The sequence below is a fragment of the Methylobacterium indicum genome, from assembly GCF_001043895.1.
GTDB classification, from domain to species: Bacteria; Pseudomonadota; Alphaproteobacteria; order Rhizobiales; family Beijerinckiaceae; genus Methylobacterium; species Methylobacterium indicum.
Map to the genome: position 1 here is coordinate 1 of NZ_JTHF01000172.1, position 45,036 is coordinate 45,036.

Consider the following 45,036-nt stretch of genomic DNA (forward strand, 5'->3'; position numbering starts at 1 on the left):
CGCCGCGAGGTCCCGCGGGAGGTCCCGCGAGAGGTCCCGGCGGTGTCGCAGGCCTCGGCGCGGCGCGAGGCCGGGCGGGACGCCGCGACGACACGGGCGGCCCCCATTCCGCAGGGACGGGCCGCAGGCGCGGGTTCGGGCGTGGAGGAGGCCGCCTTCGGGAGCGGGGCGGCGGGTACCGGCCGGCTCGCGGGTGCCGCGGTGCGGGCCGCCTCGCGCAGGAAGTCCTCGGCGGTCGCGGCCCGTCCCTGCGGAATGGGGGCCGCCCGTGTCGTCGCGGCGTCCCGCCCGGCCTCGCGCCGCGCCGGGGCCTGCGACACCGCCGGGACCTCTCGCGGGACCTCCCGCGGGACCTCGCGGCGCGCGGGTGCCGGCACCGTGATCCGGAACAGGTAGGGGACCGTCGTCCCGTCGCCGAAGGTCACGTCGACCGACAGGGTGTCGAGGCCGGAGAAATCCGGGCGCGGCGTGTAGTAGAGGCTCATCGCGTCCTTCCTCACGGCCTCGCAGCCGTCGGCGCTGCGTGCCGAGCGGCCGTCGTCGCCGACGATCGAGCCGAGGATCCGGTTTTCCCGCCGCTGCTCCAGGCGACCGCCGCGCGGGGGGGTGACGAGCTCGACCAGGGCGGCCTGCGAGCGGCAGCCCTGCGTCGCGAAGTAGTGGCTGAAGGCATCGAGGAAGGTCCGCTCGCCCGGGCGCGCGGTCTTGTTCTGTGTCTCGGCGAGCGCCGGGAGCCCGGCCCCCGAGAGGCCGAGGGCGGCGAGCGCCGCCAACGCCGCGAGCGCGCGAGAGCGATGCGTCCGGATGCGATGTTGCATGGTGACCTCCGCCGATCGGAACGGGACGAGATTGCGCGAGCGGCCGCTCAGCCGGGGCTCGATCGCGTCAGGGCCGGACGGCTGCCGTCGGTGCGAAAGCGCGCCGCGTAGGGCGTGTTGGCGCTCTGGGCGGTGCAGGTGATGACGACGGGACCGCCCATCGGGTTCGGCATCTCGCAGACGCCCTTCGCCTTCACGAGGTGGCTGCGGCCGGCCTCCTCGTAGCGCAGCTGGTCGATCGGCTGGTGCAGGGTGCCGTTCTCGACCCAGCCCTTGGCCGAGGCCAGGAACATGAGGGTGCGGGCATCCCCCGTGCCGAAGCTGAACACGGCCTGGGCCGAGCCGGCGGTGGATTCGTTGCTCGCCGTCGGCGCGCAGGCCGCGCCCATATCCTCGCCGTCGATCACCAGCGCCTCGCACCGGCCCCGGAAGGTCAGCGTCAGCACCGTGCCGGGCGGGGGCGCCTCCGTCCCGGCGGCGTCGCGGGCGGCAGGCGGCGAGGCAGGCGGCGAGGCGGGCGGCGCCGCGACCCCGGCGCTCCGCTTCCAGTCGCCGCGCGACTGCCCCGCCTGCCAGACGCAGAACCGCGTCTGGGCATTCTCCCAGCACGGGCCGTTCCGGGTGGCCTGGCCAAGGGCGAAGATCGGCTCCATGTCGGCGTATTGCTCGTTCCAGAACACCCAGGCACGACCCGGCTCCTGCCCCTTGCGGTCGAGCCGCGCGAGGATGTCGGGCTTGCCGCTCGCCCGCGCCCGCACCACGAACCCGCCCTGGCCGCCATCCGGGACGAACATGCAGAACCCGTCGAGGCGGACCTTGCCCTCGACCTCGAGGTAGCAATCGGCCGGGCGCAGGCCGGCCGGCTGCGGCGCGGCGGGCTGCGGCGCAGCCGCCGGGCCGGTGAAGCCGGGGCGGCCCTCGCCGATCTTCCAGGCGCAGGCCCGGATCCGCTCGCCGCGCCAGCAGGCGCCCTGGGAGGTGACGACGTCGGAGGGCCCGTTCTCCGGGTCGCCGCCCGGAGACTGGTTCCAGGTCGCCATGCCGCCGCCGGGCCCCGACACCGTGACGACGGCCCCGTAGCGCGCGGATGCGACGCTGGGGCTGCCGAGGCGGAAGCCCCCTGCCCCGTAGCGCACCGGGTCGGTGATGAACTCGCAGAGGCCGTCGGCCAGAACCTTGCCGTCGGCCTCGACGTAGCAGTCGACCTTGCGGCTCTTCGTCGGCGTCTGCGCCTGCGCGGCTGGCGGCGCCAGGAGCCCGGAGAGGAAAACGGAGAGCAGGGCGCCCGCGAGAAGGCCGAGGCGGCGCCGGGTCCGCACCCGGCCGGATCGAGGATCGAGAACCACTCCGGTCTCCTATGGGTTGCCGAGGAGGTCGCCGGCCGCCTGGAGGGTGCGGTCGTTGCGCTGGTCGACGATGCGGCCGCGATAGAGCTTGCGGGCGGCCAGGCGCTGCTGCAGGGCGGCCCAGTAGCCGGCGCCCCACTTGTCGTTCTCCAGGTTCGGCAGGATGTCCTTGGCCTTGAGCTCGAGGGCGCGGACGGTCATGTCCGCCGCCTTATCGGGGTCGCGCGGGAGGTCGGCGCCGCCGATGTCGTACAGGAAGGCTGCCGAGACCGCGGCCGGTCCGAACTCCTTGTCCCGGGCGAGGCGCTCCAGGTACCGGCTGGCCAGGCGCCCGTCGGGGGCGACCTGTCCCCGCTCCTTGTTCGTCGGCGAGACGAGCATCGCGTAGAGGTACTGGGCGACCGCGAACCCCTTCTCGGCGAAGTCGCGCAGCGTCGCGGCGTCGGCGGCGTTCGCGGGCGCGCTCTTGTACAGGGCCGTCAGCGCATCGACGCTCGGGGCGGGCTCCGAGGCGGGCGGCGCCGGGTTCTTGCCCTCGCCCCCGGCGGCTCCGCCCGGGGGAGCCGCGCCGCCCGCCGGGGCGCTGCCGCCCGCCGGGGCGGCCTTGCCGGAGAGGGCCCGCACCGCCGCGATCGTCTGCGGCGAGGCCGTGCCGTCGATCGGCCCGGCATAGAAGCCGCGGCGCGTCAGGTTGCGCTGGATCGCCGAGACGAGATCGGGCGGCCGGCGGCCGAGCCCGTCGGTGAGGTCGGTCGCGGCCGTCCGCACCCCGGCCGCCACCGTCTCCATGTAGATGTCGGCGGCCTTCTGGGGATCGCGCGGGACGCCGCTCTCGGGCGTGACGTAGCAGCCGGCGAGCCGGTAGAAGGCCGGCCAGAACCCGGCGTAGCCGGCCCGGGCCACGGCCGGGTTGGCCTGGAGCGCGAGCCCGTAGCGGCAGCCGCGCTTCGCGTCGTAACGCCCGTGGGCCGGGTCGAGCAGCAATTCGGTCATGCCGCGCTGGGCGCCGGGATAGCCGAGATCCGCCGTCCGCTGGTAGTAGCCCAGCGCCTTGTCGACGTCGGGCTTGACCGGGCTCTTGGGGTAGACCGGTGCCATGTCGGGATCGTGGAGCACGCCCATGAAGGAGCGGGCGGAGATCTGTCCCGCCTCGGCCGCCGTCTTCAGCTTGTCGAACGCCGCCTTGTCGCCGTCCTTCCCGGCCTTCTCGAGGAGATCGGCGTAGAGCTTCTCGCTCTCCTTGCTGTCGGCCGGCTTGCCCCATTCGGCGCCGGTCCCCACCAGGGCGAGCGCGAGGCCGGCCATCAGCGCCACCGCGGCCTGCGGCAGGACGAGCCAGGCGAGGCGATAGCGCGCCTGCCCGTACCACAGCGCCGCGTGGGCGCCGAGCCGGTCGACGCCGCTCACGGCGACGGCTCTGGCTGAGGCTTGGGTCATGACTTGGCTTTCATGTAGGCGAGCAGGGCCGTGACGACGCTGGAATTGCGCTTGTCCTCGACCGGCAGGGTGTAGAAGCCGCGGGCCGTCAGCTCGGCCTGGATCGCCCCCCAGAACGGGCCGCTGAAATTGCCCGCCTCGGGATAGAGCAGCCAGAACGTGGTCTGGCTGTCCTTGAGGTCGATCGCCCGCATGGCGAGCGCGGCGGCCTTCTTGGGATCCTTGGCGACGTTGCCCCAGCCTGCATCGTAGATCGCCGCGGCCTCGCCCGCCGCCCTGCCATGTCCGGCCGCCGCCGCCCGCTCGTAGTAGGAGACGGCGAGCCGCGCATCCGGCGCGAAGGTCTGTCCCTTGTTCAGGACCGGGTTGAAGAGCTGCCCGTAGGCCGCGAGCGCGTCGACGTCGCCGGCATCGGCCCGGCCCTTGAGGCGCGACCGCGCCGCGGCGTCGGACCAGGCCGCCCGGATCAGCGCGGTCATCTCCGGGGTGGGCTCGTTCGCCTCGGCCTTGCGCGGCTCGGGCCGCGGGGTCGCCACCGTGTTGGCGATCCCCGCCGAGACCTGGAGGGCGGTCACGAGGGCGGGGTTCGCCTTGCCGTCCACCGGGCCGATGTAGCGCCCGGTCTTGGCGTAGTGCCGCTGCAGGCCGGTGATCAGGGCCGGGTCCTGCAGGCCGAGATTGCTGATGAAGGCGGTCATCGTCGGGGCGTGCTTGCGCCACAGCACGCCGGTGACGAGCTCGCCGGCCCGGACCGGATCCTGCGTCAGGCCGCTCTCGGGCCGGACGTAGCAATGGGCGAGCTTGACCGCGAGCGCCTCCTCGCCGGTGATCGTCTTGTCCAGGGTCTCGGGGGCGTCGATCCAGGCCTGGGCGAGGCGGCAGCCGCGCCGGAGGTCGCCGTTCGGGTTGCCCGGGTCGAGGAGCACGTCGGCGAGCCGGGTCATCGCCAGGAGGTCGCCCGCGGCGGCCCCGGGCCCGTAGAGCGCGGCGGCGCGGGAAAAATCGTTGGGCGTGGTCTTCTTCGGGAGAAGCCCGGCGACCAGGGGATCGTAGAGCGTGCCGAGCCGGGTCGAAGCGTCGATCTGGCCGCTCGTCGCGAGCGCGGTCAACGCGTCGAGGGCCTTGCGGTCGCCCTGCTTGCCGGCCCGGTCGCGCAGGGCCGAGAACTCGGCGATCCGCGCCTTCGAGGCGGTGGCCGGCTGCCCCCATTCGCCGCCCGCGGCGATAGCCAGGCACAGGCCCGCCACCGCCACGGTCGCGGCCTGCGGCAGGGCGAACCAGGCCGCCCGGTAGCCGGGCTCGCCGTACCAGAGCCGGCCATGCGCCCGCAGGAGCGCGTGGCCCCGCCCCGTCATTCCCCGCTCAATCATGGCGCTGCCCTCCCGGGCGGGCGCCCGCCGCTGCGCCTTGTTGAGCGCGGAGGAACTGCCGTATCGCCAGGACGAGGGCGTCGTTGCGCCGGTCCTCGATCGGGTTGGCGTAGAAGCCGCGCTCCTTGAGTTCGCGCTGGACGCTGCCCCAGAAGGCCGGGCTCCAGCCGGCGCTCATGTCGGGATCGGTGAGCAGGTTCCCGAGCCAGGGATCGGCGGCGATCGCGCGGATCGCCAGGGCGGCGGCCTTGGCCGGGTCCCTGGCGAGGTTGCCGGGGCCCTTGTCGTAGAGGCTGGCGACCTCGATCCCGGTCCCGGGCGATCCGGACGCGGCGGCCCGCTCCATGAGCTGCGCCGCCCGGCGGGCATCGGGGGCGAAGAACTCGCCCCTGTTGTAGACCGGGCTGTAGAGGCCGCCGAGATCAGCCATCGCCTTGGCGTCGCCCCGGTCCGCCATGGCCTGGAGCCGCGCCCGGGCGCCGGCATCGCGCCGCGCCGCCTCGACGAGGCTCCGGAACGCCTGCTCCGCGTCCGTCTGCGTCGCCGGAATCGATCGCGGCTGCGGCGGGAACGGGCGCAGCTCCGCCTCCCGCTCCAGGGCCAGCACCGTCTCGCCGGAAGCCCGCCCGTCGATCGGGCCCGTATAGCCGTTGGGCCTGCGCGCCGCGAGTTCCCGCTGCATCCCGCGGATCAGCTCGGGCTTCTGCAGGCCGAGGCCGTAGATGTACTGGCGGATCGACCGGTCGTACTTGAGCCGCAGCGTGTCGACCACGAGGGCGCCGGCCCGGTCGGGATCCTGCGCGACGCCGCTCTGCGGATCGACGAGGCAGCGGGCGATTTTCTCGGCCAGGCGCTCCTCGCCGCGCAGCATGTCGCGGTTCACCCGCGGGTGGTCGAGCCAGGTCAGCCCGAGGCGGCAGCCCTGCCGGCGCTCGCGCTCGCCCGCCCCGTCCTCCATCAGGAGGTCGGCGAGGCGCGCGATCGCCACGATGTCGCCGGAGGCGGCGCCGGGGCGGTAGAGCGCGGCCGCCCGCCCGCCATCCCGCGGCGCCGGGCTGCGCGGCGTGGCCTTGGCGGCGAGGGGGTCGACCAGGCTCGCCAGCCGGGTCGCGGCGTCGATCTCCCCCGCCTTGGCGGCGGCCGTCAGCTCCTTCAGGGCGGCGACGTCGCCCTCCCGCCCGGCGCGCTGGCGCAGCGCCTCCAGGGCGGCGACGCGCTGCGGCGAGCCGGTGGCCGGCCGGCCCCACTCGCCCCGGCTGGCGACGGCCAGGAGCAGGCCGGCCGCCACCACGGCGCCGGCCTGCGGCAGGGCGAGCCAGGCCAGCCGGTAGCCGGCCTCGCCGTACCAGAGCCGGCCATGCGCGGCGGCGAGCGACCGCCTGCGTCGCGACCCCGTCCGGTCCGACATTCGATCCGAGATTCCACCCATGTGTGTCAGGCCGCGGCACCGAGGGCGCGCTCGACGTCGGCGAGCTCGAACTGGCCGTGATCGCCGAGCGGATCGGCGGCGAGCCGCAGGGCCTGGGCCTCGCGCAACCGTTCGAGCAGGGTCCGCATCTCGCGGGCATTGGCCCAGTCGCGGCGGCGGGCGCGGGCCTCGATCCACGGCATCAGCAGCGTCTCGAAGCGCGGCGGCAGCCGGAAGGACTGGCGCGACGCCATCAGGCGCAGGATCTCGACGAGGTCGTAGGGGTCGTAGGGAGGGAATTCGACGGTCCGGGTGAAGCGGCCGGCGAGCCCCGGATTGGTGTCGATGAACCGGGCCATGTCGTCGGTATAGCCGGCGACGATCACGACGATCCGGTCGCGGTTGTCCTCCATGAACTTCAGCAGCGTGTCGATCGCCTCCTTGCCGAAGTCGTTGGCCCCGCCCGAGGCCAGCGTGTAGGCCTCGTCGATGAACAGGATGCCGTCGAGCGCCTCCCTGCAGCGCTCGAGCGTCCGCGCCGCGGTCTGGCCGACATAGCCCGCCACCAGCCCGGCCCGGTCGACCTCGACGACGTGGCCCTTGCGCAGCACCCCGAGGGTCCGGAAGATGTCGCCCATGATCCGGGCGACCTCGGTCTTGCCGACGCCGGGGGGGCCGGTGAACACCATGTGCTGGCTCACCGCGCCGACCTCGACGCCCTCGGCGCGCCGCTTGGCGTCGACCATCACGCGCGCCACCACGGTCTTCACCTGCTGCTTGACCGGGGCGAGGCCGATCATCGTGTCGAGGCGGGCGATGACCGCGCGGGCCTCGTCGAGGTCGATGGCGCCGCCGGTCGGCCGGCCGAGCGCCGCGGCGATGTCGGAGGGCTCGAGCCGGCCGAGATCGCCGCCCGGCTGCGCGGCGAGCCGCAGGGCTTGCGCCTGGCGGGCCTTCTCCAGGACGGTGCGCATCTCGCGGGCATTGGCCCAGTCCTCGGCGCGGGAGCGGGCGGCGACGTAAGAGGCCAGATCGCGCTCGAACCCGTCGGGCAGGACGAATCCCTGGGCCTTCGCCATCCGGCGGAGGATCTCGGCGAGGTCCGGGGCGCCGTAGCTCGGGAACTCGATCGTCTTGGTGAAGCGGCTGGCGAGCCCCGGATTGGTGTCGACGAACCGCCGCATGTCGTTGGTGTAGCCGGCGACGATCACGATGATCCGGTCGCGGTTGTCCTCCATGAACTTCAGCAGCGTGTCGATCGCCTCCTTGCCGAAGTCGCTGCCCCCGCCCGAGGCCAGCGTGTAGGCCTCGTCGATGAACAGGATGCCGTCGAGCGCCTCGCGGCAGCGCTCCAGGGTCTTGATCGCGGTCTGCCCGGCATAGCCCGCGACCAGCCCGGCCCGGTCGACCTCGACGACATGACCCTTGCGCAACACCCGCAACGCCTTGAACACGCTGCCGAGGATGCGGGCGACCTCGGTCTTGCCGACGCCGGGCGGCCCGGTGAACACCATGTGCTGGCTCATCGCGGCGACCGGCAGGTTCTGGGCGCGGCGCTGCTGCTCGACCTGCATCCGGGCGATGACGCCCTTCACCTCGAGCTTGACGGGTTCGAGGCCGACCATGCCCTCGAGCGTCGCCAGCGCGGTGGCGAGCGTGTCGCGCTTCTCCGCGGTGGCGCCGTCGTCCTCGAAGCGGATCGGCCGGATCCGGCGGGCGGCGCGGGCCTCGGCCATGGCGCGCCGCATCCCCTCGATCCGCGCCGGGATGTAGCTCGCCGCAAGGAAGCCCAGGACCAGGCCGCCGAGGATCAGGCCGTGGCGCAGGCTCGCCCCGGGCGAGGCGGCAAGCCCGCCGAGGAGGTCCGGCCGCAGGGCGAGGAGCCCGCCCGTCGCGCCCAGCACGATGACGAGGAAGATGGCCGCGGGATGCTTGTCGAGGCGTTCCATGGGGATCACGGACCTTCGAAGGGAGCGGGCCGGATGCCCGCGCGGCTCCGCCCTCACGGGGCGGCGCGCGGATGCCGGCCGGTCGGAGTGTCAGGCGTCCTCGCCGGTCGCCCGGAGCAGGTCGACGATCTCGATGCGGCGGTGGTCGCCGCCCTCGCGGGCGACCCGGGCGGCCTGCGCCTCGCGCGCCTTCTCCAGAAGGGTGCGCATCTCGCGGGCGTTCGACCAGTCCTCGGCCCGGGCGCGCTGGGAGAGCCAGGGCGTGAGGCGCGCCTCGAACCCGTCCGGCAGGGTGAATTGCTGGCGCGCCGCCATCCGGCGCAGGATCTCGCAGAGGTCCTTCGGGCTGTAGGGCGGGAACTCGATCGTCTTGGTGAAGCGGCCCGCGAGCCCCGGATTGGTGTCGATGAACCGGCGCATGTCGTTGGTGTAGCCGGCGACGATCACGATGATCCGGTCGCGGTTGTCCTCCATGAACTTCAGCAGCGTGTCGATCGCCTCCTTGCCGAAGTCGTTGCCCCCGCTGCCGCCGGCGAGGGTGTAGGCCTCGTCGATGAACAGGATGCCGTCGAGCGCCTCGCGGCAACGCTCCAGGGTCTTGGCGGCGGTCTGGCCGACATAGCCCGCCACCAGCCCCGCCCGGTCGACCTCGACGAGGTGGCCCCGGCGCAGGACCTCGAGCGAACGGAAGATCTCGCCGATCGCCCGGGCGACCTCGGTCTTGCCGACGCCGGGAGGGCCGGTGAAGATCATGTGCTGGCTGATCGCAGAGACCGGCAGCCCTTCCGCGCGCCGCCGCTGCTCCAGTTCGAGCCGGGCGATCAGCGCGTTCACCTCGCGCTTGACCGGCACGAGCCCGACCATGTCCTCCAGCGTGGCGATCACGGCGTCGGGGGAGCGGGCCTCGACGACCCGTCGCGGGGCGAGGATCAGGCGCGGCAGGCCGAGGAGGCCGGCCCGTGGCTGGCCGAGCGCGGCCTCGGCGCGGCGCGCCGCCAGCGCGGTGACGAAGAGCCCGAGGGCGGCCATGACGGCGACCGCGACGCCGATGGCGGCGCGCCAGCGCATCTCGGTCGAGGCCGCGTTCCACCACGCGGCGGGGCCGTACTCGGTGCTGAGCAGGAGCGGCGTCAGGACCGCAACGACGAGCCCGGAGACGACGAACGGAACGATGGCCGATTTCGACACCGGTCAGGCTCCGCAGGGCTTGCTGGTGTCCCAGATCACCGGGATGCGCTTGACCCCCTCGGTGGTGTCGACGGTGAGGCCCGGATTGAGCTGGACGAACACGTCCTTGGCCGCGCCCTCGATCACGATCTCGCCCTTGCCGGCCTCGTAGGGACCGGGGAACGGCACCGCGACGACGATCGGCCCGTCCGCGACGGTGAAGGCCGGCGACAGGTAGTTGCCGGCCCGGATGCGCACCACGCCGCCGCCCTTCGCCGTCGTCTTCGACAGACGCATGCTGGCGAGCGGCGCCCGGCAGGCCTTCGCCTCCTCGACGACCTTGTCCTTCTCCTCCGGCGCGACCGTCCCGCTCGCCTTGTCGATGTCGCTCGCCTTCACGAGGGACAGGGCCGGCCGCTCGACGGTGCCGGTCTTCTCGGACCCGCCGAGGAGCAGCGTCCCGGCGACGACGCCCGCCGCCACCACGCCGCCGATGGCCGCGATCACGCCGGGCGAGACGGCCGATCTGGGCGGAGCGGCGGCCGGCGGCGGCATCGTCGCGCCGGGATTTCCGGCGCGCGCCTCTGTTTGGCGCTCAAGAATTGCGCGCTCGTTATCCGACATTCGCCGCACTCCCGAAAACCGTCATCGTAATTGCGACGTTGCGTCGGCGTTCGTGGCCGATCGGGCAACGACGATCAGATTGTAATTGTTCGAAAGGTGGGTCCGATGTCCTATCGTGACCCTGTGTGAGGTTTCTAGACAGGCCCCAAAAACCGGTCTACTAGTGCACATGTCCTATAAGGCGTCGGCCGTCTCTTGCGGTACGGCGCTGGCCGCGCGCATGAGGGCTCGTACCGCGGAGGGCGGGCCTCACGAGGGTTTCGGGCATGAGGGTTTCGGGGCTGGAATGACCGTCCGCACGATCGAGACCGTCATCGTCGCCGACGACCACCCGCTGTTCCGTCAGGGGATGCGGCACATCGCGGAACGGCTCTACCCGCAGACGCGGGTGCGGGAGGCCGACACGATGGAGGAGGTCCTGGACCTCGCCCGGGCCGCCCCGCCGCAGGCCGTCTTCCTCGACCTCCTGTTTCCCGGCCTCGACCCGCAGCGGTCGATCCGCGCCCTGCGCGAGGAATTCCAGAAGACCTCGATCATCGTCGTGTCGATGATCGAGGACGACGCCCTGATCCGCACCGTCATGGCCGAGGGGGCCGACGGATTCATCGCCAAGTCGCTGCCCGCCGCGGAGATCGCCCGGGCGATCACGGCGGTGCGCGAGGGCGAGTTCGTCATCCGGCGCAACCCGCGCACGGAGCTCGCGGTGAGCCAGGCCGGCCTGCCGCCGCTGACGCAGCGCCAGCGGGACGTCCTGCGCCTCGTCGCGCAGGGGCGGACCAACAAGGAGATCGCCCGCGCCCTCGACATCTCGCCCTTCACCGTCCGCATCCACGTCTCGGCGCTCCTGCGCGCCCTCGACGTCACCTCGCGCGCCGCCGCCGCCGCCAAGGCAGCCCATGCCGGGCTCGGGGGGATGATCGGTGCCTGACCCCGGCGGGCCGGAAACCCGCCGGCCGCCCGGGCGGCGGATCGTACAGGTGTCCTAATGTCGGCCCGGCGGAGCCTGTGGCAGAGATCTCGCCCGGGATACGACACCGACACGACATTCAGAGACGACGCGACGATCTGGTGAGAACCATGATGGAATCGGGCGAGACCTGCCGGCCTTCTCTTCTTTCGCGGATCACGACGCTGCTGACCCTGTCGGCGGCGCTCACGCTGCAGGGAGGGGATGCGAAGGCCGATCCCGACGTGGTCCTGCCGTCGGTCGCCACGGTGATGGGGGCGATCTGCGGGCGCCCGGTCGGCCCGGACGCCCGGACCTGCCGGATGAAGGACGGGCGCGCCGCCGAGTACTGGTACGGGGCGATGTTCGCCACCGACCAGGGCTGGGCCGTCGGGTTCGCGACCCTGCCGGCCCCGGGCCAGGATCCGCAGGCGCCCGACGCCCGCGCGCTCGTCGCGGCGACCTTCGCCCAGACGCAGACGGCGAGCCGCACGGGCTGGGTCCTCCGGGACGTCCAGGCGCTGCCCGGACAGATCGGGACCGGCAACCGCAACGGCGACGCTCCCGAGGTGGACGACAGCCTCGGGCCGGTCTTCAAGCCGCTGCCCGGCGGGCGGCTGGTGATGGGGCTGCGCACCACCGCCTTCGGGATGGAGGGCGCGCAGACCTTCTCGTTCCTCGTCCTGCGGTTCACCCCCGCGCCCCTGCGCTGGCGCCTGTCGGGCGAGTTGCCGGCGGGCTCCGACGAGACCGCCGGCTGCGGCGCACCGGAGGACGGACCGTGCAATCTCGGCGCGAGCGAGGGCCGCCTCGAGATCCTGGCCGAAGCGGCGGACCGGGCGTCCGGCACGCCGCCCGCCTGGCCGCCGCTGCGGGTGACGCTGACCGGGACGGTGCCGGGCCCCGCCGGCAAGGTGCGGCCCGCGGACGCCCGGGACGCCCGCACCTTCCGCTTCGACGAGGCGGCGGGCCTCTATCGATGAGGGCGCGGCCCAGGGGTGCCCACGCCCGGCGCCGCGCGAGCGGGCGATGACGGGGCTCGGACGCGAGCCGGGCGAGAAGGCCGGCAACGAGAAGGCGCAGACCCTCACGCGCCTCGTCATCATCGGCTGCATGTGCCTCTACGTGCTGCCGCAGGCGCTCGCCGGGATCGGACCGCCGGACCTGCGGATCGTCGCCGCCCTGGTCTCGGCGCACTGGCTCGTGACGCTCGTGCTCTATGTCTGGATCTCGCGGCATCCGAGCGACAGCGTCGCGCGGCGCAGCCTGGCTTTCGCCCTCGACATCGCCGGGATCACCTACACGATGGCGATCGGCGGGGCGCCGTTCCTGCCGCTCTACGCCATCGTGCTCAGGATGATCGTCGGCAACGGGCTGCGCTACGGCGCGACGTCGCTCAAGGTCTCGACGCTCGCCGCCCTCGCCTCCATCGCCGTCACGACCGCCTTCAGCGACTACTGGCGCGACAACCCCTTCCTGGTCCTGACGCTCGTCCTGACCACGCTGCTCGTGCCGACCTACATCTACGGCCTGCTCGAGCGCCTGCGCGAGGCCTATGCCCGCGAGCAGGAGGCGAGCCTGTCGAAGTCGCGCTTCCTCGCCCAGGCGAGCCACGACCTGCGCCAGCCGATCCACGCCATCAGCCTGTTCACCGCCTGCCTGCGCGACGGGCGGCTCGGGCCCGACGAGGTGCGGATGGTCGACAACATCGACCGCTCGCTCCAGAGCGTGTCGCGGCTGTTCAAGTCGCTCCTCGACATCTCGACCCTCGACAGCGGCAAGGTCCGGCCCCGGTTCGAGCCGGTCGCGATCGCCGAGATCATCGAGGACGTGCGCCGGCAGAACTCGGAGGCCGCCCAGCTCGCCGGCACCGCGCTCCGCAGCCGGCCCTGCCGGGTCGTCGTGCATACCGACCGGGCCCTGTTCACGACGATGCTGCAGAACATCGTCAACAATGCCATCAAGTACGCGCCGGGCCGGCCGATCCTGATCGCCTGCCGGCGGCGGCGCGGCGGCCGCCTCGACGTCCAGGTCCTCGACCGCGGCCCCGGCATCCCGGACGAGCACCAGGCCCGGATCTTCGACGAGTTCTACCAGGTCCGCCAGCGCGGCGACCGCGACCTCGAAGGGGTCGGCCTCGGCCTGCCGATCGTGCGCCGCCTCGGCGAGATCCTCGACGTCGAGGTCGCGCTCCGCTCGGTCCCGGGGCGCGGCACCGGCGTCACCCTCGGCAACCTTCCGATCGTGCGCGCGCCGGTCCTCGACGGCGAGTGGCGCGGGCTCGACCCGCCGGCGGCGATCCGCGGCCTCCGGGTGCTGCTGATCGAGGACGACGAGGCGGTGCTGAGCGCCACCGCGAGCCTGCTGCGGAAGTGGGGATGCGAGGTCCAGGCCGAATCCGGGATTCCGGACACGATCGCCGCCCCGGATCTCCTCGTCACCGATTTCGATCTCGGCAACGGCGTGACCGGGGCCGAATGCATCGCGGCGGTGCGCCGGCTCGCCGGGCGCGACGTGCCGACCGTCGTGATCAGCGGCCACGACGAGGCGCGGGTGCGCGAGGAGCTCGGCACCGCCGACATGCCGATCCTGGCAAAGCCGGTCCGGCCGGCGGAGCTGCGCTCCGTCGTCGTCGCCAAGAGCATGGTCGCCCGGAGCATGGTCGCCCGGCGGTCCGCGCCCCGGACGGACCCCCGGCCGGCCTGACGCTCGCGGACGCGCTCGTCATCCGGTCTGCGACCCGTCGCGATGCGGCGAGCCGGCTTCACCCCCTCCCCTCTCGCCCTCACCCTGAAGGAGTGCGGCCTTGCCTCTGCGCCGAACCGGATGTGCGATTCTCCTCCTCGCCGCCCTCGCGGGACCGGCCCGCGCCGCCGAGGCGCCGACGAAGGACGTCAAGGGCGCCAGGGACAGCCCGATCGTCTCGCGCTTTTCCGGTGCGGTGATCATCGGCTACCGGCAGCAGGACTACGCGGCGCTGACCCTGCCGCTCGGGCCCTACGATGCCGCCCAGAAGAGCCGGTTCTCCCGCAGCCTGACGGCGGAGGGCCGCGTGACGAGCATCGCCTACGCCATTCCGCAGGGAAAATCCGCGCTCGAGGTCTACCGCACCTACGAGCGCACCCTGACCGCCGCGGGCTTCCGGATCGCCTATGCCTGCGGCGTCGACACCTGCGGCGGCTACAACTTCGCCGCCGCGCTCGCCGATCCGGTCAACAACGCGATGGGAGGGGATCTGTTCGGCCTGCGGATCGATCTCCTCGACGCGACCAACGGCGACGTGCGGTCCCTGACGGCCCGCCTCGACCGGCCGGAGGGGAGCGTCGACGTCTCCGTGCTGGTGAGCCAGGACGGCAGCCACCAGCCCGGCGTGCTGCTGCAGGTCGTCGAGGGCCGGCCGATGCAGACCGGCCAGGTCGTCGTCGACGCCAAGGCGATCGGCGAGGGGCTGGCGAGCGCCGGCCATGTCGCCCTCGACGGTATCCAGTTCGAGACCGACAGCGCCACCCTGAAGCCGGAATCCGACGCGACGCTGGCCCAGATGGCCGCCTTCCTGACGCGGGACCCCAAGCGCCAGGTCTACATCGTCGGCCATACCGACAATGCGGGCACGCTCGATCGCAACCTCGCGCTGTCGCAGGCCCGCGCCGCCGCCGTGGCGACGGCCCTGACGACCCGGTTCGGCATCGCCGCCGCCCGGCTCCAGGCCAGGGGCCTCGGCCCCTACGCGCCGGTCGCCGGCAATGCCACCGAGGCCGGACGGGCGAGGAACCGCCGGGTCGAGCTGGTCGAGCGGTAGGCGCGGGGCGCGGCCGTCATCGTCTCGCGGGGCCGGCCGAGACGCGCCCTTCGCGATCCGGATCGGCGTGGGCCGCCTCGTCGGCCAGGCTGCGCAGATGGGCGCGTTCGCTGGCAAGGCCGATCAGCTCGGTCATGAAGAGGTCTCGCAGCGCGGTCGGCCGGTCGGCGGCGCGGGCCGCGATGAAGAACGGTGACGCGATCGATGCCGTGTCGGCCATGATCGGGCGCATCTCGCCGCGGCCGACCCACAGCTTGGCGTAATGATCGGGCAGATAGCCGATATAGCGGCCACTCATGATGAACAGAGCCTGCGCTTCCATGTTCGACACCTTGATGCCGGCGACGGCGTTCGGGAAATGGTGAAGCTCGCGGCTGTTGGCGTAGGGTCGAACGACGAAGGCGTGCTTCTCGATGTCCTCGGTCGTTGCCTCCGGTCGATGGTAGAGCGGATGGCTGGCCGCGCAGTAGAGCGAGTGTCGTTCGTCACGCAGCGGCGAGAATTTCAGGCCGCGGTAATTCTGCGTTTCCGGCAGGATCGCGATGTCGATGCCGCCATTGCCGAGAGCGGCCAGCAGCGCCTCCGGGGCATCGATGGAGAGAGTCAGGACGGCGTCCGGCGCCTTGCGCCCGAACACCGCGATGAGCCGGTGGATGGGAAGATCCGGGTCGGTGATCGTGTTGTCGACCAGGCCGAGACGGAGGGTGCCGGTGATGCGCCGCTTCAACCCCCCGACCCGGCTCTCGAAGGTATCGAGGGCGAGGAAGAGCAGGTTGGACTGCTCGTAGACGATCGCGCCGCGGTCGGTCAGCTCGAAGCCGCCACGCCCCCGGCGGCACAGCGCGAGCCCGAGCCGCTCCTCGAGGGCCTTGATGTGGAAGCTGACGGCGGACTGGCTCAACCCCAGCGCCACCTGCGCGCCCAGGAAGCCACGATGCTCGACCACGGCCCGGAACACGGCGAGCGAGCGGAGATCGGTGCTGGCGACCTGCATGACGGCCCGCTTACATCAGTTTCATGAATTTAAATATCGAAAGGATCCTATTTTTTCGATGTGAGCGGTGTGGTCCTCTGCGGTACCGCGCGGCTCGGCGGCCCGCAGACCGGAAGGATGACACGATGCCGACACGCCCCTTCGCGGCCTCCGCTCTCGCGGTGCTCCTCCTGGCGTCGTCGGGATCCCGGACGCGGGCCGAGGATCTGCTGTCCCGGGTCGAGGCCAAGAAGGTGCTGACCGTCGGCACCGAGGCGCGCTTCCCGCCCTTCGAGTTCGTGCAGGACGGCAAGATCGTCGGCTACTCGGCCGACATCATGGCCGAGATCATGAAGGCGCTGCCCGGCGTCGCCCTGGACCGGCTCGATCTTCCGTTCCAGGGCATCCTGCCGGGCCTGGCGGCCAAGCGCTTCGACTACGTCGTCACCTCCGTGACGGTGACCAAGGAGCGGTACGACGCCTATCGCCTCTCCCTGCCGATCGCCGATGCCACGATGGCGGTCCTGAAGCGCAAGGGCGATGCCACCCTGGCGAAGCCCGAGGACATCGCCGGCAAGGTCGTGGGGTCCCAGACCGGCTCGGCGCAGTTCGCGGCGCTCGAGCGCCTCGCGGGCACGCTCGCCGCCGAGAAGAAGCCCGTGCGCGGCCTCAAGTCCTACGTCGATTTCGGCGACGCCTATGCCGACCTCGCCGCCGGCCGGATCCAGGCGGTCGTCAATTCCCTGCCCAACCTGCTCGAAGCCGTGCGCCAGCGCCCGGACGTCTTCGAGGTCGTCCTGCCGACCTTCGGCCCGAAGACCTATTTCGCCTGGGCCGGCCGCAAGGACGCGGACAGCGAGCGGTTCGAGGCCCTCGTCGATGCCGAGCTCGCCAAGCTGAATCGCTCCGGCAAGCTCGCCGAGCTCCAGCGCAAATGGTTCGGCGCCGCCATGGATCTCCCCGCCGACGCGCTGCCCGTTCCCGAGAAGTAGGGCGCGACGGTCCAAGCGGAGGGTCGCCGGTGGCGGACGGGTTCCTGTCAATCCTGACGGCGCTTCTCGACGGCGCCCGGACGACGCTGCTGCTGACCGCAGCGGCCTTCCTCATCGGCGCTCCGCTCGGCCTCCTGGTCGCGTTCGGCCTGGTCTCGACCGCGCGGATCCCGCGCTGGAGCGCCGCCCTCTACCGCAGCGTCTGGCGCGGCACCCCGATCCTCGTCCAGCTCCTCCTGATCTTCTACCTGCTGCCGACCGTCGGGGTGGTGATCCCGTCGAGCGTGGCGGCGGTCCTGGCGCTCGGCCTCAACACCGCGGCGTTCCAGGCCGAGATCTACCGGGCCGGGCTCCTGGCCGTCCCGGCAGGCCAGATCGAGGCCGCCACGATGCTGGGCTTCTCGCGCGCCGCGGTTCGCCGTCACATCGTCGTTCCCCACGCCGTGCGGGCCGTGCTGCCGCCGCTCACGAGCGAGGCCATCCTGCTCCTCAAGAATTCCTCGCTCGTCTCGATCGTCGCGGTCACGGACCTCACGCGCCGGGCCCAGCAGGTCGCCTCGACGAACTTCCGTCCGCTGGAGACCTATGCCGCGGCACTGACGATCTACGTCGCCCTGAGCATCGGCCTGGCCTGCCTTGGCCTCTGGCTCGAACGGCGGCTCCGACCGGCGAGGCGGACGGGGAGGCAGCCATGATCGACATCCTGATCCGGTACGGCGCCGTTCTCGCCGACGCCGCGATGGTCAGCATCGGGGTCACCGCGAGCGCGATCGCGATCGGCACCGGTCTCGGCCTGGCGCTGGCGCTGATGCTCCGCTGTCGGTTCGCGGCGCTCGCCCTGGCGGCCCGCGCCTATGTCGAGCTGATGCGCGGCTCTCCCGTGCTGATCCTGCTCTTCCTCATCTACTACGGCGGCCCGTCCTTCGGCGTCGTGCTCGATGCGGTTCCGGCCGGGATCCTGGGTCTCGGGCTCTACGCCGCGGCCTATTTCGCGGAGATCTTCCGCGCCGGCCTCGCCAGCGTGGAGCCCGGACAAATCGAGGCCGCCCGCCTGCTCGGGCTGCCCTCCCTGTCGATCCTCCGCCGCATCGAGCTGCCGCAGATCGCCGCCTTCATCCTGCCTCCGTCGATCAACCAGGCGATCATCGTGCTCAAGGACTCGGCCGTGCTCTCGATCATCACGGTGCCCGAACTCACCAAGGCGGTCACGTTGATCAGCAACGAGACCTTCGCGGTCGTCGCGCCCTACCTGTGCGTCGGCCTGATCTACTGGACGCTCGTCGAGATCGTCGCGCAGGGCGGGCGCATCGCCGAGCGACGGCTCGCCGCGAGGATCTCACGATGACCGGGCCGTCTCCCTCCCCGTCGGGCATCGCCGCGGTGTCGCTGCGCGGCGTGGTCAAGCGCTTCGGCGACCGGATAGTCCTCAACGGCATCAGCCTCGACATCGCGCCGTCCGAGGTCGTCTGCATCATCGGGCCCTCGGGCTCGGGCAAGAGCTCCCTGTTGCGCGCGATGGCCTTCCTCGACCCCCACGACGAGGGCGACATTGCGATCCTCGGCCGGCCCCTCGGCTACCGGGACACCCCCTTGCGCCGCGAACGCGCGAGCGAGGCGGAGCTCGCCGCGGTGCGGGCGCCCCTGGGGATGGTCTTCCAGCATTTCCATCTCTGGCCGCACATGACGGCCCTCGCCAACGTCACCGAGGCGCTCCGGGTCGTGAAGCGGATGCGGCGGCCCGACGCCGACGCCCTCGGGCGCGAGATGCTCGCCAAGGTCGGCCTGGCGACCCATGCCGATCACCGGCCCGACCAGCTCTCCGGCGGCCAGAAGCAGCGCGTCGCCATCGCCCGCGCGCTCGCCCTATCGCCCAAGATCATGCTGTTCGACGAACCCACCTCCGCACTCGATCCGGAGCTCGTCGGCGAGGTTCTGTCCGTCATGCGCGCGCTGGCCGCCGAGGGCATGACGATGGTGATCGTGACGCACGAGATGGGGTTCGCGGCCCATGTCGCGCACCGGGTCGTCTTCATGGACCATGGCGACATCGTCGAGCAGGGCGATCCGCACACTCTGTTTCAGATGCCCAGGAGCCCGAGACTCGCCCAGTTCCTCGATACCTGGCGCGAGCGCTCGATCTAAGCAGATTTCGCAAAATTGGTCATCGGTTTTGCGACAAAAATCTGCGACGCAACAATCACATAGGCAGACTTTCGTCGGCTTGCCAACGCAGATCTGCTTGGGACAGCGGCCGGTCCCGCCGCCGCCGGACACCGATCTCGATCTTCGATTTCCCCGAATCGTCGAAACTTGCTCTTTGGAGAGCCCGTTCATGACCCATGCTTACGAGACCGGCCGCCTGGACCTTCCGTTCGTCGGCATCGCCACCTTCGGCAAGAACCCGTATCAGCCCGACTGGACCCGGATCGAGGCGGACGTGGCCTTCCTGGGCGCGCCGTTCGATTTCGGCACGCAGTGGCGGGCCGGCGCCCGGTTCGGGCCCAGGTCCGTCCGGGAGGCCTCCACCCTGTTCTCGTTCGGGCATGCGGGCGCCTACGACCACGAGGACGACGTCACCTACCTCGACGGCGTGCGGATCGTGGATCTCGGCGACGCGGACATCGTGCACACCGATACCGAGCGCAGCCACGCCAACATCGAGGCCGGCGTCCGGGCGATCCTGGCGGCCGGTGCCCTGCCGGTCGTCGTCGGCGGCGATCACTCGATCAACATTCCCTGCATCCGCGCCTTCTCGGACCAGGCGCCCGTGCATCTGGTGCAGATCGACGCCCACCTCGATTTCGTCGACGAGCGCCACGGCGTGCGCCACGGCCACGGCTCGCCGATGCGCCGCGCCGCCGAGCAGCCCCACGTCACCGGCCTGACCCAGCTCGGGATCCGCAACGTGTCGTCGACGGCGCGGGACGGCTACGAGGCGGCCCGGGCGATGGGGTCGGACATCCTGTCGGTCCGTCAGGTGCGCCGACTCGGCACCGAGGCCGTGCTCGCCCGCATCCCGGCCGGGGCGCGCTACTATCTCTCGATCGACATCGACGGGTTCGACCCGTCGATCGCGCCCGGCACCGGCACGCCGAGCCACGGCGGATTCCAGTATTACGAGGTCCTGGAACTGATCGACGGGCTCGCCCGGCGGGGATCCATCGTCGGCATCGACCTCGTCGAGGTCGCCCCGGATTACGACCATACCGGCACGACGGCGATCCTCGCGGCGCAGATCCTGCTGAACGCGATCGGGCGGATCATGCACCACCGGGATTGAGCGGGACGGGGACCGTCCCGGTCCGATGGCCATGCGCGGCGTGTTCGCCGCATGCCCCGGCAGGACCGCCCGGCCCTGCTCGCCGCGACCGTGACCGCCCCCCGCGCCGGTTGCCGAGCCCCTCGACGGCGCGGCGGCCCGAGGACGCCCCGCGCTCCTGTCGGAGGCGCGAGATTCCACCCCTAAACGGTGTTTTCGCCGTATGCTCCGACGAACCGGTATGCTGGTCGTCGAACGAGGCTCCAGCGGATTCACCCTGGGGGGATGGCCATGCGCGCGGGTTCCGATTCGACACAGGCGAACGCGTCGGCGTCGCTCATCCCCGCGGGCCCCGAGGCCGCCTCGGCGCCGCGGGGCGACGCGCCCCGCACCATCCGCCTGCACGAGACCGACAACGTCGCGATCGTCGTCAACGCCTTCGGGCTGCCGGCCGGGACCGTGTTTCCCGACGGTCTGGCGCTGACCGAGTTCGTGCCCCAGGGCCACAAGGTGGCGCTTGCCGACATCCCGGCCGGCGGGCTCGTGCGGCGCTACGGCGAGGTCGTCGGCATCGCGCTGCGCGACATCGCCCGGGGCTCCTGGGTCGAGGAATCCTGCGTCGAGACCCCGACCGCCCCGGCGCTGGATGCGCTCGAGAAGGCGACGCGGGTTCCCGCGCCGCTGCCGCCGCTCGACGGCTACACCTTCGAGGGCTTCCGCAATCCGGACGGCAGCGTCGGCACCAAGAACATCCTGGCGATCTCGACCAGCGTCCAATGCGTCGCCGGCACCCTCGAGGTCGCGATCCGGCGCATCCGCAGCGAGCTGCTGCCGCGGTTTCCCAACGTCGACGACGTGATCGGCCTCACCCACGCCTATGGCTGCGGCGTGGCGATCAATGCCCCCGAGGCGGTGATTCCGATCCGCACCCTGCAGAGTCTCGCCCAAAACCCGAATTTCGGCGGCGAGGTGATGGTGGTCGGCCTCGGCTGCGAGAAGCTCGTCTCCGAGCGCCTGGTACCGGCGGGGGCTGCGGCCGAGGACAGCGTGGTGCGGCTCCAGGACGAGCGGCACGAGGGCTTCGGCAGCATGATCGACAGCATCCTGGCGATGGCGGAGGACCGCCTCGCGGTGCTGAACGCGCGCCGCCGCGAGACCTGCCCGGCCTCGGAGCTGGTGGTCGGCCTGCAATGCGGCGGCAGCGACGCGTTCTCGGGAGTCACCGCCAACCCGGCGCTGGGATTTGCCGCCGACCTCCTGGTCCGCTGCGGCGCGACCGTGCTGTTCTCCGAGGTGACGGAGGTCCGCGACGCGATCCATCTCCTCACCCCGCGGGCGGCCACACCCGAGGTTGCCGACGCGCTGATCCGCGAGATGGCCTGGTACGACGACTACCTCGCGAAGGGCGGTGCCGACCGCCGCGCCAACCCCTCGCCGGGCAACAAGAAGGGCGGGCTCAACAACATCGTCGAGAAGGCCCTCGGCTCGGTGGCGAAGTCCGGCACCAGCGCCATCGCGGGGGTGCTCGCCCCGGGCGAGCGGGTGCGCGAGAAGGGCCTGATCTTCGCCGCGACGCCGGCGAGCGACTTCGTCTGCGGCACCCTGCAGCTCGCCTCCGGCATCACCCTGCAGGTCTTCTCGACCGGCCGCGGCACGCCCTACGGCCTCGTCCAGGCCCCGGTGATCAAGGTGGCGACCCGCACGGAGCTGAGCCGGCGCTGGTCGGACCTGATCGACCTCGATGCCGGCCGCATCGCCACCGGCGAGTCGACCATCGCCGAGATGGGCTGGGAGCTCTTCCACCTCATCCTCGACGTGGCGAGCGGGCGCACGCAGCCCTGGTCGGACCGCTGGGGCCTCTACAACGACCTGACGCTGTTCAACCCGGCGCCGATCACCTGAGCGGCTAGGGTGAACGGCACCGGAGATCCGTCAGGATCGGGGATCGTCGCGCGGAGGCGCCTCCGGGTCGACCTGCGATGCCGGTGCAGGCCTCGCCGCGGCCCGGGGTCCCGCGAGGTCGGCCGGCCGGGCCGACGGCCGGTCTGCAGCCATCGCGCCATGTCTTCGTGGTGGACGATCCACAGGGAGGCCCCGGCGGTCGTGCGGATATGGACCCGCCCGCGCGCGATGACGTCATCGGTATAGTGCGTGAAATCCCTGAAATTGCCGGTGACGAGCGCGTCGGCCCGCCCCGCGAGGGCGGTGTCCAGGACGCGACCGTCCTCGGGATCGTAGGGCTCGTGCACGAAGGATGGGTCGTAGGGGTCGCATACCTGCCGGATCGCTTCCCGGGTCGGCTGCGCACCGCCACCGAGCACCAGGTGCGGGAATTCGGGGGCCGGGCCGAGCAGCGCGAAGCTGGCGATGGTGTCGGTGAAGTGCCTGGCCGTCTCGGCGTCCACGCCCCGCCGCGTCATCACCGTTTGCAGCCGGGACAACTTGGTGTGCGAGATCACGAGCTGCAGGGGACCGACACCCGCCCGTCCATCGAGGACTGCCTGGACAATTACCTGAGACGCGGTCCCGCGGCGACCGGCCGCCTCGGCCAGAAACTGCCTGACCCAGACGTTCAGGTCGACGCAGAGGCGAAACGCCGTCACGCCTCGGCCGCACCCATCCATTCGTCTGCGGCAGCGTCGATGGCGGCGTCGGACGCGTCCGCGGGAAGGGCGTGGGCGGCCTGCGCCGCCATCATACGCTGGGTCAGGGAGAAATTGGTCTGCAAGAGCAGGCGCATCAGCTCGCCTTCGAACCATCGCCGCTCATCGGGTGTGCCGGATTGCTCCAGGCGCCGCAGCGCCGATCGGGCTGCCTCGGGCAGGTTGACGTAGAAGCTCGTCGCGCGTCCCACGATGCTTGCCGGCGTCTGGGCGTCCGCCGAAGCGACGGCGCCGAGCTTGACCGCGACGGATTCATCGACGTCGCCCGACACCGATCTGCCGCCCATGGCACTCTCCTTCCCGACGGATCACGGCAAGTCTTATCATGGGCGAAGAGATCGGTCCAAAGCGGAGCGAGATCCGGCGTCATCGAGGCAGGAGCGCCCATCGTCGCCTGTCTGGCGCGGTCCCCTCGCCGGTCAGCCGATTCACGACTGCGACTGCCGCGAGGTGTCGCGGTCCGACCCGATCACGACGTCGGCGATCCGCCGGCCCCGGCCCGCGCCCGGGCGAGCGCCCCGGTGATGAACGCGCCGGCCTCGGCGAGGCGCGCGGGATCGACCCCGGTCGCGATGCCCGCCTCGTGGAGCATCGCCACCACTGCTTCGGTGGCGACGTTGCCGGGGGCGCCGGCGGCGTAGGGGCAGCCACCGAGCCCCGCCACCGCGGCGTCGACGACCCCGACCCCGAGATCGAGGCAGGCCCGGATGTTGTCGAGCGCCCGGCCCCGCGTGTCGTGGCAATGCAGGGCGATCCGTTCGACCGGGACCACCGCCGCCACCGCGGCGATGCAGGCCCGGGCCTGATCGGGCGTGCCGATGCCGATCGTGTCGCCGAGCGAGACCTCGTGGCAGCCGAGCGCGACGAGGCGGCGGGCCACCTCCGCCACGGCCTGCGGCATCACCATACCCTCGTAGGGGCAGCCGAGCACGCAGGAGACGTAGCCCCGCAGCGGGATCGCGGCGGCGCGGGCGGCCTCGGCCACGGGCGCGAACCGCGCGAGGCTCTCGGCGATCGAGCAGTTGATGTTGGCCCGCGAGAACGCCTCGGAGGCGGACGCGAAGATCGCCACCTCGCCGGCGCCGGCCGCCTTCGCCGCCGCGAAGCCCCGGAGGTTGGGCACCAGCACGCTGTAGCGCCCGCCCGGGTTCGGCGGCAGCCGGGCCATGACGGCGGGCGTATCGGCCATCTGCGGCACCCAGGCCGGCGAGACGAAGCTGCCGACCTCGATCGCGCTCAGGCCGGCGGCACGCAGCCGCTCGATCAGCCCGACCTTCACGTCGGTCGGGACCGCGACGGGCTCGTTCTGGAGCCCGTCCCGGGGACCGACCTCGACGATGCGGACCCGCCGGGGCGTCACGGGGCCGTCACCAGGGGGCAGCGGCCGTCGGCGAGCGGCCGGAACGCCTCGGCGGCGGGGATGGTCTGGACGAGCTTGTAATAGTCGAACGGCCCCTTCGACTCGGCCGGGGTCTTCACCTGGAAGAGGTACATCGGGTGGACGTGGCGGCCGTCCTGGCGCACCGTCCCCTCGCCGAAGAGCGGGTCGTTGGTCGGCTCCGCCTTCATCCGGGCGACGACGATGCGCCCGTCGGTGCTGCCGGCTCTGGCCGCCGCGCGCAGGTAGGCGAGCGTTCCGGCATAGACGCCGGCCTGGTTGGCGGTGGGCCGGCGGCCCTTCATCTGGGCGGCGAAGCGGTCGGCGAAGGCGCGGGTGCCGGGATTGGCGTCCCAGTAGAACCCTTCCGTCAGGTAGAGGCCCTGGGCGTCCTTGAGCCCGATCGCGTGGACGTCGGAGAGCTGCATCAGCAGCGCCGCCAGGTCCTGCCCGCCGCCGGTGATGCCGAACTCCGCCGCCTGCTTGACCGAGTTGACCGTGTCGCCGACCGCGTTGGCGAGGGCGATCACCTGGGCGCGGCTCCCCTGCGCCTGGAGCAGGAACGAGGAGAAGTCCGCCGCCGCCGTCGGGTGGCGCACGGTGCCCACCACCGTGCCGCCCTCCTGCTTCACCACGCGGGCGGCATCGGCCTCTAGCGCATGGCCGAAGGCGTAGTCGGCGGTGAGGAAGAACCACTTCGTCTTGCCGGCGCGAACGAGCGCGAGCGCCGTGCCGTGGGCGAGCGCCCAGGTGTCGTAGGTCCAGTGCACGGTGTTGGCCGAGCATTTCGGGCCGGTGAGGTCCGAGGTCCCGGGGCCGGACGCGATGAAGGCGGCCTTCGAGTCCCGCACCACCTCCTGCACGGCGAGCGCCACGGACGAGAACGGCACGTCGAGGATCGCGTCGACCTGCCCCTCGGCGATCCAGCGCCGGGCGGTGGCCGAGCCGATATCGGGCTTGTTCTGGTGGTCGGACTGGATCACCTCGACCTTGATCGCCGGCTGCTCCTTGCGAAAGTCCTCGACCGCCAGGCGCGCCGCGACGACCGAGCCCTCGCCGGTCGAATCGGCGGCGAATCCGCTGAGGTCCGTGAGCACGCCGAGCTTCACGGTCGACACCTCGGCGCGCGCGGTGCCGGCGGCGAGGAGCAGGGCGGCGCCGGCGAGCAGGCGGGTGGCGAGGTGGGTGAGTTTCGGCATGGTGGTCCTCCCGTTTCGGTATTGATCAGCCGTTGGATCGGCGGCGTTTCTGCATATTTTCGCAGCGTTGACGGGTGCAGCATTATCCAACTCGAGCCCTCATCCTGAGGTGCTGCCGCGCGCGGCAGCCTCGAAGGAGGGCTCCAGTGATCTCGGAGACTTCTGGAGCCATCCTTCGAGGTCAGTCGATCTTCAATCGACTGACACCTCAGGATGAGGTCGCGGGTGGGATGAGATTGCAGGAGACAGATTCGGCGGGCTTCTACCCCTGGCGCATCTCGCCCAGCACCTCCTGCGCCACGTCGAGGCGCACCAGGCGCCGCGCGACCAGCACGCGGGCGACCGCCTCGATCTCCTCGCCCAGCGCGCCGGCCATCATGGCGATGTTCTGGGCGTGGAGCGCCATGTGGCCCTTCTGGATGCCCGTGGTGGCGAGCGCCTTGAGGGCGGAGAAGTTCTGGGCCAGGCCCACCGCGGCGATGATCCGGGCCAGGCGCTCGGCCGTCGTCGCCCCGAGGATCTTCAGGCAGGCCTGCGCGGTCGGGTGGAGCTTCGTCGCCCCGCCGACGAGGCCCACCGCCAGCGGCAGCTCGATCGAGGCGCTGAGGTCGCCCGACGCCGTGACCTCGTAGCGGGTCAGGCTGGTGTAGCGGCCCGAGCGGGCGGCGTAGGCATGTGCCCCGGCTTCGATCGCCCGCGTGTCGTTGCCGGTGGCCAGCACCACGGCGTCGATGCCGTTCATGATGCCCTTGTTGTGGGTCGCTGCCCGGTAGGGGTCGGCCTCGGCGAGGTGGTAGGCGCTGACGATGCCGTCGCGGACCTCCGGCCCGCCGATCGCGTCGGTGCGCCAGACCGCGTGCGCCCGGGCGAGGCGCCGGTCGGCGAGGTTCGAGAGGATGCGCAGGTAGACCCGGCCGCCGCTCCAGCCGGCGATGTGGGGGGCCACCGCCTCCGCCATGGTGTTGACGGCGTTCGCCCCCATGGCGTCGCGGGTGTCGACGATGAGGTGGGTCACCACCATCGGGCCGCCCAACGTGTCGAGCACCCGCACCTCGACGTCTCGCAGCCCCCCGCCGAGGCGCACCAGCACGGGATCGCAGGCGTCGCACAGGGCGCGCAGCGCCTCGCGCTGCTCCAGGATGCGCAGGCGGGCCGCGAACGGGTCGCTCACGCCGACCACCTGCACCTGCGCGATCATCAGGTTGCCGGAGACCGAGGTGGTGAAGCCGTCCTCGTAGACCTGGCGCGCGGCGTTGCAGACCGCGGCCACCACCGAGGATTCCTCGGTCGCCATCGGGATCAGCACGTCCTCGCCGTCGATCTTCATGTTGGTGGCGATGCCGACGGGGACGTTCATCGTGCCGACCACGTTCTCGATCAGCCGGTCGGCGAGGTCGGGAGCGAGGTTGCCGAACTCGGCGAGATGGGCGACCTCGGGCTCGGAGAGGTCGGCGAAGGCGGCCACGAGGTCGAGGCGCTCGCGGGGGCTCTTGGTGTGGAAGCCGGCGATGCGCGAGGTGCGGTTTGCCCGGGACGTGGTCTGCATGGAAGCCTGCTGCCGATGATCGCCGAGGGCGGTCCGCGCGGGCCGGAGCGGGGGCGGCCGCCGTCGCGGCCCGTTCAGCGCGTTCTTCCCCGTCCGGGCCGTTAGATCCTGCCCGTTGCCCGCACCGTACCCAGCCGTGCCCAGCCGGCAAGGAACGCTTTGCGCCTTATCCGGAGTGACCGTACCCTCGGCGCCATGGATACGGTCGCAAAGTCCGAACCCCGCACCCGCGTCGAGCAGGTGGTCGCCGATCTGGCGGATGGCATCGACCGCGGGCTCCTGCGGCAGGGCGAGCGCCTGCCCTCGATCCGGGCGGCGGCGGCGCGCTTCGCGGTCTCGAAGAACACCGCCGTCAACGCCTACGAGCGCCTCGTCGCCTCGGGCCGGGTCGAGAGCCGCCCGGGCTCGGGCTTCTACGTCTCGGGCCGCCGGCCGGCGCCGGCGGCACCCCCGGGCCCCGTCCCGGTCGCGGCGGTGGACAGCGTCTGGCTGCTGCGCGAGCAGCTGGACCGGCACTACGACGTGCGGGTCGGCGACGGGCGCCCGCCGCCCTCCTGGATGGAGAGCCTGGAGCTCGGCCGCCGCCTGCGGCCCTCGGCGGCGGCGGCGCACGAGAGCTACGGCAGCCCGGACGGTCACCCGCCGCTGCGCCGCAGCCTCGCCCTGATGCTCGCCGAGCGGTCGATCCAGGCCGGGCCGGAGGCGGTGCTGCTCACCTCGGGCGCCAACCACGCCCTCGACCTGATCATCCGCCAGTTCGTGGCCCCGGGCGAGCCGGTGCTGGTCGATTCCCCCGGCTACTACCCGCTGTTCGGCAAGCTGCGGCTCGCCAAGGCCCGGATCGTCGGGGTGCGGCGCGGCCCGAACGGGCCGGACGTCGCCCATCTCGACGAGGTGGCGCGGGCAAGCGGCGCGCGGCTGTTCTTCACCCACTCGCTCGCCCAGAACCCGACCGGCTGCTCGCTGACCCTGCCGGTCGCCCACCGGCTGCTCCAGCGCGCCGCCGCCCTCGACCTGCGGATCGTCGAGAGCGACCCCTTCGCGGACGTCCTGCCGGCCGGCCAGCCGCGACTGGCGGCCCTCGACCAGCTCGAGCGGGTGATCTACGTCGGCACCTTCGCCAAGACCCTCTCGGCGAGCCTGCGCTGCGGATACGTCGCGGCGCGCCCGGACATCGTCGCCGCCCTGCGCGACCTCAAGATGGTGACGAGCGTCAACAGCTCGGGCTTCGTCGAGCGCATCGTCCACGACCTGATCGAGAGCGGGCGCTACCGCCGCCACCTGCGCCGCCTGGCCGGCCGGATCGAAGCGGCGGCGCTGCATGGCCGGACGGTCCTGCAGGAACTGGGTCTGCCGGTCTTCGGCGAGCCGCGGGGCGGCTACTACCTCTGGTGCGGATTGCCGGCGGCGTGCGATCTCGACACCCTGTCCCGCCGCGCCGCCGCGCGCGGCATCCTGATCGCGCCGGGCGGCCTCTTCCTGCCCGAGGGACCGGCCGGGCCGCCGATGATGCGGGTCAACGTGGCCTATCTCGGCGACCCGCGCTTCGCGCGCTTCCTGCGCGAGGAGGCCGGGACCGAGTGAGCGGCCTTCCCCCGGCGCGGCGGTTTCAGCCCGCCAGCGCCCGCAGGGCCGGGTAGAGGCCGCGGTAGCGCGCGAGCCGCTCGGCATAGGCCGGCACGAGCGCGGGATCGGGCATCACGGCCGCTCCGCGCGCGGGCGGGGTGCAGAGCGCGTCGGGCGCCTCCCCGGTCACCGCCAGGCGGGCGAGGCGCGCCGCCCCGAAGGCGCCGCCGTGCTCGCCCTCGGCGAGCGGGCTCAGGGGCAGGTCGAGGACGCTTGCCAGGATGCGGATCCAGGCGGGCGAGCGCGACCCGCCGCCGATGACGTCGGCGGCCTCGATCCGCGTGCCCGAGGCCCGCAGGGCGTCGAGGCCGTCGCGCAGCGAGAAGGCCACCCCCTCCATCACGGCCTGGGTCAGGGCCGGCCGCTCGGTGCCGGCCGAGAGGCCCGCGAAGGCGCCCCGCACCGCGCCGTCGTTGTGCGGCGTGCGCTCGCCAGCGAGGTAGGGCAGGAACAGGGCCTCGCTCGGCTGCGCGACGTGGCCCACCTCCGCCACCAGGCTCGCCTCGTCCCGGCCTGTGACGCCGGCCCACCAAGCCAGCGAGGCGGCGGCCGAGAGGGTCACGCCCATCTGGTGCCACAGGCCCGGGAGCGCGTGGCAGAAGGCGTGGACCGCGCCCTCCGGGTAGGGCCGCGCGCCGTCGGTGACGGCAAACAGCACGCCGGAGGTGCCGAGGGACACGAAGGCGTCGCCCGGCCGGATCGCCCCGAGCCCGACCGCGCCGGCGGCGTTGTCGCCCGCCCCGCCGGCGACGAGCGGCGGGGTCGCCATGCCCCAGCGCCGGGCCAGCTCCGCTCGCACGCGTCCCGCCGGGGCGGAGCCCTCGACGAGGCGCGGCATCGCGGACGGCGCGAGCCCGGTAGCGGCGAGCGCCTCGGGCGACCAGGCCCGGGCGGCGACATCGAGCCAGAGCGTGCCGGAGGCGTCCGACATCTCCTCGACCGCCTCGCCGGAGAGCGCGAGGCGCAGCCACGCCTTCGGCAGGAGGACGCGGGCCACCCGCGAGAAGATCTCGGGCTCGTGCACGCGGACCCAGAGCAGCTTCGGGGCGGTGAAGCCCGGCATGGCGATGTTGCCGGCGACCCGGCGCAGGTCCGGGAACGCCGCTTCGAGCGCCGCGCATTCGGCGGTGGCGCGCGTGTCGTTCCACAGGATGCAGGGGCGCAGCACCCGGTCGTCCGCGTCGAGCAGCACCGCCCCGTGCTGCTGGCCCGACAGGCCGACACCCCTGACCGCCGCGAGTTCGGCCGGGTGGCGGTCCTTCAGGGTGTCGAGCGCCTGCTCCAGGGCCGCCCACCACTGTGCCGGATCCTGCTCGCTCCAGCCCGGATGCGGGCGGCTGACGGTGAGCGGCGCGGTGGCGCTGCCGACGACGCGCTGCGCCTCGTCGACGAGCACGGCCTTCAGGCCGGAGGTGCCGAGATCGAGACCGAGATACATCGTGGCACCGTGTTCAGGAGAGAGCCGACAGGAGGTCGGCGCGGGTCGGCAGGTCGGCGCCGAGCCGGGTGCAGGTGATGCCCGCTGCCGCCACCGCCTCGGACAGGATGTCCCGCAGGGCGTCGGCGTCGAGGCAAAGCAGCGCGTCGCGCGCGAGCCGGCCGTCCCGGTCGAGGCGGGCCAGCAGCGCGGCGTGGAAGGTGTCGCCGGCCCCCACCGTGTCGATCACCGCGACCCTACGCCCCGGCACCGCGACCGTCCCGCCCGCGTGGTAGGCCCGCGCTCCGTCGGGACCGGCGGTGACGACGACGAGGGCGACGCCAGCCTGGAGCCAGCCCTGCGCGATTTTTCCCTCGTCGGCCCCCGCCCCGTAGGCCGCCCGCAGGTCCTCGTCCGAGAGCTTGACGATGTCGGCCTGCGCCGCGAGGTCGGCGAACCGTGCGTGCCAGCGATCGAGGTCCGGGATCAGGCCGAGGCGCAGGTTCGGGTCGAGGCTGATCACCCGCCGCCGCGCCTCGCGGGCGGCGAGCGCCGCGTAGGCCGTGCCGACGGGCTCGGCCACCAGCGAGAACGAGCCCATGGCAATCGCCCTCACCGCCTCGGGCAGGGAAGCCGGCAGCTCGCCGACGGCGAGGTCGGCATGGGCGCAGGATTGAGCGTGGAAGCTGTAGGCCGGGTGGCCGTCCGCCCCGGTCGACACGACGGCGATCGGGGTCGGCCGCCGGCTCTCCTTGACGAAGGCGAGGTCGACGCCCTCCGCCGCCAGCCGGTCGGCCAGCATCCGCCCGAAGGCGTCGGAGGACAGCCCGGCCAGGAAGCCGCTCTCCGCCCCGAGCCGGCGCAGGCCGATCGCCAGGTTGAACGGCGAGCCGCCCGCCACCGCGAGCGCCGGCAGGCCGCCGCGGTCGGGCGCCGGGCTGCCGGTCTCGACGAACAGGTCGATCAGGGCTTCGCCGCAGACCAGGATCATGGGGGTGTCCTCACGCCGCCAGCGGGTGCCGCGACCGGTGCGGCAGGGCGCGGCCGTCGCCGTCGAAGAGGTGCGTCGCGCCGGGATCGATCGTCAGGCGGATCGTCTCGCCGGTGCGCACGGGGGCGCTGCCCTCGATCTGGGCGACGACCGTCGCGCCGCCCGCGACCGTCACATGGGCCAGCGTCAGGCCGCCGAGGCGCTCGACGTGGCTGACCTCGCCGGCGAGCGCCCCGTCCGTTCCGGGCTTCAGCGCCTCCGGGCGGATGCCCAGCGTCACGGTGGCGCCGGGTGCCGCGCGGGTGCCGTCGACCGGCACCACCACCTCGCCGCCGCCGGGCAGCGCCACCCGCACGCCGGCCGGGTCGGGCCCCGTCGCGCGCACCGGCAGGAGGTTCATCCGCGGGCTGCCGATGAAGCCGGCGACGAACAGGTTCGCCGGGTGATGGTAGAGTTCGAGCGGCGAGCCGACCTGCTCGATGCGCCCGGCATTGAGCACCACGATCTTGTCGGCCATCGTCATCGCCTCGACCTGGTCGTGGGTGACGTAGATCATCGTGGCGTTGAGGTCGCGGTGGAGCCGCGCCAGCTCGATCCGCATCTGGCCGCGGAGCGCCGCGTCGAGGTTCGAGAGCGGCTCGTCGAACAGGAAGATTTTTGGGTGCCGCACGATCGCCCGCCCGATCGCGACGCGCTGGCGCTGGCCGCCGGACAGGTCCTTCGGCTTGCGGTCGAGATAGGCGTCGAGCTGGAGGATGCGCGAGGCCTCCGCCACCTTGGCGGCGCGCTCGGCCTTGGACGCACCGGCGAGCTTGAGGGCGAAGGCCATGTTGTCGCGCACGCTCATGTGCGGATAGAGCGCGTAGGACTGGAACACCATGGCGAGCCCGCGATCGGCCGGGCCGACCTCGTTGATGCGCTGCCCGTCGATGAAGAGATCCCCGACGGTGATCTCTTCCAGCCCGGCGATCATCCGCAGGAGCGTCGACTTCCCGCAGCCGGACGGGCCGACGAAGACCGCGAATTCGCGGTCGGCGATGTCGAGGTCGACGCCCTTGATGATCTCGGCGTCGCCGTAGCTCTTGCGCAGTCCGCGGAGGCGAAGGGTGGCCATGGCGAGGGCTCCTACTTGACGGCGCCGAAGGTGAGGCCGCGCACCAGCTGGCGCTGCGACAGCCAGCCGAAGACCAGGATCGGCGCCACCGCCACCGTCGAGGCGGCGGACAGCTTGGCGAAGAACAGACCCTGCGGGCTCGAGAACGAGGCGATGAAGGCGGTGAGCGGGGCCGCCGCCGAGGATGTGAGATTGAGGCTCCAGAACGCCTCGTTCCAGCATAGGATCAGCGAGAGCAGCCCCGTCGAGGCGACGCCCGGCAGGGTGAGCGGCAGCAAGAGGTGCCAGACCTCGGCGCCGGTGCGCGCGCCGTCCATCCGCCCGGCCTCCAGGATGTCGTGCGGCACCTCCTTGAAGAAGGTGAACAGCATCCAGACCACGATCGGCAGGTTCATCAGCGTGTAGACGACGATGAGGCCGATCCGGGTATCGAGGAGCCCGAGGGTGCGGAACACCAGGTAGATCGGCACGAGCACGCCGACCGAGGGCAGCATCTTGGTCGAGAGCATCCACAGGAGCGTCGAGCGGGTGCGCTTCGTCGGGTGGAAGGCCATGACGTAGGCAGCGGGAATCGCCAGCGCCAGCGCCAGCACCGTGCCGCCGACCGAGATCACCACCGAGTTGAGCGCGAAGGACAGGTAATCGGCCCGGGCCAGCACCTCGCCGTAGCTCTGCAGCGTCGGCGTGAAGGTCAGCGACGGGTTCACCGCCTCCGGCTCGCTCTTGAGACTCGTGAGCAGCATCCACAGCAGGGGGAAGAACAGCACGAAGGCCGCCGCCCAGCCGAGCACCGCGATGCCGACGCGCTTCGGGAGACTCTGCTTGACCATCCTACACCTCCAGCCGGCGCGCGATGGTGCGCACGAGGAAGAACGCCACGACGTTGGCGAGGATGATCGCCACCACGCCGCCGGCCGAGGCGCCGCCGACGTCGTATTGCAGCAGCGCGCGGGCGTAGATCAGGAAGGCGAGGTTGGTGGTGGCGTTGCCGGGCCCGCCCGCGGTCGTCACGTAGATCTCGGCGAAGACGGTGAGCAAAAAAATCGTCTCGATCATCACCACCACGCTGATCGCCCGCGAGAGGTGCGGCAGCACGATGTAGAAGAACTGCGCCATCGCGCCGGCCCCGTCCATGCGGGCGGCCTCGAGCTGCTCGCGGTCCAGCGACTGCACGGCGGTGAGGAGGATCAGGAGTGCGAAGGGCAGCCACTCCCACGACACGATCAGGATGACCGAGACGAGCGGATAATCGGCGAACCAGTCGATGGCGGGAAGGCCGAGAGCGCGAGCCACGGCGCCGAAGACGCCGTAGATCGGATGCATCATCAGGTTCTTCCAGATCAGCGCCGCGACCGTGGGCATGACGAAGAACGGCGCGATCGCGAAGAGGCGGGCGAGGTTGCGGCCCAGGAAGGGCTGGTCGAACAACACCGCCAGCAGCGTGCCGCCGACCACCGTGATCACCAGCACCGAGCCGACGAGGACGAGGGTGTTGGTGAGCGAGGCCCAGAAATCCGGATCGGTGACCAGGAACTCGTAATTGTCGAGTCCCGCGAAGCCCGTCACCGTCGGGTCGAGCAGGTTGTAGCGCTGGAGCGAGAACCACACGGTCATCACCAGCGGCACGATCATCCAGATCAGCAGCACGGTGACCGAGGGGCCGATGAACGGCAGGCCGTTGAAGCGGCGGCCCTTGGCGGGGGCGGATGCCGAGGTGGTGAGGGTGGACATGGCCGTCGTCGCCTCGCGTGGGGCTTGAGGTCGGGGCTGCCGACGGCGGCCCCACATCGTCGCAGTCTTTTCAGGCCGGACTGACTTACCAGGACGAAGAAGTTGCCGACCCCCGGCTCGCACAAGCTCGCGCATTCACCCATTGCCGGATGAAGGGCGGGTCTCTCCTCTCCCCGCGGGCGGGGAGAGGGCCGAGCCCTCGTTCAGAGGGCGCGGCAAGCGGCGAACCGCAGGTTCAAAGCGAGGGTGAGGGGGTATCTCCGTGTGAGACTCCTCCGGAAAAACCCCCTCACCCTCGGCTACCGCCTCGCTTTGGTGACGACAAGGTCACCAAAGCCCTCTCCCCGCACGCGGGGAGAGGAGGGAGAGCGCGTTCTCATTCCCCGGGTTGCCCTTCAGCCTACTTCGGATACCCGGCCTGGCGCATCGTCCGCTCGGTCGCCGATTGCGCGGCCTTCAGCGCCGCGTCGATCGTCTGCTGGCCCGTCAGCGTCGCCGCCACGGTCTGGCCGACCTGGGTGCCGATGCCCTGGAACTCGGGGATCGCCACGAACTGCGCGCCCGTATAGGGCCGCGGGTTCCGGGTCTGACCGTTCGGGTTGGCGCTGTCGATCGCCTTCAGGACGAAGCCCGCGAAGGGCGCGGCCTTCTGGTAGTCGGGGCTCTTGTAGGTCGATTCCCGGGTGCCCGGCGGCACGGCGACCCAGCCGTTTTCCTTAGCCACCCTCTCGACATAGGCCTTGCTGGTCGCCCAGGCGACGAAGGTCTTGGCGGCCTCCTTCTGCTTGGAGGAGGCCGGGATGCCGAGGTTCCAGCTCCACAGCCAGGTCGGACCGCCCTTGAAGCTGCCGGTCGGCATCGGCGCGAAGGCGACCTTGTCGGCGACTTGCGACTGCTTCGGATCGTAGAGCAGGCCGGCCGCGACGGTCGAGTCGATCCACATCGCGCAGCGGCCGCTGGCGAACAGCGCCAGGTTCTCGTTGAAGCCGTTCGAGGTCGCGCCGGGCGGGCCGTAATTCTTCAGGACGTCGGTGTAGTAGGTGAGCGCGTTCTTCCACTCCGGCGTGTCGATCGTGGTCTTCCAGCCCTCGCCGAACCACTGGCCGCCGAAGGTGTTCACCAGCGACGTCACGTAGGCCATGTTCTCGCCCCAGCCCGGCTTGCCGCGCAGGCAGATGCCGTAGGTCTGGCTGGCCTTGTCGGTGAGCTTGGCGGCGAAGCCCTTGATCTCGTCGTAGGTCGGCGCCTCCGGCATGGTCAGGCCGGCCTTGTCGAACAGATCCTTGCGGTAATAGGTCATCGCGCTCTCGCCGTAGAACGGCAGCGCGTAGAGCTTGCCGTCCCGGCTCACGCCGTCGCGGACGGTCTTGAGGAGGTCGTTGGCGTCGTAATCGGCCGGCAGGCCGTCCATCGGCTCGAGCCAGTTTTGACGCGCCCAGATCGGCACCTCGTAATTGCCGATGGTGAGCACGTCGAACTGGCCGGCCTTGGTGGCGATGTCGGTGGTGACGCGCTGGCGCAAAACGTTCTCTTCCAGCACCACCCAGCGCAGCTTGATGTCCGGATGCGCCTTCTCGAAGGCCGGGGACAGCTTCTGCATCACCACCATGTCGCCGTTGTTGACGGTGGCGATGGTGAGGGTGGATTCCGCGAGGGCCGGGGTGCCGGCGACGAGGGCCGCGGCGAGAACCAGGGGTTGCATCCGTCTCACGTCGTATCCTCCCGTCGCGCCGTTCTCCCCGAGAGGGACGGCCTTGTGCGCGATTGGTGAGGGTCCGCCGGGTTGGCGTCAAGCCGGGACGAGGCCCGAGCGTGTCGCTGCGGCATCGTCGTCCACGGGGTTTATTCTGGACGAATCGTAGCTTTCAAGCTACAAAGGTTCATGCCGACGATCCGACAAACCCTCGTCTTCCGCGCATGGATCGGCAGCCTGCGGGACGAGCGTGCGCGGCTGCGCATCGATACCCGCATCCGCCGGCTTTCGCTCGGAAATCCGGGTGACGTGAAGCCTGTCGGAGATGGGGTCAGCGAAATGCGGATCGATTATGGTCCGGGCTACCGGGTTTACTTCACGCAGCGCGGATCGAAAGTCGTGATTCTGCTTTGTGGAGGTGACAAGCGCACGCAAGACGAAGACATCCTCGCTGCGAAGCAACTCGCGAATCAGGAATGACGACATGCCTCTCGAGACCGTCCCATGGGACATCGCCGACAGCCTCGACACGCCCGAGCGCGTGGCGCTCTACCTGGAGGCCGTCCTCGAGGAAGGGGATCCCGCCCTTCTCGCCGCCGCACTCGGCGACATCGCCCGAACGCAGGGCATGGCCCAGATCGCCCAGCGAACCGGTCTGTCGCGGGAAACCCTCTATCGCACCTTGTCCGACAAGGGGAACCCGCAGCTCACGACGCTGATGGCCGTGCTGAAGTCCCTCGGGCTGAAGCTGACCGTTGCGCCGGTGACCGGGGCGGCCTGAACGACCGCCCCGACGGGATATCACCCCGCCCGCCGCGCCGCCTCGTCGAGCGTCGCCTGGATGCCCTGTCCGTCGAGCATCCCGAGCCATTCCGCGACGGGCGTGACGAGGCGCGGGTCGTCGCCGAGCTCGCCGAAGAGCGGGCGGATGGCCAGCAGCGGGCGCGGGTCGGCGCCGCCCGCGATCGCCGTCTCGCGCAGGAGCGCCGCCATCGGGTGGCGCACCTCTATCGCCTCGCCGCGCTCGTCCTCTCCCCGCACCCGGCGCAGCCAGGCGGCGAGCGCCAGCGCCAGGAACTCGACGCTGCCGCCCTGCTGCAGGCGGCCGCGGATCGGATCGACCAGGACGTTGAGCGGCGCGTCGGTGTTGACCCGCTCCACCGTGTCGCGGATCGCCGGGTTGGCGAAGCGCGCGACGAGGGTGCGCTTGTACTCGGCGAGATCGATCCCCGGGACCGGCGGCACGGTCGGGCCGGTCTCCCGGTCCATGAGCGCCGTCATGATTGCGGCGATGCGCGGGTCCGCCATCGACTCGTCGATCGTCACGTAGCCGGCCAGCCGCCCCAGTCCCGAGACCGCGAGGTGGCTGCCGTTGAGGAGCCTGAGCTTCATGAACTCGTAAGGCGCCACGTCCTCCACGAATTGCGCGCCGACCTTTTCCCAGGCCGGCCGGCCGGCGGGGAAGCGGTCCTCGATCACCCACTGGGTGAAGGTCTCGCTGAAGACCGGCCAGGCATCGGCGAGGCCGTGGCGCTCGGCCAGGCCCGCGATATCCCCCGCCGCCGTCACCGGCGTGATGCGGTCGACCATGGTCGACGGGAAGACGACCTCGGCGGCGATCCACGCGGCGAGCGCGGGATCGCGCAGCCGGGCGAGCGCCACCACGGCGTCGCGCAGGACGTCGCCGTTGTGCTGGATGTTGTCGCAGGTGAGCGGGGTGAAGGGCGCCCGGCCGGTCTCGCGCCGACGCCGCAGCGCCTCGACGATCACCCCGACTGCGCTCCTCGGCCGCGCCGGCTCGGCGAGGTCGGCCCGGATCAGCGGGTGGTCGGGATTGAGCCGCTTCGTCGCCGGGTCGAGGCAGTAGCCGTTCTCGGTCACCGTCAGGCTGACGATGCGGATCGCCGGGTCGTCGATCGCGTCGAGCACCGCCGCGCTCGTCTCGCCCGCGAAGGCGACGCCCGCGAGCGCGCCGATCACCGTCACGGTCTCGTCCGCGCCCTCGCGCTCGACGAGGGTGTAGAGCGCGTCCTGGGGCGCCAGCGCGTCGATCATCCGCCGGTCGCCCGGCATCAGCCCGACGCCGAGGATGCCCCAGGTGAGGGCTTCGGGCTCGCGCTCCATCAGGTCGTGGGTGTAGCGGGCCATGTGCGCCCGGTGGAAACCGCCGAGCCCGAGATGGACGATGCCCGCGCGCACCTGCGCCACGTCGTAGGCGGGCACCCGCACGCGCGGCGACAGCGAGGCCAGCGCGGCGCGGCTGAGTGGCACGGGATCGCGGTCGGCGCGCATGCTCATGGTCTTGGCTCGGGTTCTCGGCTCGGGTTCTTGGCTCGGGCAGGCGGCAGGCGCCCGGCGGGGCCCCTGATTAATCCGTCGCCGTGCCGGCGTCGATGGCCGGCGCGTGTCGGCCCCGCCCCGGCCGTTCCGGCTCGCCCCGCGACCGGCCGCCATCGGCCTGTTCGACCCGAATCGACCTCGTCGTCCCGCCCCTCGGCCTCCCGGCGGTCGAGGGGCGAGGCAGGACCTCTGCGCCAAGCCTCCGCTCCAAGTTTCCGCTCCAAGCCGCGTCTGCCCTCACAGCCGGTAGAAGCGTTCCGCGTTGTCGTGAAACAGCTTGCGGCGGTCCTGGGTCGGGAAGCTGGCGGTGATCGCCTTGAAGGCGTCGAAGATCCGGTCGTAGCTCGAGAACAGCTTGTCGACCGGGAAGTTGCTGGCGAACATGCAGCGGTCGACCCCGAAGGCGGCGATCGCCTCCAGCACGTAGGGCCGGATGCTGTCCGTCGTCCAGGTCCAGTCGCCCATGCCGAGGCCGGAGATCTTGCAGGCGACGTTCGGCGCCGCGGCGAGACGGTGCATGCCGGCCTTCCAGGCGTCGAAATGGTCCATCCCGTCGACCTGCATCCCGGTATGGTTGAGGATGATCTGCGTGTCCGGGAAGGCGCGGGCGAGGTCGTAGGCTTCCTCCATCTGCGGGTAGTAGAGCTGCAGGTCGAAGGACATGTCGAGGTCGCGCAGGAGCCCGAACCCGCGCCGCCAATCCGGCTCCCGGCTCAGGCCGGGGCGCTCGAGATAGGTCTTGACCGGATCGGGGTGGTAGTTGAGCGACTGGCGGATGCCGCGGAAGTTGGGGAACGCCCGGTGGCCTTCCAGCACGTCGCGCACGCCGGGCGACGACAGGTCGGCATAGCCGACGATGCCGTGGGGAAAGCCGTGCGCGTCGGCGACCCCCTGCAGCCAGCGCGTCTCGCCGACGGGATCGCGCGGGTCGAAGCCGACGTCGAGATGGACCGACTTCACGACGTTCTGGTTGCGCGCGTCCTCGAGGAAGTCCTCGATCCGGTAGTTCTTGATGATCGGGCTGTAATCCCCGAAGACGATCGGCTTCGGCCCGTCGGTCAGCCAAGGATAGTAGTGCTTGTCGAGATCCCACAGGTGGTGGTGGGGATCGATGATCGGAAAGTCGTCCATGGGCTCATCCAATCCGGGCGGGTATCCCGTCGAAGGACCCGCCCGGACGGGTCGCGGCCGGGCGGAAGGGGGGCGGGGACGGGCGGCGCCCGACCCAGGTGGTGCGCTCGGTGAAGGCGTCGCGCTCAGTACTGGCCGGCGGACGGCGGGTAGACGCGCTTGAGCTTGGCCTGCGCCGCCGGGCTGTCGATGTCCTTGGCGGTCACCAGCGGCTCGGGGAGCGGCAGCTCCTTGGTCACCGGCGCGCCCGTCAGGGCGTTGTAGACCTGCTGCACCGCCTCGATGCCCTGGCCGCCGGCCTCCTGCAGAAAGAGGCCCTGGATCACGCCGTCGCGCAGCAGGCGCACCGTGGTCGGGCTGCCGTCGGCGGTGGCGACGCCGACCTTGCCGACGAGCCCCTTGGTCTGGAGCACCTTGGCGGCGCCGGTCGCCGCCTCGTCGTACATGCCGTAGATCGCCTTGATGTCGGGATGGGCGGTCAGGAGGTCGTTGGCCTGGTCCACCGCCTCGCGCACGGTGAGGCCCTTGGTCTGGAGCACCTGCACCAGGTCGCAGCCCTCGGCCGCGAAGGCCTCCTTGGCGCCCTTGAGGTATTTCTGGGCGTTCTCGCGGTCCTGCGGCAGCGACAGCATGCCGACCTTGGTGCCGCCGCGCTCCTTGGCGAGCCCGCAGACGAACTTGCCCTCCTCGCGGCCGGCCTCGTAGTTGTTGGCCGTCACCGTCGCGGTGTAGTCGGTCGCGCCCGGCTGCGGGCCGATGCCGGTGAACGCCACCGGGACCGACTTCTCCTTGAGCAGGCGCAGCACCGGCGGGGTGCTGGCCGAGCTCACCGGCCCCATGACGATGGCGTCGACGCCGCGGGTGAGCGCCGTGCGCACGTTGGTCATCTGGTCGACCGGCGAGTTGTGCGAATCGAGCTCGATGTACGCGATCCCGAGTTCCTTCGCCTTGGTCTTCGCGCCGTAGGCGACCCATTGCCAGTACGAGATGTCGAGGGAGGGCGCGATATAGGCGACGGTGAACGTCTTGGCCGGCTTGGCCTCGGCCGGCTTGGTCTCGGCGAGAGCGGGGGCGGCCGCCGCGCAGGCGAAGGCCGCGGCGAGGGCGAGGCTGCGCAAGGATGAGGGCGTCACGAGAGCGCGCGTCATGGGATGTCCTCCTTCGGGATGGGGGCGTCTTGTTCGCGCCGGTCAGGCGCGCGCCTTGGTGAAGCGGTCGATGAGCACCGCGACGAGAATGACGAGGCCGGTGACCGAGCCCTGCCAGAAGCTGTTGATGCCGATCAGGTTCACGCCGTTCTGGATGACCGTGATCATGACGGCGCCCAGCATCGCGCCGATCGCCGAGCCGGTGCCGCCGAACAGGCTCGCCCCGCCGATCACGCAGGCGGCGATGGCCTGGAGCATCAGGTTGGCACCGGAGGTCGCCTCCGAGTTGCTGATGTAGGAGAGGCTCAGCAGGCTCGCGAAGGAGGCGCACAGGCCCGACGCGACGTAGACGCCGCACCGCACCGCGTCGACCGGGATGCCCAGGAGCCGCGCCGCCTTGGCGTTGCTGCCGATGGCGTAGACCCAGCGGCCGAGGACGAGCTTGCGCAGGGCGAATTCGAGCAGCGCGACCCCGACGAGGCAGAACAGCACGTAATTGGCGATCCCCGGGACCAGCGTGCCGGCATTGAGCCACCAGAAGTCCGGGTCGAGGATGGCGATCGAGTGGCCGTCGGTCACCACGAAGGCGAGGCTGCCCCCGACCGCGAAGGTGACGAGCGTCACGACGAAGGGGGCGAGCCCGACGAAGGTCACGAGCGCGCCGTTGATCGCCCCGATCCCGGCGCCGACTCCGAGGCTCGCCAGGCAGGCGACGGGCCAGGACAGGCCGGCCGACAGCCCGAGCCCGGCGACCATCCCGGTGAGCGAGAAGGTCGAGGCGACCGAGAGGTCGATGCCGCTCGTCGCGATGACGAGGAAGACCCCGAGGGAGACGAGGATCAGCGGCGCGGAGGCCTGGGCGATGTTGGCGATGTTGCCGAGCGAGAGCACCTGCGGCGACCACAGGCTCACCGCGAGCTCGATCAGCACGATCGCCGCCGCGATGGCGATCTCGGTGCGGTAGGTGCGCAAGAGGCGTGCGCCCGACCCGGCGCGCCGGGGCCGGGCGGGGCCGGCATGCGGCGGCGCGCCCGCGAGGATGTCGGTCATGGGGTCGTCCTTCTTCGAAAGGGTCGCGCCGGGCGGGCCTCAGGCCGCCATGCCGGTCGCCTGCGCCAGGGCGACCTCGTCGATGGCGGCACCGGCGATCACTCCGCTGACCTCGCCCCGCAGGTCGAAGGCGACGATCCGGTCGCAGATCTCGATGAGTTCCGGGAATTCCGTCGACCACCACACGACGACGGTGCCGCGCGCCGCCATCTCGCGGATGAGGGCGTACATCTCGCGCTTCGTGCCGATGTCGACGCCGCGGGTCGGCTCCTCCAGGACGAGCATCCGCGGCGGGTGCTCGAGCCAGCGGGCGAGGAGAAGCTTCTGCTGCGTGCCGCCGCTCAGGGTGAGGGGCGAGTCGTCGACCGACCCGGCCTTGATGGAAAGGCGTGCCAGGGCGTCGCCCGCCACGTCGGCCTCGCGCCGGCGGGCGAGCCAGCGCCGGGCGGCGACCCGCGTGGCCGCCACGACGTTGTCGAGGATCGGCAAGGTCGTGAGGAGCCCCTTCTCGGCGCGGTCGCCCGAGACGTAGCCGATGCCCTGCCGCACGGCCCGGGCCGGGTCGCGCAGGTCCGCTTGCGCCCCGTCCAGGCTGATGCGCCACGCGCTGCCCGGGGCGGCGCCGACGAGCGCGTCGATCAGCTGCCCGGGGCCGGCGGGTGCCCCGGCAAGGCCCAGGACCGTTCCGGGTGGCAGCGTCACCGTCAGGCCCGGGCCCGCGATCGCCACGGTGGTACCGTCCGGTCGGGTCGCCGTCGCCGTCGCCGGCTTGCCCCGGACGGCCGCCTTCTGGCCCATCGCCTCGACGATGCCGGCATCGTCGAGATCCGCGAGGGGACGGCGATCGACGACGGTCAGGCCGTCGCGCAGGATCGTGCAGACCTCGGCCACCGCGCGAATCTCCTTCATGCGGTGCGAGACGAGGAGGGTGCTGATTCCCTGGCCGGCGAGGCGGCGCAGCAGGGCGAACAGCCGCTCGCTCTCGGCGAAGGCAGGTTGGCGGTCGGCTCGTCGAGGAGCAGCAGCCGGGCCCCCGAGCCGAGCGCCCGGGCGATCTCGATCAGCTGGCGCTCGTGCAGGTCGATCTCGGCGACCGGACGGTCCAGCGCCTCGCGGGCGAGGCGCTCGTCGATCTGGGCGAGGGCGGCCCGGGCCTCGTCCCGTCGCCGGGCCGCGCGCACCGGCGCGATGCCCCGGCGCAGATGCGGGAGGTAGATGTTCTCCGCGACCGAGAGGTGCGGCAGCAGCGCCAGTTCCTGGAACACCACCGCGATCGGATTCGGTCCGTCCCCGCGGATGGTCAGGTCGCCGGCGTCGCGCCGCAGGGAACCGGAGACGATGCGGATCAGCGTCGATTTGCCGGCGCCGTTGCCGCCGAGCAGGGCGTGGATCTCGCCCGGGGCGATCCTGAGGTCGACCCCGCGCAGCACGGAGGTCGCCCCGAAGCTCTTGCGGATCCCGGTGGCCTCGACCAGGAGGTCGTGCGGCGTCATCGCGTGGCCCCGGCTCGAAGGCGGGCAGGTCCAGCCCCTCCCTGCAGGCCTGCCAGGGCCATGGCGCGTCTCCCGATACGTCGGAGCGGGTTGTCCCGCTTCCCTACCGGTATGGATCGCTGCGGCGGAGCGGCGGCGCAAACGGATTCGGCGCAACGATCGATGAACTGGATTCATCTGCCGCGAGAGGCCGCGGCGGTCGTCGAGCGTGCGTATCGGGCCCGCCCTCGCGGCGGACGGGCCTCGCACCCCGCCGGTGTCACGCCGCTCGGATCTCTCTCAGGAAGGCGCCGACCGTCATGCTCATCGCGTCCGCCTGGTCCCCGAGTTCGCGGGTCGAGCCGGTGACGCGGGTCGCGACCGCGGCGGTGTCGCTCGCATCCTCGCGCACCCGGTCGATCAGGCGGGCGACCTCGTCGGTGCCGGCGCTGACGTTGCGGGTGCTGCGGGCGATCTCGGCGGTGGCCGCGCTCTGCTCCTCGACCGCCGCACTGATCGTCGCGCTGCCGGCGCTCAGGTGCCCGATCGTCTCGCGGATGCGGGTGATGGCCTCGACCGAGCCGCCGGCGGCCGCCCGCATCCCCTCGATCTGCCCGGCGATCTGGCCGGTGGCGCGGGCGGTCTGCTGGGCCAGGGCCTTCACCTCGGCGGCCACCACAGCGAAGCCGCGGCCGGCCGCCCCCGCCCGGGCCGCCTCGATGGTGGCGTTGAGCGCGAGCAGGTTGGTCTGGTCGGCGATGGTGGTGATGAGCGTCACGACGTGACCGACCTGGTCGACCGCCTCCGCCAGGGCGGCGACCTGGGTCGCGGCTCCGTTCGCCTGGATGACCGCCTCCGCGGCGACGGCGTGGGAGCCGCCGACCTCGCGGGCGATCTCCGCGATGGCGGCGCGGAGCTGGTCGGCCGAGCAGGCGACCTGCTCGGTGCCCGCCGCCGCCTCGACCACCGCGGCCGCGACCGCGGTGGCGGCCTCCATCGACCGCGCGGCATTGCGCGACAGGGCGGCGGTGGTGTCGTCGAGGCCGCGGGCCTGATCGGTCACCGCGCCGATCACCGCCAGGACCCGGTCCTCGAAGGCCTGCGCCAGGGTCGCGGTCGTGCGCCGCCGGCTCGCCTGCTCGGCCGCCGCATAGGTCTCGAGCAGCACCTCGAGGTCGAGCCAGGCCGCCCGGGTGAGGGCTCCATGCAAAGCGGCCCGGGACCGCCCTCCCCCGAGCCTCCGGCGCGGCGTGGCAAGGTCGAGCGCCCCGGCAAGGCCGGCCGTCACCGTGGCATGACAGATCGACACCGCGTAGGCCGGCACGCCCCGGCCGTAGAACACCGAGGCCAGTCTTTCGGCGGAGGCCGCGAAATCAGGGCCGAAATCCCCGCTCACCACCCGCACCCAATGCGCGACCCGGGCCTCGTGCACGTCGGGATCGCGCAGGGTCGCCTGGATCTCCGGCCACGCGGCGAAGCGGGCGTTCCACTCCGCCAGCAGCGCCGGCAGGCGCTCCCGGGCGAAGCCGGCCAGGCCCTGGAGGAGGGCGATGTCGTCATTCGTCAGGCCGAACGTGGCGAAGCGCCGGGCCTGCGCGGTGGTAGCGTCCGTGTGATCCATGGCAAGTTGCACCCATCGCAATGTGCAATTTTAGCGACCAAACCCATTAACATAGGATGATCACGATCTCACATGACAGTCTGACCGTAGCTCTCGTGGGGATATCCAGCGTAGATCGTCCGTCGGATGCGCCTTACGCCCCAATAAGCAGGAAGAGGCGGCGCGCCACGTCGCCGCATTCTACCCAAGGGTAACTGTTCATGATTGAGGCCGCCATGTAATTGGCGACCGCCCAATCCCAATTTAAGCGAACTTGACCGTTAAAGCAGGCCGATGACCGTGATGGGCTCGGCCTTAAGAGAGACGGTGGGTTTGTACTCGAATTGCAATGAGAGGTTTGGCGGCCTCGGCGAAAGGGGTGTTGCCGCGGGCGCCATGCTTCGTCGATCTCACGGTTCCCTATGAATGTCTTCCGACCGACAGACCTGCGTTTGAGAGTGGGCACGATCGGCCCCATCGGCGGCATCGATCCTGCCCTCCCGATCGGATGCCCCGCGAGACGGACCGGCCGGCCAACTGGCGCGAGGGCGTGGCGGTCGCCCCTCGGCGCCCCCGACGCTCGCCATGACCGATTGCGGATCTCGAACGACCGGGAGATGAGATCGGTGTTGATCCTGAACCCTTCCGCGTGCGGGGGCCGCCGACGCCGCTCCGATCGGGCCCGAGTTGACAGGTGAGCCGGCTCCCCTTAGACAGCCGCTCACCGACGGGGCGCCGAGCAAACGGCCTGCCCCACGGGACTACCCGAAAGAAGACGAAGCAAGGGCCGGGGCAACCCGGCGCTGCTTTTCGTTTCTCGGACGGTCGGGATCGAGCCTCTGGTTCGAT

General features: G+C 71.7%; 41 protein-coding genes. 14 read left to right on the top strand and 27 right to left on the bottom strand.

Annotated elements, in window-relative coordinates:
• The 8 genes from QR78_RS20095 to QR78_RS20130 form a co-directional block, all read right to left on the bottom strand.
• Positions 1–818 (bottom strand): hypothetical protein (locus QR78_RS20095; RefSeq protein WP_053220999.1); only part of this gene is annotated, 818 nt, incomplete at its 3' end.
• A 47-nt stretch (positions 819–865) separates the two neighbouring features.
• A complete protein-coding gene (locus QR78_RS20100) occupies positions 866–2,164 on the bottom strand; it encodes a hypothetical protein (RefSeq protein WP_048429350.1) in 1,299 nt (432 codons plus the stop codon).
• 9 nt (positions 2,165–2,173) lie between these two features.
• The gene (locus tag QR78_RS20105) at positions 2,174–3,601 is read right to left on the bottom strand and encodes a peptidoglycan-binding protein (RefSeq protein WP_048429351.1); all 1,428 of its coding nucleotides are present in this window, start codon (positions 3,599–3,601) and stop codon (positions 2,174–2,176) included.
• The gene (locus QR78_RS20110) at positions 3,598–4,971 is read right to left on the bottom strand and encodes a hypothetical protein (RefSeq protein WP_244276442.1); all 1,374 of its coding nucleotides are present in this window, start codon (positions 4,969–4,971) and stop codon (positions 3,598–3,600) included. Before QR78_RS20110 ends, QR78_RS20105 begins: the two co-directional genes overlap by 4 nt.
• Entirely contained in the window at positions 4,964–6,379 is a 1,416-nt protein-coding gene (locus QR78_RS20115) for an SEL1-like repeat protein (RefSeq protein WP_048429353.1), read from the bottom strand. Before QR78_RS20115 ends, QR78_RS20110 begins: the two co-directional genes overlap by 8 nt.
• A gap of 26 nt (positions 6,380–6,405) precedes the next feature.
• Positions 6,406–8,328 carry an AAA family ATPase gene (locus QR78_RS20120; protein WP_048429354.1) on the bottom strand — a complete coding sequence of 641 codons (1,923 nt, stop codon included), beginning with the start codon at positions 8,326–8,328 and terminating at the stop codon, positions 6,406–6,408.
• Between the two features lie 90 nt (positions 8,329–8,418).
• Positions 8,419–9,516, bottom strand: coding sequence for an AAA family ATPase (locus QR78_RS20125; protein ID WP_048429355.1), 1,098 nt, complete (start codon positions 9,514–9,516; stop codon positions 8,419–8,421).
• Positions 9,517–9,519: 3 nt separating this feature from the next.
• Positions 9,520–10,002, bottom strand: a complete 483-nt coding sequence (locus tag QR78_RS20130; RefSeq protein WP_244276443.1) for a hypothetical protein — start codon at positions 10,000–10,002, stop codon at positions 9,520–9,522.
• Here QR78_RS20130 and QR78_RS35355 point away from each other — a divergent pair.
• The 5 genes from QR78_RS35355 to QR78_RS20150 all read left to right on the top strand — a co-directional run bounded on the left by QR78_RS35355 (position 9,989) and on the right by QR78_RS20150 (position 14,864).
• On the top strand, positions 9,989–10,204 hold the full coding sequence (locus QR78_RS35355; protein WP_162234106.1) for a hypothetical protein: 216 nt from the start codon (positions 9,989–9,991) through the stop codon (positions 10,202–10,204). The two genes, QR78_RS20130 and QR78_RS35355, sit on opposite strands and share 14 nt — an antisense overlap.
• A gap of 201 nt (positions 10,205–10,405) precedes the next feature.
• On the top strand, positions 10,406–11,047 hold the full coding sequence (locus QR78_RS20135; protein WP_048429357.1) for a response regulator: 642 nt from the start codon (positions 10,406–10,408) through the stop codon (positions 11,045–11,047).
• 149 nt (positions 11,048–11,196) lie between these two features.
• A complete protein-coding gene (locus QR78_RS20140; protein ID WP_082171822.1) occupies positions 11,197–12,048 on the top strand; it encodes a hypothetical protein in 852 nt (283 codons plus the stop codon).
• A gap of 46 nt (positions 12,049–12,094) precedes the next feature.
• Entirely contained in the window at positions 12,095–13,771 is a 1,677-nt protein-coding gene (locus tag QR78_RS20145; protein ID WP_048429358.1) for a hybrid sensor histidine kinase/response regulator, read from the top strand.
• A gap of 100 nt (positions 13,772–13,871) precedes the next feature.
• Complete coding sequence (locus QR78_RS20150; protein ID WP_202972700.1) at positions 13,872–14,864, top strand: OmpA family protein; 993 nt, start codon at positions 13,872–13,874, stop codon at positions 14,862–14,864.
• A 16-nt stretch (positions 14,865–14,880) separates the two neighbouring features.
• Here QR78_RS20150 and QR78_RS20155 read toward each other — a convergent pair whose 3' ends face one another.
• Positions 14,881–15,858, bottom strand: a complete 978-nt coding sequence (locus QR78_RS20155; RefSeq protein WP_082171823.1) for a LysR family transcriptional regulator — start codon at positions 15,856–15,858, stop codon at positions 14,881–14,883.
• A 125-nt stretch (positions 15,859–15,983) separates the two neighbouring features.
• Here QR78_RS20155 and QR78_RS20160 point away from each other — a divergent pair, with 125 nt between their 5' ends.
• From QR78_RS20160 to garD, 6 genes are all read left to right on the top strand, one after another.
• Positions 15,984–16,829 (top strand): transporter substrate-binding domain-containing protein, encoded by an 846-nt coding sequence (locus QR78_RS20160; RefSeq protein ID WP_082171824.1) that lies wholly within the window; start codon positions 15,984–15,986, stop codon positions 16,827–16,829.
• A gap of 29 nt (positions 16,830–16,858) precedes the next feature.
• Positions 16,859–17,524, top strand: coding sequence for an amino acid ABC transporter permease (locus QR78_RS20165; RefSeq protein WP_048429359.1), 666 nt, complete (start codon positions 16,859–16,861; stop codon positions 17,522–17,524).
• Positions 17,521–18,174: an amino acid ABC transporter permease gene (locus QR78_RS20170; protein WP_048429360.1), complete on the top strand. Its 654-nt coding sequence runs from the start codon at positions 17,521–17,523 to the stop codon at positions 18,172–18,174. Before QR78_RS20165 ends, QR78_RS20170 begins: the two co-directional genes overlap by 4 nt.
• Entirely contained in the window at positions 18,171–18,971 is an 801-nt protein-coding gene (locus tag QR78_RS20175) for an amino acid ABC transporter ATP-binding protein (RefSeq protein ID WP_048429361.1), read from the top strand. The genes QR78_RS20170 and QR78_RS20175 overlap by 4 nt, the downstream gene beginning before the upstream one ends.
• Before the next feature lie 190 nt (positions 18,972–19,161).
• Positions 19,162–20,109, top strand: coding sequence for an agmatinase (speB, locus tag QR78_RS20180; RefSeq protein ID WP_048429362.1), 948 nt, complete (start codon positions 19,162–19,164; stop codon positions 20,107–20,109).
• Between the two features lie 270 nt (positions 20,110–20,379).
• On the top strand, positions 20,380–21,990 hold the full coding sequence (gene garD, locus QR78_RS20185; protein WP_082171827.1) for a galactarate dehydratase: 1,611 nt from the start codon (positions 20,380–20,382) through the stop codon (positions 21,988–21,990).
• On the opposite strand, the gene QR78_RS32025 is transcribed toward garD, so the two are convergent.
• The 5 genes from QR78_RS32025 to QR78_RS20210 all read right to left on the bottom strand — a co-directional run bounded on the left by QR78_RS32025 (position 21,948) and on the right by QR78_RS20210 (position 26,874).
• Positions 21,948–22,691 (bottom strand): PIN domain-containing protein, encoded by a 744-nt coding sequence (locus tag QR78_RS32025; RefSeq protein ID WP_053221000.1) that lies wholly within the window; start codon positions 22,689–22,691, stop codon positions 21,948–21,950. The two genes, garD and QR78_RS32025, sit on opposite strands and share 43 nt — an antisense overlap.
• Positions 22,688–23,038 (bottom strand): hypothetical protein, encoded by a 351-nt coding sequence (locus tag QR78_RS35030; protein WP_048429363.1) that lies wholly within the window; start codon positions 23,036–23,038, stop codon positions 22,688–22,690. Before QR78_RS35030 ends, QR78_RS32025 begins: the two co-directional genes overlap by 4 nt.
• A 182-nt stretch (positions 23,039–23,220) precedes the next feature.
• Positions 23,221–24,111 carry a hydroxymethylglutaryl-CoA lyase gene (locus QR78_RS20200; RefSeq protein WP_048429364.1) on the bottom strand — a complete coding sequence of 297 codons (891 nt, stop codon included), beginning with the start codon at positions 24,109–24,111 and terminating at the stop codon, positions 23,221–23,223.
• Positions 24,108–25,328 carry an ABC transporter substrate-binding protein gene (locus tag QR78_RS20205; RefSeq protein ID WP_048429365.1) on the bottom strand — a complete coding sequence of 407 codons (1,221 nt, stop codon included), beginning with the start codon at positions 25,326–25,328 and terminating at the stop codon, positions 24,108–24,110. Before QR78_RS20205 ends, QR78_RS20200 begins: the two co-directional genes overlap by 4 nt.
• 262 nt (positions 25,329–25,590) lie before the next feature.
• Entirely contained in the window at positions 25,591–26,874 is a 1,284-nt protein-coding gene (locus QR78_RS20210; protein WP_048429366.1) for a hydroxymethylglutaryl-CoA reductase, degradative, read from the bottom strand.
• Between the two features lie 195 nt (positions 26,875–27,069).
• Here QR78_RS20210 and QR78_RS20215 point away from each other — a divergent pair, with 195 nt between their 5' ends.
• Positions 27,070–28,458 carry an aminotransferase-like domain-containing protein gene (locus QR78_RS20215; protein WP_048429367.1) on the top strand — a complete coding sequence of 463 codons (1,389 nt, stop codon included), beginning with the start codon at positions 27,070–27,072 and terminating at the stop codon, positions 28,456–28,458.
• Positions 28,459–28,483: 25 nt separating this feature from the next.
• Here the strand turns inward: QR78_RS20215 and xylB are convergent, their stop codons facing one another.
• The 6 genes from xylB to QR78_RS20245 form a co-directional block, all read right to left on the bottom strand.
• Positions 28,484–29,938, bottom strand: coding sequence for a xylulokinase (xylB, locus tag QR78_RS20220; protein ID WP_048429368.1), 1,455 nt, complete (start codon positions 29,936–29,938; stop codon positions 28,484–28,486).
• Between the two features lie 13 nt (positions 29,939–29,951).
• Positions 29,952–30,908 carry a carbohydrate kinase family protein gene (locus tag QR78_RS20225; RefSeq protein WP_048429369.1) on the bottom strand — a complete coding sequence of 319 codons (957 nt, stop codon included), beginning with the start codon at positions 30,906–30,908 and terminating at the stop codon, positions 29,952–29,954.
• 10 nt (positions 30,909–30,918) lie between these two features.
• Positions 30,919–32,022: an ABC transporter ATP-binding protein gene (locus QR78_RS20230; RefSeq protein WP_048429370.1), complete on the bottom strand. Its 1,104-nt coding sequence runs from the start codon at positions 32,020–32,022 to the stop codon at positions 30,919–30,921.
• 11 nt (positions 32,023–32,033) lie between these two features.
• Positions 32,034–32,852: a carbohydrate ABC transporter permease gene (locus QR78_RS20235; RefSeq protein ID WP_048429371.1), complete on the bottom strand. Its 819-nt coding sequence runs from the start codon at positions 32,850–32,852 to the stop codon at positions 32,034–32,036.
• 1 nt (position 32,853) lies between these two features.
• The gene (locus tag QR78_RS20240; RefSeq protein ID WP_053221001.1) at positions 32,854–33,753 is read right to left on the bottom strand and encodes a carbohydrate ABC transporter permease; all 900 of its coding nucleotides are present in this window, start codon (positions 33,751–33,753) and stop codon (positions 32,854–32,856) included.
• 400 nt (positions 33,754–34,153) lie between these two features.
• Positions 34,154–35,455 (bottom strand): ABC transporter substrate-binding protein, encoded by a 1,302-nt coding sequence (locus QR78_RS20245; RefSeq protein ID WP_082172180.1) that lies wholly within the window; start codon positions 35,453–35,455, stop codon positions 34,154–34,156.
• Between the two features lie 180 nt (positions 35,456–35,635).
• On the opposite strand from QR78_RS20245, the gene QR78_RS33045 reads away from it, so the two are divergent.
• Together QR78_RS33045 and QR78_RS20250 are read left to right on the top strand one after the other, a co-directional pair.
• Complete coding sequence (locus QR78_RS33045; protein WP_082172181.1) at positions 35,636–35,926, top strand: type II toxin-antitoxin system RelE/ParE family toxin; 291 nt, start codon at positions 35,636–35,638, stop codon at positions 35,924–35,926.
• 4 nt (positions 35,927–35,930) lie between these two features.
• On the top strand, positions 35,931–36,227 hold the full coding sequence (locus QR78_RS20250; RefSeq protein ID WP_048429373.1) for an addiction module antidote protein: 297 nt from the start codon (positions 35,931–35,933) through the stop codon (positions 36,225–36,227).
• 20 nt (positions 36,228–36,247) lie between these two features.
• On the opposite strand, the gene QR78_RS20255 is transcribed toward QR78_RS20250, so the two are convergent.
• From QR78_RS20255 to QR78_RS20280, 7 genes are all read right to left on the bottom strand, one after another.
• A complete protein-coding gene (locus QR78_RS20255; RefSeq protein ID WP_202972730.1) occupies positions 36,248–37,744 on the bottom strand; it encodes a mannitol dehydrogenase family protein in 1,497 nt (498 codons plus the stop codon).
• Between the two features lie 279 nt (positions 37,745–38,023).
• The gene (locus QR78_RS20260; RefSeq protein ID WP_048429374.1) at positions 38,024–38,917 is read right to left on the bottom strand and encodes an amidohydrolase family protein; all 894 of its coding nucleotides are present in this window, start codon (positions 38,915–38,917) and stop codon (positions 38,024–38,026) included.
• A 125-nt stretch (positions 38,918–39,042) separates the two neighbouring features.
• Complete coding sequence (locus QR78_RS20265) at positions 39,043–40,065, bottom strand: substrate-binding domain-containing protein (RefSeq protein ID WP_048429375.1); 1,023 nt, start codon at positions 40,063–40,065, stop codon at positions 39,043–39,045.
• Positions 40,066–40,107: 42 nt separating this feature from the next.
• Positions 40,108–41,115 (bottom strand): ABC transporter permease, encoded by a 1,008-nt coding sequence (locus tag QR78_RS20270; protein ID WP_048429376.1) that lies wholly within the window; start codon positions 41,113–41,115, stop codon positions 40,108–40,110.
• Between the two features lie 39 nt (positions 41,116–41,154).
• Complete coding sequence (locus QR78_RS36145; protein ID WP_244278491.1) at positions 41,155–42,024, bottom strand: ATP-binding cassette domain-containing protein; 870 nt, start codon at positions 42,022–42,024, stop codon at positions 41,155–41,157.
• Complete coding sequence (locus QR78_RS36150) at positions 42,021–42,608, bottom strand: ATP-binding cassette domain-containing protein (RefSeq protein ID WP_053225573.1); 588 nt, start codon at positions 42,606–42,608, stop codon at positions 42,021–42,023. The genes QR78_RS36145 and QR78_RS36150 overlap by 4 nt, the downstream gene beginning before the upstream one ends.
• Before the next feature lie 259 nt (positions 42,609–42,867).
• Positions 42,868–44,208 carry a globin-coupled sensor protein gene (locus QR78_RS20280; RefSeq protein ID WP_048429377.1) on the bottom strand — a complete coding sequence of 447 codons (1,341 nt, stop codon included), beginning with the start codon at positions 44,206–44,208 and terminating at the stop codon, positions 42,868–42,870.
• Between the last annotated feature and the right edge of the window lie 828 nt (positions 44,209–45,036).

What these genes read in the sequence shown, in the direction of transcription:
- QR78_RS20110 (WP_244276442.1), bottom strand. Translation starts at nt 4,971, where the DNA reads ATGATTGAGCGGGGAATGACGGGGCGGGGCCACGCGCTCCTGCGGGCG.
- QR78_RS20215 (WP_048429367.1), top strand. Translation starts at nt 27,070, where the DNA reads ATGGATACGGTCGCAAAGTCCGAACCCCGCACCCGCGTCGAGCAGGTG.
- QR78_RS20205 (WP_048429365.1), bottom strand. Translation starts at nt 25,328, where the DNA reads ATGCCGAAACTCACCCACCTCGCCACCCGCCTGCTCGCCGGCGCCGCC.
- QR78_RS20155 (WP_082171823.1), bottom strand. Translation starts at nt 15,858, where the DNA reads ATGCAGGTCGCCAGCACCGATCTCCGCTCGCTCGCCGTGTTCCGGGCC.
- QR78_RS20240 (WP_053221001.1), bottom strand. Translation starts at nt 33,753, where the DNA reads ATGTCCACCCTCACCACCTCGGCATCCGCCCCCGCCAAGGGCCGCCGC.
- QR78_RS20245 (WP_082172180.1), bottom strand. Translation starts at nt 35,455, where the DNA reads ATGCAACCCCTGGTTCTCGCCGCGGCCCTCGTCGCCGGCACCCCGGCC.
- QR78_RS36145 (WP_244278491.1), bottom strand. Translation starts at nt 42,024, where the DNA reads ATGAAGGAGATTCGCGCGGTGGCCGAGGTCTGCACGATCCTGCGCGAC.
- QR78_RS33045 (WP_082172181.1), top strand. Translation starts at nt 35,636, where the DNA reads ATGCCGACGATCCGACAAACCCTCGTCTTCCGCGCATGGATCGGCAGC.
- QR78_RS20140 (WP_082171822.1), top strand. Translation starts at nt 11,197, where the DNA reads ATGATGGAATCGGGCGAGACCTGCCGGCCTTCTCTTCTTTCGCGGATC.
- QR78_RS20230 (WP_048429370.1), bottom strand. Translation starts at nt 32,022, where the DNA reads ATGGCCACCCTTCGCCTCCGCGGACTGCGCAAGAGCTACGGCGACGCC.
- QR78_RS20105 (WP_048429351.1), bottom strand. Translation starts at nt 3,601, where the DNA reads ATGACCCAAGCCTCAGCCAGAGCCGTCGCCGTGAGCGGCGTCGACCGG.
- QR78_RS20170 (WP_048429360.1), top strand. Translation starts at nt 17,521, where the DNA reads ATGATCGACATCCTGATCCGGTACGGCGCCGTTCTCGCCGACGCCGCG.
- QR78_RS20145 (WP_048429358.1), top strand. Translation starts at nt 12,095, where the DNA reads ATGACGGGGCTCGGACGCGAGCCGGGCGAGAAGGCCGGCAACGAGAAG.
- QR78_RS20175 (WP_048429361.1), top strand. Translation starts at nt 18,171, where the DNA reads ATGACCGGGCCGTCTCCCTCCCCGTCGGGCATCGCCGCGGTGTCGCTG.
- xylB (WP_048429368.1), bottom strand. Translation starts at nt 29,938, where the DNA reads ATGTATCTCGGTCTCGATCTCGGCACCTCCGGCCTGAAGGCCGTGCTC.
- QR78_RS20120 (WP_048429354.1), bottom strand. Translation starts at nt 8,328, where the DNA reads ATGGAACGCCTCGACAAGCATCCCGCGGCCATCTTCCTCGTCATCGTG.
- QR78_RS20255 (WP_202972730.1), bottom strand. Translation starts at nt 37,744, where the DNA reads ATGAGCATGCGCGCCGACCGCGATCCCGTGCCACTCAGCCGCGCCGCG.
- QR78_RS20160 (WP_082171824.1), top strand. Translation starts at nt 15,984, where the DNA reads ATGCCGACACGCCCCTTCGCGGCCTCCGCTCTCGCGGTGCTCCTCCTG.
- QR78_RS20235 (WP_048429371.1), bottom strand. Translation starts at nt 32,852, where the DNA reads ATGGTCAAGCAGAGTCTCCCGAAGCGCGTCGGCATCGCGGTGCTCGGC.
- QR78_RS35030 (WP_048429363.1), bottom strand. Translation starts at nt 23,038, where the DNA reads ATGGGCGGCAGATCGGTGTCGGGCGACGTCGATGAATCCGTCGCGGTC.
- QR78_RS36150 (WP_053225573.1), bottom strand. Translation starts at nt 42,608, where the DNA reads ATGACGCCGCACGACCTCCTGGTCGAGGCCACCGGGATCCGCAAGAGC.
- QR78_RS20225 (WP_048429369.1), bottom strand. Translation starts at nt 30,908, where the DNA reads ATGATCCTGGTCTGCGGCGAAGCCCTGATCGACCTGTTCGTCGAGACC.
- QR78_RS20210 (WP_048429366.1), bottom strand. Translation starts at nt 26,874, where the DNA reads ATGCAGACCACGTCCCGGGCAAACCGCACCTCGCGCATCGCCGGCTTC.
- QR78_RS20115 (WP_048429353.1), bottom strand. Translation starts at nt 6,379, where the DNA reads ATGTCGGACCGGACGGGGTCGCGACGCAGGCGGTCGCTCGCCGCCGCG.
- QR78_RS20270 (WP_048429376.1), bottom strand. Translation starts at nt 41,115, where the DNA reads ATGACCGACATCCTCGCGGGCGCGCCGCCGCATGCCGGCCCCGCCCGG.
- QR78_RS20135 (WP_048429357.1), top strand. Translation starts at nt 10,406, where the DNA reads ATGACCGTCCGCACGATCGAGACCGTCATCGTCGCCGACGACCACCCG.
- QR78_RS35355 (WP_162234106.1), top strand. Translation starts at nt 9,989, where the DNA reads ATGGCCGCGATCACGCCGGGCGAGACGGCCGATCTGGGCGGAGCGGCG.
- QR78_RS20280 (WP_048429377.1), bottom strand. Translation starts at nt 44,208, where the DNA reads ATGGATCACACGGACGCTACCACCGCGCAGGCCCGGCGCTTCGCCACG.
- QR78_RS20250 (WP_048429373.1), top strand. Translation starts at nt 35,931, where the DNA reads ATGCCTCTCGAGACCGTCCCATGGGACATCGCCGACAGCCTCGACACG.
- garD (WP_082171827.1), top strand. Translation starts at nt 20,380, where the DNA reads ATGCGCGCGGGTTCCGATTCGACACAGGCGAACGCGTCGGCGTCGCTC.
- QR78_RS20260 (WP_048429374.1), bottom strand. Translation starts at nt 38,917, where the DNA reads ATGGACGACTTTCCGATCATCGATCCCCACCACCACCTGTGGGATCTC.
- speB (WP_048429362.1), top strand. Translation starts at nt 19,162, where the DNA reads ATGACCCATGCTTACGAGACCGGCCGCCTGGACCTTCCGTTCGTCGGC.
- QR78_RS20265 (WP_048429375.1), bottom strand. Translation starts at nt 40,065, where the DNA reads ATGACGCGCGCTCTCGTGACGCCCTCATCCTTGCGCAGCCTCGCCCTC.